The 56,708-nt window shown below is 74.7% G+C and carries 49 protein-coding genes and 2 pseudogenes (1 of these 51 running past the window's edge); 19 read left to right on the top strand and 32 right to left on the bottom strand.

Annotation, left to right across the window (positions count from 1 at the left end):
- Positions 1-873 precede the first annotated feature (873 nt).
- Positions 874-1,707 carry a PIG-L family deacetylase gene (locus ABZ861_RS19075; protein WP_361631512.1) on the bottom strand — a complete coding sequence of 278 codons (834 nt, stop codon included), beginning with the start codon at positions 1,705-1,707 and terminating at the stop codon, positions 874-876.
- A 415-nt stretch (positions 1,708-2,122) separates the two neighbouring features.
- On the opposite strand from ABZ861_RS19075, the gene ABZ861_RS19080 reads away from it, so the two are divergent.
- Both ABZ861_RS19080 and ABZ861_RS19085 read left to right on the top strand, forming a co-directional pair.
- On the top strand, positions 2,123-2,641 hold the full coding sequence (locus ABZ861_RS19080; RefSeq protein WP_361631514.1) for an SRPBCC family protein: 519 nt from the start codon (positions 2,123-2,125) through the stop codon (positions 2,639-2,641).
- An 82-nt stretch (positions 2,642-2,723) separates the two neighbouring features.
- A complete protein-coding gene (locus ABZ861_RS19085; RefSeq protein WP_361631516.1) occupies positions 2,724-5,048 on the top strand; it encodes an FdhF/YdeP family oxidoreductase in 2,325 nt (774 codons plus the stop codon).
- Positions 5,049-5,216: 168 nt separating this feature from the next.
- Here the strand turns inward: ABZ861_RS19085 and ABZ861_RS19090 are convergent, their stop codons facing one another.
- Together ABZ861_RS19090 and ABZ861_RS19095 are read right to left on the bottom strand one after the other, a co-directional pair.
- Entirely contained in the window at positions 5,217-6,167 is a 951-nt protein-coding gene (locus ABZ861_RS19090; protein WP_361631518.1) for a glycoside hydrolase family 16 protein, read from the bottom strand.
- 235 nt (positions 6,168-6,402) lie between these two features.
- Complete coding sequence (locus ABZ861_RS19095) at positions 6,403-7,938, bottom strand: IucA/IucC family protein (protein ID WP_361631520.1); 1,536 nt, start codon at positions 7,936-7,938, stop codon at positions 6,403-6,405.
- Positions 7,939-8,230: 292 nt separating this feature from the next.
- Between ABZ861_RS19095 and ABZ861_RS19100 the strand changes: the two genes are divergently transcribed.
- Genes ABZ861_RS19100 through ABZ861_RS19110 form a run of 3 tightly spaced genes read left to right on the top strand, consistent with a single transcriptional unit; the run spans position 8,231 to position 11,865 of the window.
- The gene (locus tag ABZ861_RS19100) at positions 8,231-9,772 is read left to right on the top strand and encodes an IucA/IucC family protein (RefSeq protein ID WP_361631522.1); all 1,542 of its coding nucleotides are present in this window, start codon (positions 8,231-8,233) and stop codon (positions 9,770-9,772) included.
- Between the two features lie 9 nt (positions 9,773-9,781).
- Positions 9,782-11,050 carry a VWA domain-containing protein gene (locus tag ABZ861_RS19105; RefSeq protein WP_361631524.1) on the top strand — a complete coding sequence of 423 codons (1,269 nt, stop codon included), beginning with the start codon at positions 9,782-9,784 and terminating at the stop codon, positions 11,048-11,050.
- Positions 11,050-11,865, top strand: coding sequence for a hypothetical protein (locus ABZ861_RS19110; RefSeq protein WP_361631526.1), 816 nt, complete (start codon positions 11,050-11,052; stop codon positions 11,863-11,865). The genes ABZ861_RS19105 and ABZ861_RS19110 overlap by 1 nt, the downstream gene beginning before the upstream one ends.
- Before the next feature lie 134 nt (positions 11,866-11,999).
- Here ABZ861_RS19110 and ABZ861_RS19115 read toward each other — a convergent pair whose 3' ends face one another.
- On the bottom strand, positions 12,000-12,626 hold the full coding sequence (locus tag ABZ861_RS19115; RefSeq protein ID WP_361631528.1) for a winged helix-turn-helix transcriptional regulator: 627 nt from the start codon (positions 12,624-12,626) through the stop codon (positions 12,000-12,002).
- 86 nt (positions 12,627-12,712) lie between these two features.
- Here ABZ861_RS19115 and ABZ861_RS19120 point away from each other — a divergent pair, with 86 nt between their 5' ends.
- The 3 genes and pseudogenes from ABZ861_RS19120 (at position 12,713) to ABZ861_RS19130 (ending at position 14,812) form a co-directional block, all read left to right on the top strand.
- Positions 12,713-13,921 carry a pyridoxal phosphate-dependent aminotransferase gene (locus tag ABZ861_RS19120; RefSeq protein WP_361631530.1) on the top strand — a complete coding sequence of 403 codons (1,209 nt, stop codon included), beginning with the start codon at positions 12,713-12,715 and terminating at the stop codon, positions 13,919-13,921.
- 5 nt (positions 13,922-13,926) lie between these two features.
- Positions 13,927-14,076 (top strand): annotated as a pseudogene (locus ABZ861_RS19125) (histidine phosphatase family protein); the annotation flags it as partial.
- Between the two features lie 76 nt (positions 14,077-14,152).
- The gene (locus ABZ861_RS19130) at positions 14,153-14,812 is read left to right on the top strand and encodes a hypothetical protein (RefSeq protein ID WP_361631532.1); all 660 of its coding nucleotides are present in this window, start codon (positions 14,153-14,155) and stop codon (positions 14,810-14,812) included.
- Positions 14,813-15,440: 628 nt separating this feature from the next.
- Here the strand turns inward: ABZ861_RS19130 and ABZ861_RS19135 are convergent.
- The 10 genes from ABZ861_RS19135 to ABZ861_RS19180 form a co-directional block, all read right to left on the bottom strand.
- Positions 15,441-16,826, bottom strand: coding sequence for an 8-oxoguanine deaminase (locus tag ABZ861_RS19135; RefSeq protein ID WP_361631534.1), 1,386 nt, complete (start codon positions 16,824-16,826; stop codon positions 15,441-15,443).
- Positions 16,827-16,881: 55 nt separating this feature from the next.
- The gene (gene pucL / locus ABZ861_RS19140) at positions 16,882-17,829 is read right to left on the bottom strand and encodes a factor-independent urate hydroxylase (protein WP_361631536.1); all 948 of its coding nucleotides are present in this window, start codon (positions 17,827-17,829) and stop codon (positions 16,882-16,884) included.
- 7 nt (positions 17,830-17,836) lie between these two features.
- Positions 17,837-18,337: a hydroxyisourate hydrolase gene (locus ABZ861_RS19145; protein ID WP_361631538.1), complete on the bottom strand. Its 501-nt coding sequence runs from the start codon at positions 18,335-18,337 to the stop codon at positions 17,837-17,839.
- Positions 18,338-18,341: 4 nt separating this feature from the next.
- Complete coding sequence (uraD, locus tag ABZ861_RS19150) at positions 18,342-18,854, bottom strand: 2-oxo-4-hydroxy-4-carboxy-5-ureidoimidazoline decarboxylase (RefSeq protein WP_361631543.1); 513 nt, start codon at positions 18,852-18,854, stop codon at positions 18,342-18,344.
- 204 nt (positions 18,855-19,058) lie between these two features.
- Positions 19,059-19,421: a helix-turn-helix domain-containing protein gene (locus tag ABZ861_RS19155; RefSeq protein WP_361631545.1), complete on the bottom strand. Its 363-nt coding sequence runs from the start codon at positions 19,419-19,421 to the stop codon at positions 19,059-19,061.
- Complete coding sequence (locus ABZ861_RS19160; protein ID WP_361631547.1) at positions 19,418-19,669, bottom strand: hypothetical protein; 252 nt, start codon at positions 19,667-19,669, stop codon at positions 19,418-19,420. The genes ABZ861_RS19155 and ABZ861_RS19160 overlap by 4 nt, the downstream gene beginning before the upstream one ends.
- Positions 19,670-19,903: 234 nt before the next feature.
- Positions 19,904-20,803, bottom strand: coding sequence for a MauE/DoxX family redox-associated membrane protein (locus tag ABZ861_RS19165; protein WP_361631549.1), 900 nt, complete (start codon positions 20,801-20,803; stop codon positions 19,904-19,906).
- Positions 20,804-20,910: 107 nt separating this feature from the next.
- Positions 20,911-21,534, bottom strand: a complete 624-nt coding sequence (locus tag ABZ861_RS19170) for a cell wall protein (RefSeq protein ID WP_361631551.1) — start codon at positions 21,532-21,534, stop codon at positions 20,911-20,913.
- An 11-nt stretch (positions 21,535-21,545) separates the two neighbouring features.
- Positions 21,546-21,968 (bottom strand): hypothetical protein, encoded by a 423-nt coding sequence (locus tag ABZ861_RS19175; RefSeq protein WP_361631553.1) that lies wholly within the window; start codon positions 21,966-21,968, stop codon positions 21,546-21,548.
- A 256-nt stretch (positions 21,969-22,224) separates the two neighbouring features.
- Positions 22,225-22,629, bottom strand: coding sequence for a VOC family protein (locus ABZ861_RS19180; RefSeq protein ID WP_361631555.1), 405 nt, complete (start codon positions 22,627-22,629; stop codon positions 22,225-22,227).
- A 194-nt stretch (positions 22,630-22,823) separates the two neighbouring features.
- Here ABZ861_RS19180 and ABZ861_RS19185 point away from each other — a divergent pair, with 194 nt between their 5' ends.
- Positions 22,824-23,060 carry a hypothetical protein gene (locus ABZ861_RS19185; RefSeq protein WP_361631557.1) on the top strand — a complete coding sequence of 79 codons (237 nt, stop codon included), beginning with the start codon at positions 22,824-22,826 and terminating at the stop codon, positions 23,058-23,060.
- Positions 23,061-23,415: 355 nt separating this feature from the next.
- Here the strand turns inward: ABZ861_RS19185 and ABZ861_RS19190 are convergent, their stop codons facing one another.
- Positions 23,416-25,071, bottom strand: a complete 1,656-nt coding sequence (locus tag ABZ861_RS19190; protein WP_361631559.1) for an AMP-binding protein — start codon at positions 25,069-25,071, stop codon at positions 23,416-23,418.
- Complete coding sequence (locus tag ABZ861_RS19195) at positions 25,068-26,741, bottom strand: AMP-binding protein (protein ID WP_361631561.1); 1,674 nt, start codon at positions 26,739-26,741, stop codon at positions 25,068-25,070. Before ABZ861_RS19195 ends, ABZ861_RS19190 begins: the two co-directional genes overlap by 4 nt.
- A 134-nt stretch (positions 26,742-26,875) precedes the next feature.
- On the opposite strand from ABZ861_RS19195, the gene ABZ861_RS19200 reads away from it, so the two are divergent.
- The 3 genes from ABZ861_RS19200 to ABZ861_RS19210 all read left to right on the top strand — a co-directional run bounded on the left by ABZ861_RS19200 (position 26,876) and on the right by ABZ861_RS19210 (position 32,290).
- The gene (locus tag ABZ861_RS19200) at positions 26,876-27,730 is read left to right on the top strand and encodes a LuxR C-terminal-related transcriptional regulator (protein WP_361631563.1); all 855 of its coding nucleotides are present in this window, start codon (positions 26,876-26,878) and stop codon (positions 27,728-27,730) included.
- A gap of 586 nt (positions 27,731-28,316) precedes the next feature.
- Positions 28,317-31,148 (top strand): AAA family ATPase, encoded by a 2,832-nt coding sequence (locus ABZ861_RS19205; protein WP_361631565.1) that lies wholly within the window; start codon positions 28,317-28,319, stop codon positions 31,146-31,148.
- Between the two features lie 317 nt (positions 31,149-31,465).
- Positions 31,466-32,290, top strand: a complete 825-nt coding sequence (locus tag ABZ861_RS19210) for a serine protease (protein ID WP_361631567.1) — start codon at positions 31,466-31,468, stop codon at positions 32,288-32,290.
- 306 nt (positions 32,291-32,596) lie between these two features.
- On the opposite strand, the gene ABZ861_RS19215 is transcribed toward ABZ861_RS19210, so the two are convergent.
- Positions 32,597-33,064 (bottom strand): TIGR03668 family PPOX class F420-dependent oxidoreductase, encoded by a 468-nt coding sequence (locus ABZ861_RS19215; RefSeq protein ID WP_361631569.1) that lies wholly within the window; start codon positions 33,062-33,064, stop codon positions 32,597-32,599.
- A 210-nt stretch (positions 33,065-33,274) separates the two neighbouring features.
- Here ABZ861_RS19215 and ABZ861_RS19220 point away from each other — a divergent pair, with 210 nt between their 5' ends.
- From ABZ861_RS19220 to ABZ861_RS19230, 3 genes are all read left to right on the top strand, one after another.
- Positions 33,275-34,015, top strand: a complete 741-nt coding sequence (locus ABZ861_RS19220) for an MgtC/SapB family protein (RefSeq protein ID WP_361631571.1) — start codon at positions 33,275-33,277, stop codon at positions 34,013-34,015.
- A 128-nt stretch (positions 34,016-34,143) separates the two neighbouring features.
- Positions 34,144-35,121 carry a polysaccharide pyruvyl transferase family protein gene (locus tag ABZ861_RS19225; protein ID WP_361631573.1) on the top strand — a complete coding sequence of 326 codons (978 nt, stop codon included), beginning with the start codon at positions 34,144-34,146 and terminating at the stop codon, positions 35,119-35,121.
- Positions 35,122-35,129: 8 nt separating this feature from the next.
- Positions 35,130-35,447, top strand: coding sequence for a DUF3040 domain-containing protein (locus ABZ861_RS19230; protein ID WP_361631575.1), 318 nt, complete (start codon positions 35,130-35,132; stop codon positions 35,445-35,447).
- Between the two features lie 175 nt (positions 35,448-35,622).
- On the opposite strand, the gene ABZ861_RS19235 is transcribed toward ABZ861_RS19230, so the two are convergent.
- The 12 genes and pseudogenes from ABZ861_RS19235 to ABZ861_RS19290 form a co-directional block, all read right to left on the bottom strand.
- On the bottom strand, positions 35,623-36,519 hold the full coding sequence (locus ABZ861_RS19235; protein WP_361631577.1) for a glycosyltransferase: 897 nt from the start codon (positions 36,517-36,519) through the stop codon (positions 35,623-35,625).
- The gene (locus tag ABZ861_RS19240; RefSeq protein ID WP_361631578.1) at positions 36,516-37,445 is read right to left on the bottom strand and encodes a glycosyltransferase; all 930 of its coding nucleotides are present in this window, start codon (positions 37,443-37,445) and stop codon (positions 36,516-36,518) included. Before ABZ861_RS19240 ends, ABZ861_RS19235 begins: the two co-directional genes overlap by 4 nt.
- Positions 37,446-37,744: 299 nt before the next feature.
- Entirely contained in the window at positions 37,745-38,704 is a 960-nt protein-coding gene (locus ABZ861_RS19245; RefSeq protein WP_361631580.1) for a glycosyltransferase family 9 protein, read from the bottom strand.
- Entirely contained in the window at positions 38,701-40,143 is a 1,443-nt protein-coding gene (rfaE2, locus tag ABZ861_RS19250) for a D-glycero-beta-D-manno-heptose 1-phosphate adenylyltransferase (protein ID WP_361631582.1), read from the bottom strand. Before rfaE2 ends, ABZ861_RS19245 begins: the two co-directional genes overlap by 4 nt.
- Position 40,144: 1 nt before the next feature.
- Positions 40,145-40,729, bottom strand: a complete 585-nt coding sequence (locus ABZ861_RS19255; RefSeq protein WP_361631584.1) for an SIS domain-containing protein — start codon at positions 40,727-40,729, stop codon at positions 40,145-40,147.
- A gap of 76 nt (positions 40,730-40,805) precedes the next feature.
- Positions 40,806-42,029 carry a glycosyltransferase gene (locus ABZ861_RS19260; protein WP_361631586.1) on the bottom strand — a complete coding sequence of 408 codons (1,224 nt, stop codon included), beginning with the start codon at positions 42,027-42,029 and terminating at the stop codon, positions 40,806-40,808.
- A complete protein-coding gene (locus tag ABZ861_RS19265; RefSeq protein WP_361631588.1) occupies positions 42,026-42,979 on the bottom strand; it encodes a glycosyltransferase in 954 nt (317 codons plus the stop codon). The genes ABZ861_RS19260 and ABZ861_RS19265 overlap by 4 nt, the downstream gene beginning before the upstream one ends.
- Complete coding sequence (locus ABZ861_RS19270; RefSeq protein ID WP_361631590.1) at positions 42,976-43,962, bottom strand: glycosyltransferase family 9 protein; 987 nt, start codon at positions 43,960-43,962, stop codon at positions 42,976-42,978. Before ABZ861_RS19270 ends, ABZ861_RS19265 begins: the two co-directional genes overlap by 4 nt.
- A gap of 323 nt (positions 43,963-44,285) precedes the next feature.
- A pseudogene (locus ABZ861_RS19275) lies at positions 44,286-44,831 on the bottom strand (HAD family hydrolase); the annotation flags it as partial.
- On the bottom strand, positions 44,810-45,850 hold the full coding sequence (locus ABZ861_RS19280; protein ID WP_361631592.1) for a glycosyltransferase: 1,041 nt from the start codon (positions 45,848-45,850) through the stop codon (positions 44,810-44,812). The pseudogene ABZ861_RS19275 and the gene ABZ861_RS19280, both read right to left, overlap by 22 nt.
- Complete coding sequence (locus tag ABZ861_RS19285) at positions 45,847-47,484, bottom strand: carbamoyltransferase C-terminal domain-containing protein (RefSeq protein ID WP_361631594.1); 1,638 nt, start codon at positions 47,482-47,484, stop codon at positions 45,847-45,849. Before ABZ861_RS19285 ends, ABZ861_RS19280 begins: the two co-directional genes overlap by 4 nt.
- Positions 47,485-47,778: 294 nt before the next feature.
- On the bottom strand, positions 47,779-48,741 hold the full coding sequence (locus ABZ861_RS19290) for a UDP-glucuronic acid decarboxylase family protein (RefSeq protein WP_361631596.1): 963 nt from the start codon (positions 48,739-48,741) through the stop codon (positions 47,779-47,781).
- A 189-nt stretch (positions 48,742-48,930) separates the two neighbouring features.
- Between ABZ861_RS19290 and ABZ861_RS19295 the strand changes: the two genes are divergently transcribed.
- The 3 genes from ABZ861_RS19295 (at position 48,931) to ABZ861_RS19305 (ending at position 52,130) form a co-directional block, all read left to right on the top strand.
- Complete coding sequence (locus ABZ861_RS19295; RefSeq protein WP_361631598.1) at positions 48,931-49,713, top strand: polysaccharide deacetylase family protein; 783 nt, start codon at positions 48,931-48,933, stop codon at positions 49,711-49,713.
- Positions 49,714-50,031: 318 nt separating this feature from the next.
- Complete coding sequence (locus tag ABZ861_RS19300) at positions 50,032-51,606, top strand: APC family permease (protein WP_361631817.1); 1,575 nt, start codon at positions 50,032-50,034, stop codon at positions 51,604-51,606.
- A gap of 83 nt (positions 51,607-51,689) precedes the next feature.
- Complete coding sequence (locus ABZ861_RS19305) at positions 51,690-52,130, top strand: SRPBCC family protein (protein ID WP_361631600.1); 441 nt, start codon at positions 51,690-51,692, stop codon at positions 52,128-52,130.
- A gap of 45 nt (positions 52,131-52,175) precedes the next feature.
- Here ABZ861_RS19305 and ABZ861_RS19310 read toward each other — a convergent pair whose 3' ends face one another.
- The 3 genes from ABZ861_RS19310 to ABZ861_RS19320 are packed head-to-tail and all read right to left on the bottom strand — an operon-like array spanning position 52,176 to position 56,046.
- Entirely contained in the window at positions 52,176-54,563 is a 2,388-nt protein-coding gene (locus tag ABZ861_RS19310; RefSeq protein ID WP_361631602.1) for a molybdopterin cofactor-binding domain-containing protein, read from the bottom strand.
- Positions 54,560-55,156 (bottom strand): (2Fe-2S)-binding protein, encoded by a 597-nt coding sequence (locus ABZ861_RS19315; protein WP_361631604.1) that lies wholly within the window; start codon positions 55,154-55,156, stop codon positions 54,560-54,562. Before ABZ861_RS19315 ends, ABZ861_RS19310 begins: the two co-directional genes overlap by 4 nt.
- Positions 55,156-56,046 carry an FAD binding domain-containing protein gene (locus ABZ861_RS19320; protein ID WP_361631606.1) on the bottom strand — a complete coding sequence of 297 codons (891 nt, stop codon included), beginning with the start codon at positions 56,044-56,046 and terminating at the stop codon, positions 55,156-55,158. The genes ABZ861_RS19315 and ABZ861_RS19320 overlap by 1 nt, the downstream gene beginning before the upstream one ends.
- Positions 56,047-56,572: 526 nt before the next feature.
- Here ABZ861_RS19320 and ABZ861_RS19325 point away from each other — a divergent pair.
- Positions 56,573-56,708, top strand: the beginning of a protein-coding gene (locus ABZ861_RS19325; RefSeq protein ID WP_361631608.1) for a PucR family transcriptional regulator ligand-binding domain-containing protein. It continues 1,745 nt past the right edge of the window; only the first 136 of its 1,881 coding nucleotides appear in the window; it begins with the start codon at positions 56,573-56,575; its stop codon lies off the right edge, out of view.

The raw sequence follows: 56,708 nt of genomic DNA on the forward strand, positions 1-56,708 counted from the left end.
GGGTCGAAGTGGCGGAAGTTGAGCGGGCGTCCGCTGTCGACCGCGGTCAGGCACGGGTCCCCGTACCGGCCGAGGGCGCAGGTTCGCTAGCGAACCCGGACGCCCTGCATAGCCTTCATGCCCTGGAAAGAACGCCTGGTCTCCTTGGGAGTCCTCTGGGACTTTTCTGGGACTTTCAGCTGCATCAAGGGGCACGAACGTGCAACAGCCGAAAGGTCGTTTCCTCAGGTCAGCGACTGGTGGTCGATCGTTCCTGCAGATCAGCCGAGTGCCTGGTCTCTTCCGGGACAACTGACCAGAACGGGGCTGGCTCGGTGCCTCGCCCAGTCGCAACTTCAGTCACCCAATGTGTACCGGGCAGCGGCGATTCCGTTTATCGCCGCCGCCAGGGACGTCGACATTCCTGGGGAGAATCTGGGGAGTATCCGGGCTGCTGGGGAGCGCCTGGGGAGGATCGACCGCATAAGACGGCGCGCCTATGAAAGGCGCAGAAAGAACCATCGCCACAGGTCAGCCATGGGTATTGCCGCATCACCGCAGGTCAGCGCCCCTAAGTGGACAACTTCACGACATACGTGCCGAGGTCGTCGGCCTCGACGACGCCGGGTACCGAGCCACCGGAGTGCAGCGGCTCGACGTAGCGGGTCGCAGTGACCTCCCTCAACATTTTCCCAGGCCACCCATCTCGTCAACCTTGCGATCCACGGTCCCGTGCGGCCACCGCGCCGATCTCCCCGGCTCTCCCAGCAGTCCGTCGACGGCGGCTCGCCCCTTGCTTCCGGCCTCCGACACTCCCGGCCTCCGACATGAAGTGAGCATAGTAACCGAGGGTGATCGCGAGCGAGGGGCGCCCGAACGGCTCTGCGGCGACGGTCAGCGCAGTCCGGCGAAGAGGTCGTTCTCGGGTACGGCCGCGCCGGTGGCGTCCTGGACGCGCACGAACGTCTCCATGCCCATCAGCTCGCCGAACCTCTCCTTGCCCAGTCTGAGGAAGAAGATGTTCTCACCCTGACTGGCGTGCGCGGCCAACGCGTCGAACTTCTGACCGCTGAACGCGGTGGTGTCCACCCACGTGGTGATCTCGTCGTCGGGGAGGCCGATCTCGGCCAACGCGGCGGCCTCGGCAGGGTCCGGCTCCGGCATGTCCTCATGAAACTCGCGCATGACCTCGCCGAACTGCTGCATCTTCGAACGGGGCACGGTGGTCCAGTACACCTTCGGCGTCAGCGCGGTCATCTCCAGCGCCGCCATCGTGATGCGGTGGGCCTGGATGTGGTCGGGGTGGCCGTAGAAGCCGTTCTCGTCGTAGGTGACGACCACATCAGGCCGGTAGTGCCGCATGAGTTCCGCGAGCCGGGCCGCGCCTTCCTGCACGGGGGTATGCCAGAAGGAGCCGGGGGCGTCGTTGCTCGGCCAGCCCATCATCCCGGAGTCGGCGTAGTCCAGCGTCTCCAGATCGCTGATCTTCAGGACGTCACAGCTCGCCTCCAGTTCTTGACGGCGCATGGACGCGACCGCCGCCGGGTCGTGCCCGGGATCGCCCGGCTTGACGCCTCCCGGTCCGTCACCGCAGGCGCCGTCGGTACACGTCACGAGAACCGTGCGGACGCCCTCCGCCGCGTACTGCGCGAGGACCCCTCCGGTTCCGGTGGCCTCGTCGTCGGGGTGGGCGTGTACTGCCATGAGCGTCAAGGGCCGGTCAGTCATGGAAACAGTCCTCCTGAAGGAATACGTCTTGGTCCGAGTGCGCGGCGGGCGTACCGCGATCCTGGCGCCCGGATCCGGGTGGGGCGGATCCGGGTGGGGCGGATCCGGGTGGGGCGAGCGACCTCGCGGTCTCCGTGTCTCCGCCCGTGCGGCGCCGGTCCCCCCGTCGATGCAACCGTGCCGGCCCGACCGGCTGTTCCCGACGCGGCCGCTCGGCTTGTGTGATCCGATCGCGTGATCCGATGGTCGGCTGCCGGATGCCGGACCGCGTCGTGTGGTTGCCACGCGGACGGGGCCCGTCCACCCCCGGTCGCTGTCGAGCATCGCGCTCTACCCCGCCCCGCCCTGCTCTGCGTGGCGCGCCGCGCGCGGTCCGAGGACACTGGAGGCATCCGTGCCTGGAGGCGGGTGGACCATGACCAGCATCAGGGAGTCCATCGAGGTCGAGGTGCCGGTGCGTACGGCCTACGACCAGTGGACGCAGTTCAAGAGCTTTCCCCGGATCATGCACCTCGTGCGGCGGGTCGATCAGGTGAGTCCCGCGATGACCTGCTGGAACGTGCGCGTCGGCGTGTTCCGCAAGGAGTACATGGCGGAGATCGTGGAGCAGCGGCCCGACTCGCTGATCGCCTGGCGCGGCGCGGAGCGCGAGCCGTGGCACTGGGGCGAGGTGTGCTTCCGTGCGGCCGGCCCGGAGCGGGCGGTGATCGAGGTGAGCATGCACGTGGAGCCGCGAGGGCTGGCCGGGCTGGTGCCGGGGGCGGGGAACAGGGTGCGCGGGGCCGTGCGCGAGGCGCTGGTCCATTTCAAGGAGTTCATCGAGGGGCTGGGAGACGCGAGCGGCGCCTGGCGCCACTCCATCCACAACGGACGGGTGACTCCCTCGGAGCCGGACCCGCCCCGGAGCCGGGTGCCCAAGTGGCCCGTCGGCTGACTCCGGACGACGGGCCGGGCTGGGATACCGGGCCGAGGGTCCACGGGCGTTTCGCATCGGGGCAGAGCGAGAGGCATTTCCCATGAAGAAGGCGCCGAAGCACGAGCCTGACGACCGGCTGACCGTCACGCCGCCGAAGAAGTGGGCGGCGGGCGTGCCGGCGGTGGCGCACGCGCTGGAGTACTCCCTCGACGAGGCGACGGTGCGCACCACCGCGACGACGCTGCTGACCATGAACCAGGTCGGCGGCACCGACTGCCCCGGCTGCGCCTGGTCCGACCCGGCGCCCGGCCACCGCCACAAGAACGAGTACTGCGAGAACGGCGCCAAGCACATCAACGACGAGGCCACCGGACGCCGGATCACCCGTGACTTCTTCCGGGAGCACGCGGTGTCCTGGCTGAACGAGCAGAGCGACCGGTGGCTGAACCAGCAGGGCCGCCTCACCGAGCCCATGGTCAAGCGGGCCGGCTCCGACTACTACGAGCCGATTAGCTGGCACGACGCGCTGGGCATGCTCGCCGAGGAGCTGAAGTCGCTGGACAGCCCGGACGAGGCCGTCTTCTACACCTCCGGCCGGGCGAGCAACGAGTCGGCCTTCGTGTTCCAGCTCCTCGCCCGCGCCTTCGGCACGAACAATCTGCCGGACTGCAGCAACATGTGCCACGAGACCAGCGGCCTCGGTCTGCACGAGACGCTCGGCACCGGCAAGGGCACCGTCGCGCTGGAGGACTTCTACCAGGCCGACCTGGTGTTCCTGGTCGGGCAGAACCCGGGGACCAACCACCCGCGCCAGTTGTCCGCGCTGGAGAGGTGCAAGGACAACGGCGGCAGGATCATCGCGGTGAACACGCTGCCCGAGGCCGGTCTGCTGCAGTTCAAGGACCCGCAGGAGGTCCGGGGGGTGATCGGCAAGGGCGTCAAGATCGCCGATCTCTTCCTGCACATCCGCAGCGGCGGCGACCTCGCGCTGTTCCAGGGCGTCAACCGGCTGCTGCTGGAGGCCGAGGACGCGGCGCCGGGGACGGTGCTCGACCACCACTTCATCGCCGGGCACACCTCCGGCTTCGAGGAGTTCGCCGAACACGCCCGTACCGTCTCCTGGGACGAGATCCTCACCGCCACGCAGCTCACCAGGGAGCAGATCGAGGAGGTGCGCGACTACGTCCTGCGCGCCAAGCGCGTCATCGTCTGCTGGGCCATGGGCGTCACCCAGCAGCGGCACGGCGTGCCGACCGTCCGCGAGATCGTCAACTTCCTCCTGCTGCGCGGGAACCTCGGCCGCGTCGGCTGCGGCGCCAGCCCGGTGCGCGGACACAGCAACGTGCAGGGCGACCGCACGATGGGCGTGTGGGAGCAGATGCCCGACGACTTCCTGGACGCCCTCCAGGCCGAGTTCGGCTTCAAGCCGCCCCGCCGGCACGGCGTGGACTCCGTGAAGGCCATCGAGGCCATGGGCGAGGGCAAGGTCAAGGTGTTCCTCTCCCTCGCGGGCAACTTCGTCCGCGCCGCGCCCGACACCCATGTCACCGACGCGGCCATGCGCAGGTGCCGTCTCACCGCGCAGATCTCCACCAAGCTCAGCAAGGCGCACACCGTCACCGGCGAGACGGCGCTCATCCTGCCCTGCCTGGGCCGCACCGAGATCGACATCCAGGCGGGCGGCGTCCAGTTCGTCACCGTGGAGAACACCTCCAGCCAGGTGCAGACCTCGCACGGCAAGCTCCGCCCCGCGTCCCGGCTGCTGCTCAGCGAGGTGGCCATCCTGTGCCGGCTCGCCGAGCGCACCCTGGACGGCACGACGGACGTCCCCTGGCGGGAGTTCGAGGCGGACTACGGGAACATCCGCGACCGGGTGTCCCGCATCATCCCGGGGTTCCACGACTTCAACCGGCGCGTCGCCCGGCCCAGCGGCATCAAGCTGCCGAACCCCGTCAACGAAGGCGTCTACGCCACCGCCACCGGCAAGGCCAGGTTCACCTGCAACGAGTGGACCATGTCCGCGGCGCCGCCCGGCCACCTCGTCCTGCAGAGCATGCGCTCGCACGACCAGTGGAACACCATCCCCTACACCGACAACGACCGCTATCGCGGCATCCACGGCGGCCGGAACGTCGTCATGGTCAACCCCGACGACATGACCGAACTGGGCTTCACCCGGGGCCAGTACGTGAACATCGTCGGCGTCTGGAGCGACGGCGTCGAGCGCCGCGTCGACGGCTTCGAGGTCGTCCCGTACCCCACCTCCCGGGGGTGCGCGGCCGCCTACTACCCGGAGGTGCAGCCGCTGGTCCCGCTCGGCAGCGTCGCCGAGGGCAGCAATCAGCCCACGTCCAAGGGAATCGTGGTCCGCCTCGACCCGTGCGCCGCCCCGCCCGGCGCCGTGCCCGCCCACTTCAGCGGCTGACCGCCCTGCCGCGCCTGCCGCCCTCTGCGCGAGGGCGGCAGGCGCGACTTCACTCGTCAGGGACGTGCCCGTGGGTGAGCGCCGGACGGCGTTCGGGCGGCACGGCCCGCGGAAGTCATTCCATTGCGCACGGTCGGGCGCCGCGCCGGCGCCGTCCGGGGCGACCGGTCAGCTATGGCTCTGCACCGAGACGTAGTCGACGAGCATCGAGTGCCCCGGCTCCGTGGCGCCGGTGGGGGTCGTGGAGCCGGCGACGCCGTCGGGGAAGCCGCCGCCCATCGCCAGGTCGTAGATGACGAACAGGCCGTGCTGGGTCGCGTTCTTCCAGGTGGTCGCGTCCACCTGGGAGGCGTTGACGGACCAGTACCGCTTGCCGTCCACGTACCAGTGCAGGGCCTCGGGAGAGGCGCCGCGGTCCCATTCGATGCCGTAGGTGTGCCAGTTGCCGGGGCAGGGGCTGCCCGGACACGCGGTCTTGCCGCCGAGGCCGGTGCTCTCGTGGCACGGACCGCCCGGGTTCACACCGCAGTGCATGGTCCCGTAGGCGAGGTTCTGGCCGTTGACGTCCTCCATGACGTCGAACTCGCCGACGCTCGGCCAGACGCCGCCGGTGCGCAGCGGCTGGCCCAGCGTCCAGAACGCCGGCCAGTATCCGGCCGCCTTGGCGCCGGTGACGTCGGGCAGCCGCATACGGGACTCGATGCGCAGCTTGCCGCCCGCGGGCGGCCGGAAGTCGTCGCGCAGGGTCTCGATGCGCCCGGAGGTCCACTTGCCGGCCCCGTCGCGCCGCGCGGTGATCCGCAGGTCGCCGCTGCCGTCGAGGGAGACGTTGCCGGGGTCCTTGGTCATGGTCTCGACTTCGCCGGTGCCGAAGCCCGTGCCGAGGTCGAACTTCCACTTGCCGGAGGACGGCGACGCGCCGGCGGCGCCGTTGAAGTCGTCGGCCCACACCTGGGTCCAGCCCGCGGGCGGCGAGGGGACCGACGCCTGGGCGGTCGCGGGCCCGGCGAACGCGGCGCCGACGAGCGCCGCCGCGGCGGCCGCGACGCTCAGCACCCGCTTCCTGGAGGGCCGGCGGCGTGCGGGTCCGCCGACCGCGGGGGTGGGAACTGCGTGCATGAAGTTGCTCCTCTGTGTGGGGAGTTGGAGACTCCGATGGACACGGCACGAACCGCTGGAACCATCCGCCCCGCCTGTCCGCGGCGTCAAGACCCGCGCGTGAGAGCGCTCTCACGACATCTGCGGTACCGAGGCCGAAGGCAGGCGTGCGCCGTGCGGGAGAGCGCGGAGCGGCGGATCCCCGGCCGCCGCTCCGGGCGTGTCGGCCACCTCGGGGGGCCTGCCCGGCCCCGGGCTATCCCCCGGCCAGCGGATTCGGCAGCGGCAGGTAGCGGGCGGCGGCGCCGTCCGCCCCGGTCCAGCGCAGCAGCAGGTTGGTCTTGCCGGGCAGGGTGGGGGACGTGAGGAGGTCGCCGATCTCGGGGAGGGGGCAGCGGGCGAGTTCGGCGCGCACGGCGGGCCAGGGGTCGTAGGCGGGAAAGCGTTCGGTGAGCGCCCCCGCGATCTCGCAGAGGTGGTTGACGAGCAGGCAGTACACCAGGCGCTCCCAGCCCGCCGACCGGGAGACCTCGGGCAGCAGGCCCGCCGACCGGGAGACCTCGGGCAGCAGCTTCACGCCCTCCGCGTCCCGGAAGAGCGCCTGGACCGGCATGCCGTCGGCGTCCACGGCGATCAGGGAGTTCTGGAGGTGGGCCTCCAGGACGACGCCGTGGTCCGCGAACGCGCCGAGCGCCGGGGGCGCCACCTGGCGCAGATACGCGGGCCACCACACCGCCGGGCCGGACAGGGCGTCCAGCGGGTTGCCGTCGAAGCCCTCGGCCAGAGCGGCGGCGAGCAGCGCCGTCGCGCCGGGCCGCAGGTGCTCGCGCAGGCCGTCGCGGACGACGACGGCCAGGTGTTCGAAGGCGAAGGCGGCGGTGCGGTAGCCGCGGTCGCTCAGCCAGGCCGCCGGGCCGTCCGCCGCCGCGACGGCGGCCGCGGCCGCCGCGTCCGTGCGGCGCAGTCTGAGCAGGTCGTGCCGCCACAGCCGGCGGACGTCGTTGGTGATCCGCACGTCCAGGCTGAACTTCAGGAAGACGTCGCCGCCCGGGGCGGGGGCGTGCACGGTGCGGATCGCGGCCGTGGGGCGGACGTCGTGCCGCGTGGCGCCCAGCCGGATCAGGCGGCCGTCCGCGAAGGCGGCGGCGAGGGCGGGGGCGGCCAGGTCGAGCTGCCACGGATGCGCCGGGAGCAGCCGGTAGCCCGGCGGGGCCTCGCCGAGGGCGTCGAGCGCCGAGGTGTCGCCCTCCTCGACCACGGCGTCCGCGCGCACCCCGAGCAGCGCCAGCGGGAAGCGGGCGTGCGCCTCGGGCGCGTAGGGCAGCCAGGAGGCGGCCGGTCCGCCGCCGCGCGCCTTGGGGGCCGGGTGGCAGGGGTGGCCGGTGACGAGGCACTGCTCGGAGCGCAGGTAGGGGTCGTCCGGCGCCGTCGCCGCGTCGCGCGCCGCCAGGAGCGCCGCCAGCGTCTCGCGGCTGTCGATCATCTCGGCGGGCAGCTCGTCGTTGGCGCGCCCTGTGTGCCGCCGCAGCTCGTCGCTCACCAGTTTGACCAGTTCGGCGTGGTCCACGCGGCGCCAGCCGCCCGCCGCGTACACCTCGGGCTCGGCGGGGCGCCGTCCGGCGCGCACCCGGAGCAGCCGGCCGCCGCCGGGCAGCCGGTAGACCCGCCGGCCGTCCTGGTCGGGGCGCGGCTCGGCCACCTCGCGGATCAGGCAGTTCAGCAGCGGCCCGGCCGCGTAGGCGTCGGCTCGCGCTCCGGCGTCGTCGGCGGTCTTCGGCTCGACGCGTTCCATTCGTCCCCTAGGGCGTGTGGTGAAAGCAGCGCCGTCCGCCCGCAGGGCGGGCCCGGCGGCGTCCGGTGCGTGCGAACGCACGGCGAGAGGCCGCCCCGATACTGGGCGTGTCGGGGCGATCCCGACAACGCGGCGAGCGTGCGTGCCAGACGCCGCCGGGCAGACGGGACTTCACCACACGCCCTCCGTCCGCACGGTGCGACAGCGATCAGTATGTCGGTCCTGCGGGCGTTACGGTGGCGCCGTCGCCCTCGCCCCGCCCGCGCCCGACTCGTACCCGAGGAGCCCGCACGTGCATCGTCCCCCGAGCGCCGAGGCCGAGATCGGCGCGGAGTTGGCCGAGGAGCGCCCCGGCCTCGTCGCGCGGTACGCACAGGAGCTGCCGGGCGCGCGGGCGTCGGTGCTGACCCGGCTGTGGCGGGCGCTGGCGCATGAGCCGCTGCCGTGGATCGGCGGCCGGGAGCGGGTCCGCGACGGGCTGCTCGTGCGGCTGCGCGACGGCCGCCGGCTGTACGGTCCGGCGGCGGACCCGTACGCCACCGCCGGCTACGTCTCCTCTGTGCGTCTGGACGGCAGGGACTACACCGATCCGGGCCGCCTGACGGCCGATCTGGGCGTGCCGCACGGCGCCGCCTTCGCCGCCGAAGTCGCGCACAGCGCCGCCTCGCTGGCGCTCTCCCGGGCGGACGCCCTGCCGTCTCCGGCTGATCCGCGGGAGCGGCCCGCGCGGGACTGGGAGTGGGAGCAGCGGGTGGCGGACGGGCATCCGTTCCACCCGGGCTGCCGTTCCCGGCCGGACTTCTCCGTCGCCGAGCAGCTCGCCTACGCCCCCGAGCACCGTCCGGTGGTGGAGCTGGTCCTGGCGCCGGTTCCGGCGGCTGAGTGCCTGGTGAGCGGGGCGTGGCCAAAGGAACTGCGGGACGGCGCGCGGCTGCTGGTGCCGGTGCACCCCTGGCAGGCGGAGCACGTGCTGAAGCGGCCGGGCGGCGACCGGGTGATCGCCGCGCATCCGCTGATGTCGCTGCGGACGCTGGCGCTGCCCGGCGGCCCGCATGTGAAGACCGCTCTGAGCGCCCGGCTGACCTCCTCGGTCCGGGACGTCTCGGTGGCCTCCGTGGCGGCGTCGGCGGCCCTGTCGGCGTTCGCGGAGGAGCTGGCGGACCGCACGGACGGGCTGCTGCACGTCACCCGCACCCTGGGGGCGGCGACCGCGTACTCCCCCGACCTGGCCGCCGTGTGGCGCGAGTCCCCGGCGCTCTACGCGGCCCCCGGCGAGCACGTGCTGCCGGTGGCCGCGCTGCCCGGCGCCGGCCTGCCGGACTCCCCCGCATGGCTGGCCCGCTTCACCCGGCTCGCGCTCGGGGTGGGGCTGCGGCTGCTGGAGCTGGGCGCGGCCCTGGAGGCGCACGGGCAGAACCTGCTGGTCGTGCTGTCGGCCTCGGGCGAGCCGCTGCGTCTGGTCTACCGGGACCTCGCCGACATCCGGGTCAGCCCCGCCCGGCTCGCCCGGCACGGCGTCCCGGCGCCCGAGCTGCCCGCCCGGAACCTCACCGACGATCCAGTGGCGCTGCGCCGCAAGCTGTTCGGCTCGCTGGTGGCGGGCGCGCTGGCCGGCACGGCCGGATCGGGGGCGGCGCTGCGGGACGCCCTGGAGAGCGTCGTGCGCGAGCTGCCGCACTCGGAGGATCTGACCGCCCTGTGCGAGGCGCCGGTCCCCGCCAAGGCGCTGACCCTGATGCGTCTTTCGCCCGCGACGCCCGGCGACCAGTGGACGGAGCTGCCCAACCCCCTTGCCCGCGGGCCCGTTTTGGAGCGCGGCGCATTCGATCAATAAGATCCGCCGATGATCACAAGACAACGGCTGGCGGCAGGGGTCTGTGCTCTGCTCGCCGCCCTGACGGCCGGGATCGCCGTTCCCGCCGGAGCGGTCGCCGACGAGACGGACGACGGCCGGGCCGCACCGAAGGTCGAACTCGTCCTGGACGTCAGCGGTTCCATGCGCACCCGGGACATAGACGGCGGGTCGCGGATGGCCGCGGCGAAGCAGGCGTTCGACGAGGTGCTGGACGCCACGCCCGAAGAGGTGCGGCTCGGCATCCGCACCCTGGGCGCGAACTACCACGGCGACGACCGCGAGACGGGCTGCAAGGACACCGCGCAGCTCTACCCCGTCGGCCCGCTGAACCGCACCGACGCCAAGACGGCGGTGGCCACCCTGGCGCCGGCCGGCTGGACGCCGATCGGACCCGCGCTGCTGAAGGCGGCAGACGACCTCCAGGGCGGCGACGGCGCCCGCCGGATCGTCCTGATCAGCGACGGCGAGGACACCTGCCAGCCGCTGGACCCGTGCGAGGTGGCCCGGGAGATCGCGGCCAAGGGCGTCGGACTCACCATCGACACCCTGGGCATGGTCCCGGACGCCAAGACCCGCGACCAGCTCAGTTGCATCGCGGACGCCACCGGCGGCACCTACACCTCCGTACAGCACAAGGAGCAACTGAGCGACCGCGTCGACCAGTTGGTGCACCGGGCAGCCGACCCGACGGTGACGCCGGTGGCCGCGCGGGGCGCGGGCGACTGCGCCAAGGCCCCCTCGCTCACGTCGGGTCTCTACACCGACCGCGCGGAGTTCGGGCAGCAGCGCTGGTACCGGGTGGACGTCAAACCCGGTCAGGAGCTGCGGACTTCGGTGAGCGTCGCGGACGACCGGGCCGTGAACCCCGCCTACGGGGTGCTGCTGCGGGCGGTGACCGTGCGCGGACGGGAGATCGTGCGCGGCGAGGCGGCGGGCGCCGGCCGCACCGACGTGGTCTCCACGGGCCTGCGTTACCCGCGCCCGCCGAGCGACGACGACAGCGCGCCCGCCGAGACGGTGTGCCTTCAGGTGACCGACTCCTTCTCGGCGGCGCCCGGCGTGAAGACCTCACCGGGCCTGCCGCTGGAGCTGACGGTCGACGTGGTGAACGGCCCCGACGCGGCGCACGACCCGGCGGCGTTCGGTCTGGGCCGCGGCTGGTGGCTGCTCGGCGTGCTCGTGCTGGTCGGCTTCCTGGCCGGACTGGTGTGGGGCTGGGCGTCCCGCTGGCGTGTCGCGATCTGGAGGACGAACTGATGCGTACCATCCGCGCTTTGAGCGCCGCGCTGCTGATGCTCGGCCTCGCCGCGGCCCCCGCCGCCGCCGACGCCTCCCCCTCCCCGAGCCCGTCCGGCGCCGGTGCGGCACCGTCGCAGGCGGGCACGTCGTTCCGTACGGCGACGGAGATCGAGCAGGGCCAGCGGGCCACCGCATCGGGGTCCACGGGCGACTACATGTACTGGTCGTTCGCGGCGGACGCGGGCCAACGCCCCACCGTGCACGCGTCGGTGAAGCTGCCGCAGCGGCACGCCGCGCAGACCTGGCAGATCGACGTCTACGACGGTCTGCGCCGCCGCCAGTCCTGCCAGTACGGCGCCCAGACCCGCACCGCCGACGAAGGCGCCGCCTCGGTGGGCCTGACCTGCGTGCTGCGCACGGTGCGCGCCTGGTCGGAGCCGTGGGCGAACGACCCGCTGCCCGGCACGTACTACGTCCGCCTGACGGCGGTCGGGCTCCGGGCGTCCGACCTGGGCCTGCCGGCAGGCGCCGAGGTGTGGACCGACGCGAAGGACGTCGGCGGCGCGGCGGCGGTGGACGGCTCGCTGTCTCAGCCGCTGGTCCCCGGCATCGCGGTCAAGTCACCGCAGCAGGACGATGGTTCGGGTGACGACACGAAGAAGTCGGCCGTGCTGTCCGGCATCGAGCCGGACGGCGGCTGGTCGTCGAACTGGTGGTCCGACCGCTGGGTCTGGACCGGGATCGGCGCGGTGCTGGCCGCGCTCGCGGGCATCGGCGGCTACACGCTGACCCGCGGCTCGGACCGCCCGTCGCGGGTGCCGCCGGGGGCCTGAGCGCGCAGCGGCCGTCCCCGATCGCCGCCGCAGAGGGGCGCCCTTCCAGGAGGAGGGCGCCCCGTCAAAGAGGGTCTGTCCCGCAGGGGGCGGCCCCATGCGGAAGGTCCGTCCCCCTGGGGGCGGGCCTTTCGTCACGTCTCCCGTAGGGACTTGGCCAGGGGGCTGTCGCCGGTGACCGTCGCGCTCCCGCCCCGCACCGCGTCCGCCAGGGCGCCCTCACCGTGGGCGAGGGCCGCGCAGGTCGCGGAGTCGAGGACGAGCCGGGCATCGGGCTCGCCCGGCGCCGGGCCGTCCCCGTACACGGGGCCGCTCCGCGCACCCGCGAACACGTGGAACACGCCTTCCTCCAAGCTGACTTCGACGGTCCCCTCACCCTCCAGGGCGCGCAGCAGGGGCAGCGCGAACCAGTGCGCGCGGACGGCGTCCGTGGGCCGCGGCTCGCCGAGTTCGCCCTCGCCCCACTCCCCCAGCGCCTGGAGCACCGGGAGCAGATCCCGTCCGCGCGGGGTGAGTTCGTAGACGAAGGCGGCGCCCGGCGGCGGGAGCCGACGCCGGGCGGTCAGGCCGTCGCGCTCCATGTCCTTCAGCCGGGAGGCGAGGACGTCGGTGCTCACCCCCGGCAGATCGGCGTGCAGGTCCGTGTAGCGACGCGGACCGGCCAGCAGTTCCCGGACGATCAGCAGGGTCCAGCGGTCGCCCACGGCGTCGAGCGCGCGGGCGGCGGAGCAGTACTGGTCGTAGCTTCGGCGAGGCGACATGCGACGCAGTCTAGACATGTTGTTGGACTTTCCAAGCTCACACTTGGTAAAACCAAGCAACACAGCTCAGCGGAGGGGAAGCGACCATGGAGTTCCGGCAGTCGAGCAAGCTCAGCGAGGTCTGTTACGAGATCCGCGGCCCGGTGATCGAGCACGCCGACGCACTGGAGGAGGCGGGCCACAGCGTGCTGCGCCTGAACACGGGCAACCCCGCGCTCTTCGGCTTCGAGGCGCCGGAGGAGATCGTCCAGGACATGATCCGGATGCTGCCGCGGGCGCACGGCTACACCGACTCGCGCGGCGTCCTGTCGGCCCGCCGGGCGGTGGCCCAGCGCTACCAGGAGCGGGGCCTTGAGGTCGGCGTGGACGACGTCTTCCTCGGCAACGGCGTCTCGGAGCTGGTCTCCATGGCCGTCCAGGCGCTGGTGGAGGACGGCGACGAAATCCTCATCCCGACCCCGGACTTCCCGCTGTGGACGGCCGTCACCACGCTGGCCGGCGGCAAGGCGGTGCACTACCGCTGCGACGAGCAGGCCGACTGGTATCCCGACGTGGAGGACATGGCAGCCAAGATCACGGACCGTACGAAGGCCGTGGTCGTCATCAACCCCAATAACCCCACCGGCGCGGTCTATCCGAAGGAGGTCCTGGAGGGCATCCTCGATCTGGCCCGCCGCCACGGCCTGATGGTCTTCGCCGACGAGATCTACGACCAGATCCTCTACGACGACGCGGTGCACCACTCCACGGCCGCGCTCGCCCCCGACCTGGTCGTCCTCACCTTCTGCGGGCTGTCCAAGACGCACCGGGTGGCCGGATTCCGCTCCGGGTGGCTGGTCGTGACGGGACCGAAGCAGCACGCCAGGAACTACCTGGAGGGCCTGACCATGCTGGCCTCCATGCGCCTGTGCCCCAACGCGCCCGCGCAGTACGCCATTCAGGCCGCGCTCGGCGGCCGCCAGTCCATCCACGACCTCACCGCGCCCGGCGGCCGTCTGCACGAACAGCGCGACGTGGCCTGGCGGAAGCTGAACGAGATCCCCGGCGTCTCGTGCGTGAAGCCCCAGGGCGCCCTGTACGCCTTCGCCCGCCTGGACCCCAAGGTGCACCCCATCCACGACGACGAGAAGTTCGTCCTGGACCTCCTGCTCCGGGAGAAGATCCAAGTCGTCCAGGGCACGGGCTTCAACTGGCCCGCCCCGGACCACTTCCGCATCCTCACCCTGCCGCGCGCGGACGTGCTCGACACCGCGATCAGCAGGATCGGGCGCTTCCTCAGCGGATACCGGCAGTAGAGCCGCGCGTGCTCGCCGCCCGGCGCCTCGGTCTGCCGCCGTCGCGGGGCGCGCTGCTCCGCGGGGAGACGAGCACGGTGTGCCGGCTGGGCGCGGAGCACGGGCGGCCGGTGGTCGCCGCGTGGAACGTCCGGCCCGCCGAGCCGCCCCGCTGACGGCGCGCGAAAGGGGCGTTGTCAGACCCCCGCCGTAGTCTTCGCGTGGGCTGGGAGCAGGGGGAAGGGAGACACCGTGACAGGTCAGCCGAGCGCCGCGCAGCGCAAGGTCATCGACGCCGCCGATCCCGTGACCGGGCGGGTGAAGGGCGGCTCGGCGCTGCTCGCGGCCCTGGTGAAGCGGGGGCTCGTCTTCCGCCATCCGCGCCCGCCGCACGACTGCTTCTTGACCCCGGCGGGCCATCGCATACGGGAGGCGGCGAAGGCCGCGCAGGCGGCGGAGTCGTCAGGCGCCGCCGCGCCGGTGGAGTCCTCCCCGTCCGAGGACCGCGGCGTCTTCGCCGCCCGCGTGGGAGGCGAGGAGGACGCGCCCGAGCAGGGTCCCGCGCGGGTGCGCGAGGTGCGCGGCGCCTGGGAAGGACTGCTGGAGCTGCGGCGGATGACCAACGCGGACGGGTCGCTGGACCGGCCGTGCGGGTGGGAGCGCGCGCATCTGGTGCGGGCGGCCGCGCTGGCGCTGGAAGCGGCCGGGCGCCGTCCCGCCGGTCCGGGCGGCGACGACGGCTACCGGGTGCGGGCGACGCCGCAGCCGGAGGCGGTCGCCGTGTACGGGCCGGACCGCGACGTGCTGCGGGAGTGCGCGGCGGTGCTGGAACGGGCGGGCTGGCAGGCCGGGGAGTGCACCGAGCCGCGTTCCCGGACCCGCTACCTGCTGGCCTCGCCGCGCCGGGTGTGAGAGGGGCGCGTGCCAGGGTGCCAGGACCGGCGGCGACGTGGGGCGCGCAGCGGGGCGGGCGGGACGTGCGGCCGGGCGGGCGACGAGCGGGCGGGTGCCGTGTCCGGGCCGACAGGCACCGCTTCTCGGCGGCCGGACGGCGCTTCCGGCGCATGGACGGCGGTTCCGGGCGGCCGGGCTTCCGGGCGGCGGTTCCGGGCGCGTGGGCTGCGTTCCGGAGCGGACAGGCGGCGCTTCCCGGGCGGCCGGGCGACGCCTCCCGGGCGCGCGGGCGACCGCTTCCCGGGCGGCCGGGCGGCGCTTCCGGGCTCGGGGCTGCGTTCTGGAGCGGACAGGCGGCGTTCTCGGGCGGCCGGGCGACGCCTCCCCGGCGCGCGGGCGGCCCTCGGCGTGGAGGGGGTCAGGGGCTTCGGTGGCGACGCTCCCGGACACCCGGGCGGGCCCGAGTCCGGGGGCCGCGGGCCCAGCTCTGTCCGCGGCACCCGGCCGGGTGCTGTGTCTCCCGGCCGGGTGCTGTGCCGCCTCCCAGCCGGGGGCTGTGCCCTTCCAGCCGGGGGTCGTGCACTCCAGCCAAGGGCCGTGCACTCCCAGGCGGGCGCCGTGCCTTCCGGCTGGAGGCTTCGGCTGTTCAGTCCCGTGCGGCGATCCGTGCGAGTCGCCGTGCCTCGTCGCGGGTGGCGTGGGCGAGGGCGTCCTCGTCGGCGGTGAGCAGGCGGCCGTCCTGGACGATCTGACGGCCGTCGACGAAGGACGCCGTGACCGGGGCGGCGGCCCCGAAGACCAGCGCGGTCACCGGGTCGGCGATGGAGGCGTGGGCGAGGGTGTCCAGCCGCCACAGCACCAGGTCGGCCAGCTTGCCGGCTTCCAGGGAGCCGATCTGGTCGGCGCGGCCGAGCACGCGGGCGCCGCCGCAGGTGCCCAGGCGCAGCGCCTGGCGGGCGGTGAGGGCCGCCTCGCGGTGGGGGCCGAGACGGTTGACGAGCAGGGCGTTGCGCAGTTCGGTGTGGAGTTCGCCGGACTCGTTGGACGCGGCGCCGTCCACGCCGAGGCCGACCGGCACCCCGGCGGCGAGCATGTCGGGAACTCGGGCGATGCCCGCGGCGAGGCGGGCGTTGGAGGACGGGCAGTGGGCGACGCCGGTCCCGGTGCGGGCGAACGCGGCGATGTCGGCGTCGTTCATGTGGACGCAGTGCGCCATCCACACGTCCTCGCCGAGCCAGCCGGTGGACTCGAAGTAGTCGGTCGGCCCCATGCCGAACAGCTCGTGGCAGAACCGCTCCTCCTCGACCGTCTCCGAGCCGTGCGTGTGCAGCCGCACGCCGAGCCGACGGGCCAGCTCCGCGCCCTGGCGCAGGAGTTCGGTGGAGACGGAGAAGGGCGAGCAGGGGGCGACGGCCACCTGGGTCATGGCGTCGAAGGAGGCGTCGTGGTGCCGCTTGACGGTCTCCTCGGTGGCGGCGAGCGCGTCCTCCAGGGACTCGACGGCGAAGTCCGGGGGCAGGCCGCCGTCCTTCTCGCCGCGGTCCATCGAGCCTCGGGCGAGCGTGAACCGTACGCCCATGTCGGCGGCGGCCCCGATGATCGCGCCGGACAGGTCGCCGGCGCCCTCGGGGAAGACGTAGTGGTGGTCCATGGCGGTGGTGACGCCGCCGCGGGCCATCATGGCGAGCGAGCCCTGCGCGGCGGCGCGGCACATCGGCTCGTCGATGCGCGCCCAGGTCGGGTACAGCGCGACCAGCCAGTCGAAGAGGCTGTGGTCGGTGGCCAGGCCCCGGGTGATCCACTGGTAGAAGTGGTGGTGGGCGTTGACCAGGCCGGGGGTGGCCAGGTGCCCGCTCGCGTCGATCCGGCGCACCACGTCCGTGAGGCCCCCGGGCGCCGCGCCGGGGCCCACGGTCTCGATCCGGTTCCCGGCGAGGACGACGTGCCCGGAGGCGTACTCGGTGTCGTCGGCGTCGACCGTGGCGATCGCGCAGTTCTCGATGACGGTGCGCTGGGCTGCCGAAGGCGCCATGGTGCTTCCTTGTCGTTCGGTGGCGGTGGGTCGGTGGGGCGGCGCGCGGCCCGGGTCAGAGGTCGGTCAGGTCGACCGGAATGCGCGGCTCGCAGCCGTCCCGGAGCACGGTGGCCTCGATCAGCCCGTAGGGGCGGTCGGCGGCGAAGTACACCTCGTTGTCGTTCTCCAGCCCGAACGGCTTCAGGTCCACCAGGAAGTGGTGCTTGTTCGGCAGCGAGAAGCGGATCTCGTCGATCTCGCTCCGGCTGTCGATGACCCGCGCGCCCATCTGGTACAGCGTCTGTTGCAGCGACAGGGAGTACGTCTCGGCGAACGCCTGGAGCATGTGCTTCCTCACCTGCGCGTAGGACGTGTCCCAGTGAGGGGCGTCCTGCTCGTCGCCGGTCCACGCGTACCGCCAGCGGGCGGAGACGTCCGTGGCGAGGACGCGGTCGTACGCCTCCTGGAGCGTCGTGTACTCGTCCTTGGCGTAGCCCCAGAACTCGGAGTCGGTGGAGTTCATCACCGTCAGGCCCTTCAGGCCCGAGACGACCTCGCACGCCCGGCCGTCGTAGGCGATCTGGGTCAGCCGGGTCTCCCGGCCGGTGCGGACGAAGGAGTGCGCGGCCCGGTCGGCGCCGACGGGCCGGGAGTCGGCGCCGGAGGTCTCGATGCGCTCCCAGGCGTACTCCTCGACGCGGACGCGCGCGCGGTGGACGGACTCTCGCGAGGTGACGAAGTGGCGGGCGAGGCGGATGCCGAACTGCTCGGCGGACGCGATGCCGTGCTCCTTGGCGAACGCGAACACGGTGTTCTTCATGGTGTCGGTGGGCAGCACGTGGGCGTTGGCGCCGGAGTAGTGGACCTCGTCCAGGTCGCCGGAGAGGGCGACGGAGACGTTCAGGTCCTTGATGTGGTGGAGGGCGCCGTGCCGCGTGATCTTGACGACTCGGGTCTCGGCCTTGCCGTACTGGTTCTGTCCCAGAACGACCGGGCGCCCCGGGCGGGAAGGGTCGGCCATGCGTCTGCTAGCTCCCTCGGTATACGGAGTAGCCGAACGGGCTGAGCAGCAGCGGCACGTGGTAGTGCTCGCCCGGCACGACGGCGAACGTGACCGTCACCTCCGGGAAGAACACGGGCGGCGCAGCGCTGTCCCGATGCGCGGGGGCGTCCGGCTGCGCATCGGCTCGGCTCCCGGCGGACGGCGCGGATCTTACGGTCGGCGCGGTGAGCGCGGTCGGCCCGGTCAGCCCGGTGGGCGCGGGTCTCCCGAAGTACGGCGCCACCGCGAAGTCGAGCTGCGCGTGGGCCGTCCCGTCCGGCAGGGCCGGGAGGTCCGTGCAGCGCCCGTCCGCGTCGGTCGCCGAGCCGCCGAGCGCCTGCCAGTCCGCGTCGCCGCCGGTGCGGGCGGAGAGGCGGACGGCCACGCCCTCGGCGGGGCGGCCGGCGGAGGTGTCCAGGACGTGGGTGGACACGGAGGCGGCACTGCTCGTGCTGGAGTCGGTGTCAGTGTCGGTGTCGGTGCTCATGGTGTCAGGCGTCCTCCGCGACGAGTCGGGCCAGCCGGATGCGGTTGATCTTCCCCAGTTCGGTGCGGACGATCTCCCGCTCCCGCTCCGGCGCGTTGCCGATCCGCTCCCTGAGCGCGTCCCGCATCTGCTCGCCGGTCCGGCCGGTGGCGCAGACAAGGAAGACGTGACCGAACTTCTCCTGGTAGGCGAGGTTCAGTTCGAGCATCTCCGCCTTGAGTTCCTCGGAGGCGCCGGCCATGCCGTGCTGTTCGTGGGCGGAGGCCGGGTCGCCGGACTTGGGGCGGCCGATCGGCGGATGGCCGGCCATCGCCTCCTCCAGGTCCGTCGCGGTCAGCGCGGCCGTGGCGGCGTCGTTGGCGGCGTAGAGGTCTTCGGCGGCGGCGTAGGGGCGGGCGGCGGTCAGCCGGTCGGCCCATGCCGTGCTGGCGCACGCCTCCAGGAGCGCGGCCCGCGCGGCCGTCTCCGGGAGGGCGTTGAGGCGGGCGAGGCCCGGCGGCGGGGAAGTCGTCGTCACGGGAGCCTCCGTGGCTGAGGACGGCCGGTGTGCTGAACGGACTGCGGACAGCTAACGCCCCTCGCGACCGAGCGTCAACACTTTGTTGAACTTTCCGGGTGACCGCGGATGACCACGGACGCCCGGTTCAGGCCCTCCGCTCGCGGCCCAGGCCCCTCCTCACGGCTAAGGTCCCTTCCCGCGGCTAAGGTCCCTCCTCGCGGTTCAGGTCCCCTTCTCGCGGTTCAGATAGTTGTAGACGGTGAAGCGGCTGACGCCCAGCGCGTTCGCCACCGTCTCCACGCCGTGCCGCACCGAGAAGGCGCCGCGCGCCTCCAGGGTCCGTACGATCTCCTGCTTGGCCTTGCGGTCCAGGTCGGCCAGCGGCACGCCCCCACGGCGCTCCATGGAGGCCAGGATGTGATCGAGCGAGTCGGCGAGCTGCGGCAGGCGGACGGCGACGGCGTCCACGCCCTGCCAGGCGAGCACGACGTCGTCCGGTCCGGCCTCGTCCGGCGGGAGCAGTTCGCCGCCGATCGCGTCGACCAGGGGCTTCACGGCCGTGATGAACGGCTCGTCCGCGCTCATCCCCCGTCCTCCGCGATCACGTTGACCTGAAGCGAGATCCGGGTGGCGCCGGCCTGGAGGACGGTGCGCAGCAGGGCGTCCACCGTGGCGAGGACGGCGTCGGCGCCGCCCTCGGCCGTGTTGCCGAACGGGCCGACGTCCACCGCGTCCAGCTCGGCGGCCCCCAGAACCTCCCGCGCCGCCCGCGCGTGGGCGGGGGCCTCGTCCAGGTCGAACGGCTCGGTCGTGAACTCGACTCGCAATCGCAATGCGCCCCCCATGGCGTCGACGGGACCTGCGGCATATTCTCGGCCATCCGCCGGAACGGGCGCACCCGGGGCGCATTCCCCGGTCGGACGCCGAAGGCCCGCTCCGCCGCCGGGCCGGTCTGCTCCTCCGCCCCCGGGAGCAGGAGAGGGGGACGTTCCAGGTCACCGCAGAGACTTTTGCCGGCGTCCCGCCGATCTGCGGACCTCGCGCGTCGGCCGCCGCGGGCCGGAGGTTCAGCCTGCGAGGCGCAGGGAGCGGTGTGGGGCGACCGCTCGGAGTTCGTCGGCGGCCACCGGCGCCCCGGTGTCGGCGTCGATGTAGCTGACGCGGATCACGGGGTCGCCGGGTGTGTCGCGCCCGGCGGCGGCGTCCAGGGCGAAGAGGACCGCGACCGGGCGGGCCGCGTCGCCCTCGCCGTGCACACCGGAGTACTGGAGGATGCGCCAGCCTTCGGACTCCCAGTGATCCACCAGTGCCGACCTCACCACCGGCGAAGCGGTCTGCCAGGCGTAGGAGTGCTCCAGCAGCTCGACGCTCGCCGCAACCGGCAGCCGGTCCGCTGCGCCCCCGCCGGTCAGCGGATGGCCGAACACGCGCAGCCGGGTGCGGCGCAGGGGCAGCAGCCACCGGTCGGGATCGGCCGAGAGGCCGGACAGGACCAGCGCGGCCGCCGCCAGCAGAGCAAGCGAGGCGACGGGGCGGTCCGCCGGCGCGTCCCACCAGTCGCGCCGCGTCAGCGCCGCCGTCACGCCGCCGGCCAGGACCACGGCGGCGCGGGCGAAGGCACGCCAGGTGACCGGGGCGTCCTCGCTCGCCGAGCAACCGCACGACGACTCCGGCGCGCGCGTCCGGCCGTAGCCCAGGTAGCCGAGGAATCCGGCGCCGAGCGCCGCGGCGCCGGACCCGGGCAGGGGGCTGCCAGGCGCCGCCAACAGGCCGACCGCTACGAGCAGTTCGGCCCATCCTGTGGCGCGCAGCACCGTGACGGCCTGCTCGCTGCTGCGCAGCAGGCGGGCCAGCGCGGTCTTCGGCGCCGTGCGGACCACGTTCTCGCCCCACGCCTTCGCCGCGCCCGTCCAGCCGAGCAGGACCGCAAGGACGAGCGGTGTCAGGGCCGTTGTCAGTGACAGCATCTCCGCCTCTTTCGACGTGCCGACGTCCCGAGGCTCCGCGGCCTCGGGCGTTCCCCGCCCCGGGGCGCCGAAGCCTCGCAACGGCTCCGGCGCCCCCGGGGCGGGGTTCAGTGCCCGACGGAGATGCGGACCACGTCCACGGAGTCGTCGGAGGGCCGCCAGGCGCCGAGCACCTGGGCGCTCTGGCCGATGCGCAGCCGGGACAGGTCCGAGGTCAGGCCCCGGCCCGCGTAGGAGGCGCCGGTGTCGGGAAGGATGTTGCCGACGACCTCGTGCTGACCGTGGGCCAGGTGGAGCCGGTTCCTGGCGATGCCGCGGATGCTGGTGTCCAGGTTGACGATGTTCACCCAGACCGCGTCGGCGGCGACCGTGCCGTCGGGCATCGGCACGCCTCGGCCGTAGAGGCCGTCGCCGACCTCGATGACCTCGGCGGTGGCGGCGCGGCCCTTCCACACGCTGGTGACGTTGGTCATCTGCACCCGGGAGTGGCCGCCGTTGGACCCGGCCACCTCCAGGACGCTGCCGGTGATGCCGGTGATCCGCCCTTCCACGAAGGTGGACTTGGCGATGGCGGGGTCGAGGGACGGCTCGGCGGCGAAGGCCGCGTCGGCGTCCAGTCCGCCCAGCGCGCTCGCGCCGACGATCGTGGCGCCGCCGAGGGCGGCGGCGGTGAGGAGGCGTCTGCGCCGCAGCCCCTCGGACGGCGTGCCCGCGTCGTTCCGTGCGCTCATGGTGGGCCTCCTCACTCGTAGATGTAGACGGGCAGCTTGCCGGAGCTGAGGTTGCCGATCGCCGAGAAGGCGGCCGGGGTCAGGTCGAGCACGCGGTTGGTACGGCACGTGCCGTTGCAGCACGCCGTCTCACCGCACCAGTCCTTGGTGCGCGGCCCGCAGTCGGTGATGGTGATGCACACCGTCGCGCCGGAGCACTGGTGGCGGATGTTCATGACGGCGCCGCAGCCGCGCCGGGGGATGTTCTCCCCGCACAGGTCGGGCCGGGTGATGTTGAAACACGCCGCCGAGGCGTTCGGCCAGGCGCCGTGGTGTGCGCTGGACTGGCAGTTGCCGCAGGCGCCGCCGCCCGCGCTGCCGCAGGGGCCCCACGAGTTTCCGCAGCAGAACCAACTGGTCTCACCGGCCCAGAGGCTGGTCGATCCGCAAGCCATGGTGCAGTCCTCCCTGATTTACAGGTACATGACAACTCCGAGGTGCAGTGGTGCAGACGCGACGCGCACGGCCCGGCCCCCGCGCGGACATGACAGACCGCCTCGGGCCGACGAGAGCGGCCCCGACCGAGCGCTCTCATGATGCGCGCGTCTACGCGGGTTGCATAGGGGGCCGACGACGGCGAGGGCCGACAGCGCGGCGCACCGAGCGGCGGGCCGGGACGCCGCGGCGCCGCGGTCTTCGGGTCGTCGCCTCTCAGGTGTCGGTCGGCGGACGCTCGCCGGTGTCGTAGGGGCGCGTGATGATCTCCATGCCGTGTCCGGCCGGGTCCAGGAAGTACAGCCCGCGACCGCCGAAGTGGTGGTTGATCTCTCCGGGCCGCTTCATGTGCGGATCGGCGTAGTACGTGATCCCGGCCTGCCGGATGCGCGCGAAGGACGCGTCGAACTCCTCGTCGGAGACGAGGAACGCGTAGTGCTGCGTGACGATGGACTCCCCCGGGACGGCGGCGTAGTCCAGGGTGACCCCGTTGCTGGTCGCCACGGGGAGGAACGGGCCCCACTCCGTCCCGACCTCGAGTCCCAGGATGTGCGCCAGGAACTCGGCGGACTCCCGTTTGTCCCGGGCGTGGACGATGGTGTGATTCAACTCGACTGACATGTGTGGAATGCCTCCGTAAGGCAATCTCACGGGCGCCTCCATGCCTCACCCAGCCGGTGACCGGCACGCGACGCCGTGCTTTCGATCCTAATGCCGCGTACCGCGTCCGGACCTGTGCCCGCGTTCGGAACCGTGCCCGTGGCCGAGCGCGCTCCCGGGGTGCGGAGCCGCCCCGCGCGCAGGACGCTGTAGCCATGGACCACTTCACGCGGCATCCGCACATCGTGGTGCACGCGCCGGCGCTGGACGGCTCCCGCCGGGTCACCGAGGGAGACGTGACCCTGGGACTCGCCTCCCACCTGGACGACGTGATCGAGATCCTCCGGCTGGCCGATCTGGACCGCGTCGAGGTCGAGGAGACCGACCTCGTCGAATGGCAGGGCGGCGGCCCGGACGACTGGCCGGGGCTGTCGGAGCACGAGGCGCCCTGAGCCGGGGCGGCCGCCCGCGTGGAACACACCGCGCACGCCCGCCATGACCGTGTACGCCCGCCTGACCGCGTACGGCGGCGGGCGTACGCCGTGTACGGCATGCTCAAATCAAGCTCTGAACCCGGCCCGGAGGGTGTCGCGCGCCCCCGCGGTCGGGCAGAGTCCCCTCACACGGGACCCGCCGACACGGGGGCGGCGGGCCTCGTGGCCGAGGCCCGGACGGGGGCCGTGCGCGGGCGCGCACGAGGCCGGGCCGACGCGAACGGGCGGACCGCCCTCTGGACGGTCCGCCCTTGCGCGCGCGGTCGTCCCGCGCTGGCTCACGCGTGACTCACACGCTGGCTCACGCGTGGGCTCACACGCTGTGCCGCTCGCGCAGTTCGACCTTGCGCACCTTGCCGGACACCGTCATCGGGAAGGCGTCCAGGACGCTCAGCCGGCTCGGGATCTTGTAGTGCGCGAGCCTGCCCTCGCAGAACGCCCGCAGGTCCTGGAGCGTGGGCGGGTCGGCGGCGTCCAGCGGGATGACGCAGGCGAGCACCTCCTCGCCGTACCTCTCGTGCGGCACGCCCACCACCTGCACGTCCTGGATCTTCGGGTGGGCGTACAGGAACTCCTCGATCTCGCGCGGGTAGACGTTCTCCCCGCCACGGATGATCATGTCCTTGATGCGGCCGACGATCTCGACGTAGCCGTCCTCGCGCATCGTCGCGAGGTCCCCGGTGTGCATCCAGCGGGCCGGGTCGACGGCTTCGGCGGTCTTCTCCGGCTCGTCCCAGTAGCCGAGCATCACGCTGTAGCCGCGGGTGCGCAGTTCGCCCGCCGTGCCGCGCGGCAGCGTCACCCCGGTGGCCAGGTCGACGACCTTGACCTCGATGTGCGGCAGGACGCGGCCGACCGTGCCGGTGCGGTGTTCGAGGTCGTCCTCCCGGCGGGTCTGGAGCGACACCGGGGAGGTCTCGGTCATGCCGTAGCAGATGGAGACCTCGGCCATGTGCATCTCGGCGACCACCCGCTTCATCACCTCCGCCGGGCAGGGCGAGCCCGCCATGATGCCGGTGCGCAGGCTGGTGAGGTCGTAGGAGGCGAAGTCGGGCAGGTTCAGCTCGGCGATGAACATGGTGGGGACGCCGTAGAGCGAGGTGCAGCGCTCGCGTTGGACGGCTTCCAGGGTGGCGCGCGCGTCGAAGGACGGCGCGGGGACGACCACGCAGGCGCCGTGCGAGGTGGCCGCGAGATTTCCCATCACCATGCCGAAACAGTGGTAGAAGGGCACCGGGAGGCAGATCCGGTCCTGCTCGGTGTACGCGATCGACTCGCCCACGAAATAGCCGTTGTTGAGGATGTTGTGGTGGGAGAGGGTGGCGCCCTTGGGGAACCCGGTGGTGCCGGAGGTGTACTGGATGTTGATCGGGTCGTCGCAGGACAACTCGGCCTGGCGCGCCCACAGTTCCTCCGCCCGGTCGGCCGTTCCGCGGGCGGTGAACGCCTCCCAGGACGGGTCGCCGATGTAGACGGTCTCCCGCAACCGGGGGCAGCGGCCGCGCACTTCCTCTGCCATCGCGCGGTAGTCGCTGGTCTTGTGGCGCACGGAGGCGAAGAGCAGCGAGACGCCCGCCTGGTTCAGGACGTACTCGACTTCGTGGGTGCGGTAGGCCGGGTTGACGTTGACCATGATCGCGCCGATCCGGGCCGTGGCGTACTGGACCAGCACCCACTCGGCGCAGTTGACGGCCCAGATGCCCACCCGGTCGCCCTTGGCCACGCCGCCGGCGAGCAGCGCGCGGGCCAGTTCGTCCACGTCCGCGGCGAACTCGGCGTACGTCCAGCGGCGGTCGTCGGGGACGTCGACCAGCGCCTCCCGGTCGGGCCAGGCGGCGACGGCCCGGTCCAGGCTGGCGCCGATGGTGTCGCCGAGCAGGGCCGTGCCGCCCGCCCCGTGGGCGTAGGACGGTACGGGGGACGGCGCGCGCTCGGGCCGGTGCGCGCGGTCGTGCGGCTGGGCGGTCAACGGAAGTCCTCCTCGCGGTACTCGTCGGCGGATCCGGCGGCGGTGGCCTCGCGCAGTTCGATGCGGCGGATCTTGCCGGAGACGGTCTTGGGCAGCGGGGCGAACTCCAGCCTGCGCACGCGCTTGTAGGGGGCGAGGACCTGGCGGGAGTGCGCGAACAGCGCCTTGGCGGTGTCGGGTCCGGGGCGCCAGCCCTCGGCGAGGACCACGTACGCCTTGGGCACGGCCAGGCGCAGTGCGTCCGGCGCGGGCACGACGGCGGCCTCGGCGACCGCCTCGTGCTCCAGCAGGGCGCTCTCCAGCTCGAACGGGCTGATCTTGTAGTCGGACGCCTTGAAGACGTCGTCGGACCGCCCGATGTAGGTCAAGTAGCCGTCCTCGTCGCGGGAGGCGACGTCTCCGGTGCGGTAGTAGCCGCCGGCCATCGCCTCGGCCGTGCGGTCGGCGTCGCCGTGGTAGCCGGTCATCAGACCGACCGGGCGCGCGGACAGGTCGAGCGCGATCTCGCCCTCGCTCACGCCCGGCGCCCCCGTGACCGGGTCGAGCAGAGCGACGCGGTACCCGGGGCTGGGGCGGCCCATGGAGCCGGTCTTGAGCACCTGTCCGGGGCTGTTGGAGACCTGCACGGCCGTCTCGGTCTGCCCGAAGCCGTCACGGACGGTCACGCCCCAGGCCCGCCGGACCTGCTCGACGACCTCGGGGTTCAGCGGCTCGCCCGCGGCGACGGCCTCGCGGGGCGGGGTGGCCAGCCGGGTCAGGTCGGCCTGGATGAGCATCCGCCACACCGTGGGCGGGGCGCAGAACGTGGTGACGCGCGCGTGGTCCATCTCCCGCATCAGCCGGGCGGCGTCGAAGCGGGCGTAGTCGTGGACGAACACGGTCGCCTCGGCGTTCCACGGGGCGAACAGGTTGGACCAGGCGTGCTTGGCCCAGCCGGGCGAGGAGATGTTCAGGTGCACGTCGCCGGGCCGCAGGCCGATCCAGTACATGGTGGCCAAGTGCCCGACGGGATACGAGGTGTGGGTGTGCTCGACCAGTTTGGGGCGGGCGGTGGTGCCGGAGGTGAAGTAGAGCATCAGCGGGTCGTCGGCCAGCGTGGGGCCGTCGGGCAGGAACTCCTCGGGCGCCGCGTAGACGTCCTCGTAGGGCGTCCAGCCCTCCTCGGGCAGGCCGCCGACGGAGATCCGGGTGTACGTCCCGGCCACGCCGTCGAACTTGGCGGTGTCCTCGGCGCGCGCGATGACGTGCTTGACCCGGCCGCGCTCGACGCGGTCGCGCAGATCCTCGGGTCCGAGCAGCGGCGTGGCGGGGATGACGACGGCGCGCAGCTTCATCGCGGCGAGCGCGGTCTCCCACAGTTCGGCCTGGTTGCCGAGCATGACGAGGACGCGGTCCTCGGCGGCGACCCCGAGGTCGCGCAGCCAGTTGGCGACCCGGTTGGAGCGCTCGGCCATCTCGGCGAAGGTCAGGCGGGTCTCGGCGCCGTCCTCCGCGACGATGTGCAGGGCGGTCCGGGCGTTGCCCTCGGCCATCGGGTCGAACCAGTCAAGGGCCCAGTTGAAGTGCTCCAGTCGGGGCCACGCGAAGCCGGCGTACGCCGCGGCGTAGTCGTCGCGGTGGTGCAACAGGAAGTCCCGCGCCCCGCGGAAGGTCTCCGTCGCCGTCGTCATCTGTCCTCCCTGTGCGGTCCGGCATGCGGACCGTTGCCGTGCGGCTCCGCTCCATCGTGTAATCCGTGATGCAGGTCTCACCACCCCCGAACGGGGGTGTGGTGGGAGGCGGACCGCGACGAGGGGGCGAACGGGTGACGACGCAGGTGTCGGGGGCGGCGGAGATCCGGGGTGCGCTGGTGCGGCTGCGGCGTGCGACGGGCCTGCCGGTCGCCTTCGGCGGGCTGGTGGAGCCGGGCCGCTCGCGGGTGCGGATCAGCGAGCTGACCGGCACCGCGACGGCCGCGCTCAGCGCGCTCGCGGTGACCTCGGGCAACGGGCTGGGCGGCAAGGCGGTGGCGCTGGCACGGCCGTGCGCGGTGACGGACTACTCGCTGTCCCGTCAGATCAGCCACGAGTACGACGCGGCGGTGGCGGCGGAGGGACTCCGCTCGGTGCTGGCGGTGCCGGTGGTGGTACGGCGCCGGGTGCGCGGGGTGCTGTACGGCGCGCTGCGCACCGCCCAGCCGCTCGGCGACCGGGCGTTGAGCGCGGCGGTCCAGGCGGCGCGGGACGTGGAGCAGGCGCTGGCGGTCCGGGAGGAGGCACGGGACCTGCTGGCGGCGGCCCGGCCGGAGGCGGCCGCGGGCGCGGACCCGGGCGCGGGCTCGGCCTCGGGCGCGGCCTGGGAGCAGGTGCGCGAGGCGCACGCGGCCCTGCGCGCCCTGGCGCCGCGGATCGCCGATCCCGCCCTGCGCGCGGAACTCCTGGACGCCTGCGGCCTGTTGGCCTTCCCGCCCGCCCCGGCTCGGCGCGTGAGCCTGGCGCCGCGGGAGGTGGACGTACTGGCGTGCGTGGCCGCGGGCGCGACGAACGCCGCGGCCGGCGCGCGGCTCGGTCTCAGCCCGGAGACGGTGAAGGGCTACCTCCGCTCGGCCGTGCGCAAGCTGGGCGCCCACACCCGCGGCGAGGCGGTCGCGGCAGCCCGCCGGGCGGGGGTGCTCCCGTAGGGGCCGCGCGGCGGGGCCGGCCCGGGAGTCTGCCCGGCCGGGCCGCTGGGCGCCGCGCTGGCGGGTCCCGGGACCTGGCTGTGCGGGCGCGTGGCCGCCGAACGGCCGGGGCCGGCCCGGGAGTCTGCCCAGTCGGGCCGCTGGCGGCCGCACCGCCGGGCCCCGGGGCCGGGACCCGGAACAGGCCGGGCGCGCGCGGCCGCCGAACGGCCGGGGCCGGCCCAGCCCGGACGGTCGCGGCAGCCAGGCGCCGGGCGACCGGGGACCGAACCACGCCAGGCGGCCGGCCCCGGACCGCGCCCGGCTGGCGGGCGGGCGGCCCACGGACCGCGCCGGACGACCGGGCCCCGGACCGCGCCCGGCGGGCGAGCCCCGGAGCGCTGGGGTCCGGCGCGATCGGGAGTACCGCCGGCTCAGTGCGCGCGGTACCGTCGAAGGGCTGCACGCTCCGGGTTCGCATTCATTCGACGGCGCTTCGAATTCGCTCATGCCCCGGCCGTTGTTATTTCCCTCACCACCCCGGCAGTCCGAAATTCAAGGACTCGTTGCCTAGAATTTGGCCCGGACACGACACACGAGGGGAGCGGTGACCGTGCGACGGGACTCCAAGGACCCTGCGGGCTTCCGCTCAGAACTGGTCATCGGCCGGGAGGAGCCCTCCGCGGCGGCCCGTGAGCAGCTCGCGCGCGGCGGCAGTGCGCTGCTGCACGGCCCGGCCGGAATAGGAAAGTCGACCGTGCTGGCCGCATTGGCCGCCGAATATGCCCCGGCGGCCCGCACCGTGGTGCGCTGCTCGGCGACCGAGTCCGAATCGCACCTGCCGTTCCTGGCCCTGGCCGATCTGTTCGGGCTGGTCCTGGAGGAGGTCTCCGGCGCCCTGCCCGCCGCCCAGCGCACCGCGCTGGAGTCGGCGCTCACCGGCCGCCGCGAGTCCTCCCTCCAGCGCGACGGCCTCGCGCTGCGCCTGGCCGTGCTGTCCATGCTGCGCGCGCTCGCCGCGAAGGGCCCCGTCCTGATCGTCGCCGACGACCTCCAGTGGCTGGACTCGGCCAGCGCGGAACTGCTCGGCTTCGCCGCCCGGCGGCTGGGCGACAGCCCGGTGCAGATGCTGTACGCGCTGCGCACCGAGCCCACGGAAGGCGCCGAGGCCGCCGAGTACGACCGGCATCTGCGCGCCTGCCCGCCCGACACCCTTTCGGTGCGCCTCGGCCCGCTCTCCCGCGCGCAGGTCTCCGCGCTGCTCGACCACCGCGGCTACACCGGCCTGCCCCGCTCCACCGTCCGCGAGATCCACCTCACCAGCGGCGGCAACCCCCTGTTCGCCCTGGAGTTGGGCCGCGCCCTCGCCGAGAATCCGACGCCGCCGCGGCCCGGCGAGCCGCTTCCGGTGCCGACCTCGCTGCGCGCCCTGGTGCTGAGCCGGCTGGAGATGCTGTCGGACGAGGCGCGCCGCACCCTCCTGGTGGCCAGCACGGGCGCCCGCCCCACCCCGGCCCTGCTGCACGCCGCCGGACGGGAGAACGCCGAGGCCGAGTGCGCCCAGGCGGCCGAACTCGGCCTGCTGGCCACCGAGCCGGAGGGCCCGGCCGTACGGTTCGCGCACCCGCTGATCTCCGCCGCGCTGTACGCGGAGGCGCCCGTGCGCGAGCGCCGCGCCGCGCACGCCGCCCTGTCGACCGCCGCCTCCGACCCGATCGAACGGGCCCGCCACCTGGCCCTGTCCACCACCGGCGCCGACCCGGAGGTGGCCTCACGGCTCGCCGAGGCCGCCGCGCTGGCCCGGGACCGCGGCGCCCCCTCGGTGGCCGGCTCGCTCGGCCTGCTCGCCGCGCGCCGCACGCCCGCCGACGGATCGCCGGGCCCCGACGAGCGGCGCCTCCAGGCCGCCGAGGACGCCATCACGGCCGGCGAGGTGGACCTGGCCCGGGACATCGCGCGCGAGGTGCTGACCCGGGCCACCGTGCCCGCGCAGCGGGTGCGGGCGTGGATGGTGGTGGTCGAGGCGGCCGGGCAGTCCCTCGCGGACGTCGACGCCGTCTTCCCCCAGGCCCTGGCCGACGCGGGCGACGACCCCGGGCTGCTCGCCCTGGTGCACTACCAGCTCGCCTGGCGCGCCCTGGTCGTGGAGGGCGACTTCGACGAGGCCCGGCAGGAGGCCGCGCGCGCCGCCGGGCTGGCCGCGCGCGGCCGGGACCGGCGCACCGAGCTGATGGCGCTCGCCTTCCAGTCCTCCACCGAGACCCTGATGGGCCACCCCGACGCGCCGGTCACCATCAAGCACGCGCTGAAGGAGCCGCAGGATCCCTACGTCGCCGTCCACCACAACGGCGTCGGCTCGGCCCGCTACCGCTGGCTGCTGATGAGCGACCGGCTGTCCGAGGCGCGGGCCACCATCACCGGGCTGCTGCGCGAGGTGCGCCGGCGCGGCATGGTCGAGAGCGAGGTGCACTTCCTGCGGCTGCTGGCCGAGACCGAACTGCGCGCCGGGCACTGCGGGCGGGCCCTCGAACTCGCCCGGGACAGCCTGCGGCTGGCCCGGGACACCGGCATCGGCGAGGGCGCCTCGGCGATGCTGGCCTGCTTCGCCGAGGCCAGCGGCGGCGACACCGAACGGGCCCTGGTGCTGGCCCGCGAGGCGGTGCGGCACGCCGAGGAGGACGGCGACCAGATGTACCTGTCGCGGGCCCTGGCCGCCCTGGGATACGCCCAGTTCGTGGCCGGGGACGCCGAGGCGGCCGTGGCGGCGCTGCGCCGGGTGCGGGACCTGGAGCTGGGCCTCGGCATCACCGACCCGGCCCGCGGCCGGTGGCAGGGCGACCTGGCCGAGGCGCTGGTCCTCGCCGGGCGGCCGGAGGAGGCGCAGCAGGTGGTCGACGCGGCCCGGGAGCACGCGCGGCGGCTGGGCCGGGAGAGCGTGCTGGCCGTGCTGGACCGGGCCGAGGCGCAGGTGCGGGCGGCCCGGGGCGAGCGGGACGCCGCCGTCGCCCAGTTGACCTCCGCGCAGGACCGGCTGGCGAAGCTGGGCAACGGCCTGGAGGAGGCGCGGGCCGCCTTCGCCCTGGCCCCGCTGCGCTCCGGGAAGCCGGTCCCGGCGGCCTACGACGACGCGGCCCGGCTGTTCCGCCGCTGCCGCGCGCTGCCGTGGCTGCGCCGGGTGGACGCCGCGACCGCCCGAACGGACCAGCGGGCGGCCGTGCCCGGCGCCCCGGACGGGCCGGCCGTGCTGGAGGGGCTCGCGACGATGGAGCGTCAGGTGGCCGCCCTGGTCATGGAGGGCGCGACCAACCGGGAGATCGCCGGTCGGCTGTTCGTCAGCGTGAAGACGGTCGAGGCGACCCTGACCCGGGTCTACCGCAAGTTGGGGATCCGTTCCCGCGTCGACATCGTCCGATTGGCGGCGGCCCGGCGCGCGAAGTGAACGCGGTGCGGGTTGACTGGCGTCCAGAGCATCCGATGAGGGCGCCCGCGGGAGCACGACGGCCGCGCACTCCGCTGTACGGCAACGGCGCCGACCAGCGGCGATCGAGGCGCACCGAGGGTTTTCCCTGCCCCAACTCCCCTAGGGGGTTCCCTCATTGGAGGCGAGTCGGCCGGAACCTAGCGTAAGGGGCGTGCCGCTCGCCCGGGCACACGGAGTCCGCACCATCCGCACCGTTTCAGCGTCATCTGCACCAGACCCCGGACTTCCGTGCTCCACCCGTGCGACCCCCACCGGCCTGCACCACGAGGAGACGCATGCTCGGCCCCATCCGCGCCAGACGAACGCCCGGCAGCCGCACCGCCGTCGCGCTCGCCGTCGGCGCCGCAGCCGCGACCGTGCTGATCACCGCCCCCGGCGCCGGCGCCGCCTCCCGGCCCGCCGCCAGCCGTCCGCAGCCCGTCATCGGCGGCGCCACGACCACGACGGACGCCTACCCGTTCGCGATGCAGATCACGGACGCGCTCGGCGACCAGTTCTGCGGCGGCACCCTGGTGGCGGCCCGGAAAGTCGTCACCGCCGCGCACTGCGTGGCCGCCGAGAGAGCGAGCAGCCTCCGGGCGGTCGGCGGACGCACCTACCTGCACGGCACGGACGGCACGGTCGGCAAGGTCAGCCGGATATGGGTCGACCCGCACTACACCGACGCCGCCAGCGGCCACGACGTGGCGGTCCTGACCCTGGCGACGGCGATGCCGTACACCCCGGCCGCGGTCGTCCCGGCGAACGACACGGCGGTGTACGCGCCCGGGACCACGGCGCGGATCCTCGGCTGGGGCACCACCTCCGAGAGCGGCGGCCGGTCCGAGCAGTTGCGGACCGCGACCGTGCCGATCTCGACCGACGGCGCGTGTGCGAGCGCCTACGGCTCCGACTTCGTCGCGAGCGACATGGTTTGCGCCGGATACCCCTCCGGCGGCGTAGACACCTGCCAGGGCGACAGCGGCGGTCCCCTGCTTGTCGGGGGCGTCCTGGCAGGGATCACTTCCTGGGGCAACGGCTGTGCGGAGGCGGGCCGTCCGGGTGTGTACACCCGGCTGACGACCTTCTCCAGCCTGGTCGCCGCGCAGGTCGCCTCCTGACCCGCGCGCACCGGAGCCCCGGTGACGGGTCCTGGGACCACCGGCCCAGGTGAAAGCCAGGGGGCGCTGCGAGCCACCACGAGCGGCCCGCAGCGCCCCCTCTCCATCGCCCGCCGCAAGCGGTGCAGTCGCCCGTGACGGGCCACGCCCCGGCCCCGATCCCCCGCGCGTGCCGTGCGGCCGGTCCGGCCCCGCCTCTCCGCGCGCCCCCCGCGTCCGCTCGGCGTTCTCTCGCGCCCTCCCCCGCCCTCTCGCCTCTCGGCGTGGCGTGCTCCCCGCGCCGGTCGCCGGGCCGCGGGCGGCGCCTCACCCGTCCGGGGCCGCGTCCGCCCGCCAGCCGGTCCACCGGCGGACGTCTATCGTGATCGCCGGGCCGTGCGGCGGGGCGTCGCGGTACTGGGGGTACTTGACGCGCAGGTCGGCCAGGACCGTCTCGTACTCCCGCCGGGCGGCGGCGTCCGGCGAGTGCGGCGACAGGATCCGGGCGCGCCCGTCGGCGCGGGCCCACCACAGCCTCCCCCACTCCTCGTCGTAGGCGTCCGCGAGCAGGCACACGGACGGGGAGGCGCCGATGTTGCGCAGCCGGGCGAGCCGAGTGGTGCTCTTGGGCTTGCGGTCGACCGCGGTCACGATCTGGGCCGCGCCCGTCTCGTCCCGGACGGCGAAGACGACCGGGACCAGATGGGGGCGGCCCGCCGTGTCCACGGTGGCCAGCCGCGCCACGCGTGCCGACGTGAACCGCCGCCGGGCCTCGTCGTGATCCATCCGCGGCACCGCGCACCTCCTCTCCCACGCGACCCCTCCCTGGGCCTGCTCCCTGGGGGCTCCCTGGGGGCTCCCTCGGGTCCCCCGGAGTCCTCGAGGACACGGCGTGAGCGCGTCCCGGGCCCGGGTACCCCGGGTGCCGCCGTGCCGGACACACAATGGGCGGCGGAGAAGAACCGAAGAAAGACGTGGCCGAGGAAGGCCGAGGAGGGGAGACGCATGCCGTGGCTCGCCGTTCCGCTGTGGGACGTGGCCCATGGGCAGGGCCTGCGCCAGATGGCCGAACTGGGGCTCGCCCTGCTGCTGTCGAGCCTGATCGGCTGGGAGCGGGAGGCGAAGCAGAAGAGCGCGGGACTGCGCACGCACGCCCTGGTCGGGGTCGCGAGCGCGCTGATGATGGAGGTGTCGCAGCACGGCTTCAGCAGCGCGCTGGGCCTAGAGCACGTCTCCTTCGACCCGTCCCGCGTCGCCGCCCAGATCGTCTCCGGCATCGGCTTCATCGGCGGCGGACTGATCTTCGTACGGCGGGACGCGGTGCGCGGGCTGACCACGGCCGCCGCCATATGGCTGACCTGCGCGGTCGGCATGGCCTGCGGGGGCGGGCTGCCGTTCCTGGCGCTGGCCACCACCGCGGTGCACTTCGTCGTCGTCCGTGGCTATCCCCGGCTCGCGCGCAAGATCGTCCCAGGGGCGCTGCCCGCCACGGTCGAGGTGCAGCTCACCTACCTGACCGGGCGGGCGCTGCTGCCCCGGCTGATGGAGGCGTGCACCCGGCGCGGGTTTCGCATCCTGGGCGTCAGAGCCGACCGGCTGCCCGGCCGCACGGACGCGGCGGCCCAGGTCCTGCTCCGCCTGGAGGGCGCCGCGGACGTCACGGAGCTGACCTCGGAGCTGTTCCACTACGACGGCGTGATGGACGTGGACCTCGTCCTGGAGCCGGACGACGAGCCGGACGCCTGACGCCCCGGCGGACCGCACGACGCCGGGCCGTCGCACCCGGACGCACGACGCCGGCGCCTCGCACCCGGACGCGCGGCGCCCTGGCGGAGCGCATGACACCCGGGCCGGGAGGGCACCCGGGGCGCACTGTGCATGCGGAACGGGACGAGCCGCGGACCCTGCTGACCGGGTGGTTCACCTTCCCCGACGGGGAGGCGACCGCCGGGGACGTGCTGGCGCTGCACCGGGTCGAGGACGTGCTGCGCCGGGTCCCGATGCCCTACGACGTCGCCTGGAGCCCCGGATTCCGGCCCGCCGCCCTGCATCTGGACGCGGTGGAACCACGGCGCTACGGGCGGCTGGTGTTCGTGTGCGGGCCGCTGCACGGACCGCAGATCGAGGACCTGCACCGCCGGTTCGCGCACTGCGTGCGAGTCGCCGTGGGCACGTCCGTGATCGACTCCGGCAGTCCGGCGGCCGCCGGATTCCACCACGTGCTCGCCCGCGACGCGCCCGCCGCCGCTCCCGTGCCCGACCTGGCGGCCGGCGCCCCGGCCGTGCCCGCGCGGCCGGTGGTCGGCGTGGTCCTGACGCACGGGCAGCACGAGTACGGGCGGGCCCGGCGGCACGAGGAGGTCGCCCGCCGGGCGACCTCCTGGCTGCACGGCAAGGACTGCGCCCGCCTGGAGCTGGAGACCCGGCTCGACACCCGCGACTGGCGGCTGTGCGCCACCCCGGGGCAGCTCGAATCCGTGCTGGCCCGGCTGGACCTGGTGGTGACCGACCGGCTGCACGGCTTGGTGCTCGCCCTGCGCGCCGGAACTCCGGCGCTGGCCGTGGACCCGGTCGCGGGCGGCGCGAAGGTGACCGCGCAGGCCCGCGCCTGCGGCTGGCCCGCGCTCGTGCCCGCCGAGCGACTGGACGCGCACGCGCTGGACCGCTGGTGGCACTGGTGCCTGACCTCGGGTCGGCCCGCCGCGCGGCTGCTGGCCGCACGGTTCGCGGCGGGCGGCGGACCCGACGGCGCCGAACGCCTGGCAGCCCTGCTGCGGTCGCCGCCGCCGATTAATCCGGGAGCGCCCAGGGCACCCGGGACGAGACCCGGCAGGCAGCTCGGTCCCCCGTAGGAGCAACAGTGTCGACAAGCCGACTTCCCGAACACGAACAACGCATCCTCGACGAGATCGAGCGCGCCCTCAACCGCGACCGCAGGCTCGCCAGACGGCTCCGCTCGTCGCGCCGCGTTCCCCGTTTCCCGGCCCTGGCCCGCGACCTGGCGGCCTACGCGCCCCGGCCGTGGACGGCCCTGATCCTGCTGGCCGTCTCCGCCGCCCTCCTCGGCTCGGGGATCGCCACCTCCGCGCCCGGGGTCATCTGGGCGTTCGCGCTGGTGTTGCCGCCGACGCTCTACACCGTGCTGCGCCTGCTGTGCGGGCGCTCACGCGCCGTCTGAACGCCACGCCGAGCACGAGACGCTCGGCGAGCCGCGGGCCGGACGAGACGCGAGTCGCGGGGACGCCCGTCCGAAGTGCAGGCGCCCGTCAGACGCGGGACGCCCACCGGACGCGGGGACGCCCACCAGACCACCAGACGCGGCGGCGCCCACCGCGCGCCGCCGCCCCTCCCCCTCACCCCGTGTAGCGGCGGGCTTTCGAGCGACGCTGGCTGTCCTCCAGGAGGCGGAACCGGGCCTCCACCTCGGGCGGCAGGACGCGCCGGTCGCGCAGCACCCACGGCAGCGCGGCCAGCGCCTCGGCGAAGGCGCCCAGGGACGTTGTGTCCCGGGGCACGGTCCGCGCCAGGTGGAGGGTGCGGCGCAGCGCGGGCCGGACCGGGCGGCGCAGCCAGGTGAACCACAGGGTGTTGCGGATGCCGCCCCTCCGGCGTCGCGTGGAGTCACGTGTGGTGGACGGATAGTGATGGACCATCAGGTGCTCGGCGTACGTCAGCCACCACCCGTCGGCGGCCAGGTCGGCGGCGAGCAGCTCCTCCTCGCCGCCCAGCCACAGCTTCGGGTGGAAGCCGCCCGCGCGCCGGAAGGCGTCCGTGCGCAGCACGGTCGCCGCGGCGAGGAACGAGCCGAGCGCGGGACCGGGCAGCCACCGCGGGCCGGGGACCGGCGAGTTGCGCAGCTCCTCGACGATCGGGTCCTCGGCGCCGTCCGGTTCGACGACGATGCGCGCGGTGACGGCGACGAGCCCGGCGTGCCGGTCCAGGAGGTCGGCGGCGCCGGACAGGGCGCCGGGCGCCCACCACGAGTCGTCGTCGCAGAACGCCACGTAGGGCGTGCGGACATGGCGCACGGCCAGGTTGCGGCCGACGGCGCCGAGGTTGCGGCCCGGCCGCAGCAGCCGTACGCCCGGATGACAGCGGCTCACGGCGGCGGAGGTGCCGTCGGTGGAGCCGTTGTCGGTGACGATCACCTCGGGCCGCTCGGGCAGGGCGGCGAGGTGGCCGAGGGTGCGCAGGAGTTCGGGGCGCCGGTTGTGGGTGATGACCACGACGGTGGTGCGGGGATCGGTCACGGGGCGCCTCCGGCCCCCAGGCCCGCGCCCGGAACCGGGGCCGCGCCGGGCGCCGCGGGCGGGTCCGGCCGCGTGTCGAGCAGCCGGGCGGCGCGCTCGACGTACGGGGGCAGCGGTCGGCGGGCGCGCAGGGCGGTCGGCAGCCGGGCGAGCGTGTCGCGCAGCGCGAGGCGGGCGACGGGGTCGTGGCAAGCCTCGGCGGCGAGCGCCCGGGTGCGTGCGAGGGCGCGCGGCAGGGGGCGGCGCAGCCACTGGGTGAGCAGCTCGTTGCGGCGCTGGATCGCCGGGCGGCCGGTGCGCGGGTCCGGCGCCGGGTGGTGGTGGGCGGTCACGTCGGGGCAGTGGACGACGCCCCAGCCGCGCGCGGCGAGGTCGTAGGCGAGCAGGGTCTCCTCGCCGCCGAGGAACAGCAGGGGGTGGAAGCCGCCGGCGTCCAGATAGGCGGTGCGGCGGACCACCGAGGCGCAGGCGAGGAAGCCGAGGACCTGGGTTCCCGGCAGGTCGGTGGCGCGACCGAGCGGGGAGTGGGCGAGCACCTCGTTCAGCGGATCGGGTTCCTGCGCCGGGCCGACCAGGACGCGGGCGGCGAGCAGGCCGAGCCGTGGGTGGCGCGCTAGGAGGCGGACGGCTTCCGCCAGCGCGCCCGGCGCCCACCAGGAGTCGTCGTCGCTGAAGGCCGCGTAGGGGGTGTGCAGGGCGCGCACGCCGTGGGTGCGGGCCGGGGCGCCGAAGTTGACGGGCAGGGCGAGCACGCGGACCTGCGGGAAGTCACGGGCGAGCAGGGCGCGGGTGTCGTCGGTGGAGGCGTTGTCGACGACGACGATCTCCGGCCGTTCGGGGAGGGCGAGCAGGTTCCCGAGGGTGGCGGCGAGGGCGGGAGCGCGGTTGCGGGTGGCGATGACCACGCCGACGGGTGGGTGTTCCATGGGCTGGCCGTCCTTGTCGTCGCTGCCCGGGGTCGTCGCCGCCCGGGGTCTGTGGCTGTCGGGGGTCGTTGACTGTCGGGGGTCTTCGGCTGTCGGGCGGGGCGGCTGTCGGGCCGGGTGGGCTGACGGGCCTGGCGGGTGGGTCGCGCTCTGCGGGCGGGCGGGTCGTCGCGTGCGGCGGGCCGGTCGTCACGGTCGTCACGGGTCGCCTCCGGCGCGCGTGCGGTCGGGCATGCGGCTCTCGGCGGTGTGTCGTCGTCCGTGCGGCGGCTCGGGGCCCCGTCGCTCTCGGGGGCCCGTCAGTGCCGCGGCTCGGGGAGCGAGTCGAAGGCGTCCACGACCTCCGGGACGTCGATCCGCAGCAGCGCGGGGTCCGGGCGGCGGCCGTGCGGGTCGCCCTCGGGTCCGTGCCACAGGGCGAGGTGCCGGGGGTCGTCCGGGGGCGGTCCCCAGCGGCTGGGCGGGACCGGCCCGCACAGGGTGACCGAGGGGGTGGCGTGGGCGACGGCGAGATGCGCGATGCCGGTGTCGCCGCTGACGACGGCGCGGGCCCCCGCGACCAGGGCCGAGAGCCGGTCGAAGGGCAGCCCGCCGCCGAAGACGTCGCGGGCGGGCAGGGCGGCGGCCGCGGCGAGCGCCGCCAGGAGGCCGTCCTCGTCCGCTCCCCCGGTGGCGATGACGCGGCAGCCGCGGGCGGCGAGGGCCTGCGCGAGCGCCGCGAACCGGTCGACCGGCCAGCAGCGGGCGGGCGATCCGGCGCCCGGGTGCAGGACCACCGCGCCGGGCGCCGGGGACGGCTCGGCGGGCCGGGGCAGCCGGAGGTCCGCGGGGTCGGCGCCGACGCCGTACCAGCGCAGCAGCCGGCACCAGCGGTCGCGTTCGTGCTCGTCGGCCTGCCATCGCGGTCCCTTGAGGTCGGGCGTGTCGGGGTGCGCGAAGGCGAAGAGCTGACCCGGCGCCAGGCCGTCCAGGAGCCGGTGACTGAGCGGCCCGTTGCCGTGCAGGTCGACGGCGACGTCCGGGGGCGGCCCGGTCCAGTCAAGAGCCGCCGGTACGGAGCGGTCCGGGGCGGACGCGGGCAGGAGCCGGTCGACGGCGCCCGTCGCCACCGCCGCCGGACCGAGCCAGGCGGGCGCGGCGAGCACGATCTCGTGCCCGGGGAACCCGCGCCGCAGCCCCCGCAGGGCCGGCGCCCCGGCCAGCAGGTCGCCCAGGCCGAGGGCCCGCAGCGCCAGCAGCCGCGGCGCGGCGCCGGTCACCGGGCCTCCTCCGCCGCTCGGGCCAGCAGAGCCGAGGAGGAGCGGCCGTCGAGGTACGGGAGCAGGACGGCCTGGCCGCCCCACTCCTCCAGCAGCGCCGCTTCGGGCAGTTCGGCGCCCGCGTAGTCGCCGCCCTTGACCCAGACGTCGGGGCGCAGTGCGGCCAGCAGGCGCTCGGGGGTGTCCTCGTCGAAGACGGCGACGGCGTCGACGCAGGCCAGGGCGCGCAGCACGCGAAGGCGGTCGGCGAGCGGGTTGACCGGCCGGCCGCCGCCCTTGCGGCGCCGTACGGAGGCGTCGGAGTTGACGCACACCACCAGGCAGTCGCCGATGCCGCGGGCGGCCTGGAGCAGGCCCACGTGCCCGGCGTGCAGCAGGTCGAAGCAGCCGCCCGCCGCGACGACGGCGCCCCCGGCGGCGCGGACCCGGGCGACGACGTCCTCGGGACTCTCGCCCCTGGCCGGGGCGGCTGCCTGGCCGGGGGCGAGGAGGCCGCCCGCTCCCCCGGCCGCCACGTAGGCGGTCGCCGCGGCGACGGCGCCCTCGACGGCCTCCTCCACCAGCGCGCCGTCGGCGAGCAGTCCGGCGGCGGTGGCGGCGAAGCGGTCGCCCGCGCCGCACGGATCGCCGTGCCGGGCCGCGGTGACAGGCACCAGCAGCGGGTGCTCGCCGTAGGACAGCAGCGCGCCGCCCGGCCCGAGGGTGACCGCGACGGCCGCGACCCGCCAGTGCCGTACGAGAGCGGCCGCCTGACAGGCGACGGCGCGCAGCGCCTGGCCCGCGACGTGCCCGGCGGCCGCGCCCGGCAGACCGTGCGCGGCCGCGCCGGTGTCCCCGGGGGACTGCTTCGGGCCGTCGGCCGCGCCGGGCAGCGCGGCGGCGAAGGCGTGGGCCTCCGCGCGGGCCGGGGCGGCGAGGCGGGTCCCGGGCACGGGCGGGCCGCCGCGCGGGTGCGGGTCCCACACCACCGGCGGGCGCGCGCCCAGCTCGGCGCGCAGGGCGTCCGCCGCGCCCCGGCCGTAGTCGGACACGAGAACGGCGCCCGCGGCGGCGAGCGCCGCGCGGGCCTCGGCGGTGGCCGCGCGGACCCGCCCGTCGCCGCGGTCCAGACGGACCACCGGGCGGTCCCCGGCCAGCACGCGGGTCTTCTCCGGCACGGCGCCGTCCAGCGGCAGCGCGACCGTCCGCAGCCAGGAGTCGAGGAGCCCGCGCAGCGCGCGGCCGGCCGGGCCGTCGTCCAGGCCGGTGATCAGGGTGACGTCGCGGCCGTCCCGGGCGGCGAGGTACGCCGCGAGGGCGGCGCCTCCCGGGCGCAGCCGCTCGTCGCAGTCGGCGACGACCGGGACGGGCGCGTCGGGCGCGAGCCGGTCCGCGTGTCCGGTGAGGTCGCGGTCGAGCAGCGCGTCGCCGACCACCACCAGGGGCGCTGGGGCCGCCATGTCACCTCCCGGTCCGTTCGAGGGCCGCGTCGAACGCCGCGCAGACCATGTGCACGGCGACGAGGTGCAGTTCCTGCACGGTGGCCGTGGAGGCGCCGTCCACGCACAGCGCCTCGTCGCTGCCCGCGCTGAGCGGGTTGGGGGCCGGTCCGGTCAGCGCCCACACGCGCAGGCCGGCGGCGCGGCCCGCGTCGGCCGCGGAGAGCAGGTTGGCGCTGGCGCCGCTGGTGGACAGCAGCACCAGCACGTCGCCGGGGCGGCCGTGGGCGCGCACCTGGCGGGCGAACACCTCGTCCACGCCGTAGTCGTTGGCGATGGCGGTGGTGCTGGAGGTGTCGGCGTGCAGGGCGATGGCGGAGTACGGGGGGCGGTCCTCGCGGTAGCGGCCGACCAGTTCGGCGGTGAGGTGCTGGGCCTGGGCGGCGCTGCCGCCGTTGCCCGCGGCGAGCAGCCGTCCGCCGCCGCCGAGGACGGCGGCGAGCCGCCCGCCCCACCGCTGGGTGACGTGCGCCGAGGAGCGGAACCGTCCGAGGGCGAGGAGGAGTTCGTCGCAGTGACCGGCGACGTCCGGTGTCCTGGTGGTCATGTCGTCGCCTCCGGGTCTGACTTCGGGCGGGGCTGGGGCGGGCGGCGCATCACGCCCCCTTGGAACCGGCGGCGCATCACGCCACCTCGGAGCCGACCGCGCGGGCGGACGCGACCCGGCGGTAGACCTGTTCCACGCCGTCCGCGACGCGCCGCCAGGTGAAGCGGACGAGGACGCGTTCCCGTCCGGCGGCGCCGTACCGGCGGCGGGTGCGCTCGCTGCCGAGCAGGTCGCGGACGGCGGCGGCGACGGCGTCGGGGTAGCCCGCGGCGACGAGCCGGCCGGTGCGCCCGTCGGCCACCGAGTCGCGGTGGCCGCCCACGTCGGTGGCGACCACCGGCACCGCGCACGCCATCGCCTCCAGCGGGACGATCCCGAACGGCTCGTAGGCGGGGGTGCACAGCACCAGGTCGGCCGCGCGGATCAGCGCGGGCATCCGGGCGGGCTCCACGGCGCCGAGCAGCCGCACCCGGTCGGCCACGCCCGCCTCGGCGGCGACGTCGCGCAGCCGTTCGGCCTCGGGCTCGGTGTGCAGCAGTTCGGGCGGCGGGCCGCCGGCGACGAGGAGTTCGGCGTTCGGGACCAGGGCGAGGGCGCGGATCGCCTCGTCGTAGCCCTTGCGCCGGACCAGCCGTCCGCAGGAGAGCAGCCGGTGCCGCCGGGAGCGGACCGGCCCGGGGGCGGCGGCGGGATCGGCGCCGGGGTGGAAGCGGTCGGCGTCGACGCCGCACGGGACGACGGACACCCGGCGCGGGGAGACGCCGAGGGCGGCGAGTTCGTACACCTCGTCGGTGCAGGTGGCCAGGACGCGTGCGCAGCCATGGCCGATCTGCCGTTCGATGCCGATGCGCTCGGGCGGGCTGGTGTCCTGCGGGCCCTGGTGGCGGCGCTTCACGCTGCCGAGGGCGTGGAACGTCTGGACGACCGGGATGCCGTGCGGTCCGGCGCCGCGCAGGGAGGCCATGCCGGACATCCAGAAGTGGGCGTGCACCACTTCGGGCCGCTGCCGGCGCCAGACCCGCGCCAGGTAGTCGCCGAACGCGGGCATGTGGGCGAACAGGGCGTCCTTGGGCACGGCGCGGGGCGGCCCGGCCGTCACGTGCTCGACGACGGCGCCGCCGGGCAGCGGCACCCGGTCGGGCAGCGCGGTGTCGTCGCGCCGCGTGTAGACGGTGACGTCGTGTCCGCGGCGCGCCAGCTCCTCGCTGAGGCGGGCGACGTACACGTTCTGGCCGCCGGCGTCGACCCCGCCGAGCGCGGCGAGCGGACTCGCGTGCTCGGACACCATGGCGATCCTCATCGCGTGACCTCCTTCAGCAGCCGCTCCCAGTCGTCCAGGAAGCGGGTGAGCCCGTAGCGGGCGAGAGCGGCGGCGCGCGCCGCCGCGCCGGCCGAGCGGGCGTACAGCGGGTCGGCGACGAAGTCCCGTACGGCGTCGGTGAGTACGTCGATCCGGTTGGAGACCGCCCCGGCGCCCGGGGGCACCGCCTCGGCGACCTCGGTGGTGGCCAGGGCGACCACGGGCATGCCGAGGTGCATCGCCTCCAGCAGGGACAGGCCGAGGGAGGTCCAGCGCACGGGGTGCAGGTAGAGGCGGCGCCGGGCCATCTCCCGGTGCAGGTCGCGCTGGACGAGTTCACGGGTGCGGCAGCGTGCGGGGGGCAGCCCGAGGTGGCCGGCGAGGCCGTCGGTCCGCATGCCGAAGACGTCCAGCGGGGCCGCGCCGGCGAACACGGGCAGCAGGTCCGTGCCGGTGGTGCGGCCGCGCCGGATCGGCTCGTTGACGACGACGGCCGCGTGCGGCAGCTCGCCGGTCCACAGGGGTCCGGGGTCCGCGATGCCGTGCTCGATGACGGCGGTCCGCGCGCTCCCGGCGTCCCACATCAGCCGGTTGAAGTGGGTGACGTGCACGAGCGGCACGTCGCCGGGGAGGTCGGCGACCGGGTGCCGGGTGCCGGGCACGTCGCCGCCCGGGGCGTTGTGCTCCAGGTAGACCATGGGCGGACGGCGTCCCAGCCACTGCTCCACGAGGGCGTGCTCGTGCGGGCGTTGCAGCACGACGAGGTCGATGTCCGCGTCGCGCAGCCGCTCCGGCGGAAGTTCGATCACCGACGCGGGCCAGTCGAAGGTGCGGGCGCGGCCCAGGCCGTCGGGTCCGCGGCCGGGGGTGACGGGGACCGCGTAGGTGTGCGGGCCCTGGACGAACGCGGTGGTCCAGGAGCCGTGCACGTGCCAGATGAGGATCCTCACGTCTTCATCACCTTCTCCACGGCGGCGAGCACGTCGTGCGCGCTCACCGACTCCAGGCAGGGGTGGCCGGGCGCCGGGCAGGCGCGGGCGCGGCTGCCGGCGCAGGGGGCGTCCTGGTCGCCGAGCAGCACGTACGGCACGCCCCAGGGGCGCCAGCGCTCGGCCGGCACGACCGGTGCGAACAGGGAGACGACGGGGGCGCCGACGGCGGCGGCGAGATGAGCGGGACCGGTGTTGCCGGCGACGACGGCGCGGGCGCCCGCGAGGACGCCGGAGAGTTCCGCGGCGCCGGTGCGGCCGCCGAGGTCGAGTCCGCGGCCGCCGGACGCGTACGCGGTGAGGTCCTTCTCGCCGCGGCCGCCGGTGACGACGACCCGGTGCCCGGCCGCGGTCAGCTCCCGTACGGCCTGGGCGCACCGCCGCGGGCTCCAGGCGCGGGCCGGGACGCTGGCCCCCGGGTGCAGGACGACGTACGGTCCGGGGCCGGTCAGGGCGGCGGTGTCCGGCGGAGGCAGCACGCGCAGCCGCGTGTCGTCCGGGCGCGGGAACCCGGCGGCCTCGGCGAGGTCGAGGGCGGCCTCGGCCTCGTGGGCGTGCGGGGCGCGGCGGTGGCGCACGTCGAGCAGGGAGCCGGGGTAGTCGGCGCTGTCCGCGGCGATGCGCGCCACCCCGGCCAGGCGGAGCAGCAGCGCGGCGGGCAGCGGGGACTGGTGGAAGGAGGTGAGGACGAGGGCGGTGTCGGCGTCGACGGCGGTCACCAGCTCGTCGATCCCGGCGCGGTCCACGGGCGGCGGGTCGTACCCGCTCCAGGGGGCGTCCCACACGAGGATCTCGTCGACGCCGGGCAGCAGCCGCGCCGCGGGCTCGCCGCGCGGCCCGCACAGCAGGGTGACCCGCTGGGCGCGGGCGGCGACGGCGCGGACGGCGGGCCCGGCGAGCAGGACGTCGCCGAAGCTGTCCAGGCGGGCGACGAGCGCCTTCATCGGGGCCTCCGGGCGAGCGGCCGGGCGCCCTCGGCGGCGGGCTCGACGGGGCGCCCGGCGCGGGCGAGGGCGGCGGTGTGGAGGGCGGCCGATTTTGGAGTGACGGATTCGAGAGCGGCGGATTCGAGAGCGGCGGATTCGAGGGCGGCCGATTCTGGAGCGACGGATTCGAGAGCGGCGGATTCGAGAGCGGCCGATTCGAGAGCGGCGGAGCCGAGGACGGCCGATCCGAGGGCGGCGGATTCGAGGGCGGCGGGCGCGGCGGGTCGACGGCGCGCGCCCGCCGGCGGGCGTGCGCCGTCGAGGATGCGGCGCCAGGGCGGCCCGGCGAGCACGGCTCTGACCGCGGTCAGCAGGTCGGGGGCGACATGCTCGGCGGCGGCCGTCTCCTCGGGCCGGGTGACCGGGGTGGGGACGAGGATGCCGTGGGCGCCCGCACGCCGGGCGGCCTCCAGGTCGCCGCCGATGTCGCCGACGACGACCACCTCGGCGGGCTCGGCGCCCAGCTCCGCGGCCGCGCGCAGGACCAGTCCCGGCCGCGGCTTGCGGCAGCCGCAGCCGTCGCCGGGGCCGTGCGGGCAGACGGCCCACACGTCGAACGGCCCGAGCAGCGACTCGACGCGCGCGTTGACGCGGCGGACGTCCGCGGCGGAGATCAGCCCGCGGGCCACGCCGGACTGGTTGGTGACCACCCCGGCGCCGACCCCGTGCGCGCGCAGCAGATCCACCGCGCGGCGGGCGCACGGGACCGGGCGGACCCGGTCGGGGTCGCCGTTGTGGGGGACGTCCTCGACGAGGGTGCCGTCGCGGTCGAACAGCACGGCGCGGATCCGGGGCGCGGGGCGGTTCACCGGCCCGCCGCCTGCCAGGCGGGGGCCGACCGGTGCCGCCACAGCCCGCTGAGCCGGTGCCAGGCGGCGGCGGGCGGGATGAGGACGCTGGTGGCGACCATGGTGGCCACCTCCTGCCCGGTGCGCGGACCGGGCGCGATCCGGCTCCAGGCGAACTCGGCGGTGCCCGCCGCCCAGCCGAGCGCGGCGACGGCCGCGGCCCGCCGCCGCCCGGCCGCGGCGAGCGCGACGGCGGCCGCGCCCGCGCCGGTGACGGCGAGGTGGGAGAGGATCCGGCCGCGCGGGGCCACCGCCCTGCGGCGCCAGTCCGGACCGTGCAGACGCAGCATCAGCGCGTCGTCGGCGTTGCCGCGCTGGGCGCGCAGGGACACCCAGCGGTCGGCCCGGCGCACGGGGTGGCGGGTGGTGCGGCGGCCCTGGCCGATGCGCCACCCGGCGTCCAGGACGCGCAGCGCCAGGTCGGCGTCCTCGCGGAAGGCGCGCCGGAAGCGCTCGTCGAAGCCGCCGACCCGCTGAAGGGCCTCGGCGCGGTAGGCCATGTCGGCGGTGATCCAGCGGGCCTGGGCGAGCAGCGCGGCGCCGCGCTCCCAGTCGGTGGGGCGCCGTTCGCCGGGCAGCGGCACCGCGATGACGCCCTGGACGGCCGCGGTGTCCGGGCTCGCCTCGGCCAGGTCCTGCACCAGTTGGTCGCACCAGTGCGGGCCGACCTGGACGTCGTCGTCGAGGAACGCCACCCAGGGCGCGGTGACCGCGCGCAGCCCGGTGTTGCGGGCGGCGGCCGGACCCCGGCCGCCGCTGGAGAGCACGGCGGTGCGCTCCCGCAGGTCGCCGAGGACGCTCAACGCGTGCAGCAGGCCGTCCGGTTCGGGGTCGGGGCGGTCGTCGACGAGCACGATCTCCTCCGGCTGGGGGCCGTTGGCGGCGGCGAGCGCGGCCAGGCAGTCGGCGAGCGTGTCCCGGGCCAGGGTGGGGATCACCACGGCGTAGGGCGGCCCGGCGGTGCGGCGGCCGACGGTCAGGCCGCGGGCGGGCCTCACGCGTACGCCTTCGTCCGGCGCACCGCGTACGGGCCGATCGCCAGCAGGTCGACGGGGGCGGCGCCGAAGCACTCCAGCGCGTCGCGCGGGTCGTCGACCATGGGCCGCCCGGCGGTGTTGAGGCTGGTGTTGACGACGGCGGGCAGCCCGGTGCGCCGTTCGAAGCCGCGCAGCATGCGGGCCACCAGCGGTTCCTGCCGTGCGTCGACGGTCTGGACGCGGGCGGTGCCGTCGACGTGCACCACGGCGGGGACGCGGTCGCGCCAGTCGGGGCGGACGTCGTGCACGAACAGCATGTACGGGCTGGGCAGCGGTCCGTCGAACAGCTCGTGCGCGCGCTCGGCGAGCACCATGGGCGCGACGGGCCGGAACTCCTCGCGGCCCTTGACCCGGTTGAGCCGCTCCAGGTTCCGCACCCGTCCCGGGTGGGCGAGCAGGGAGCGGTGGCCGAGAGCGCGCGGGCCGTACTCGCTGCGCCCCTGGAACCACGCCACAATGCCGTCGCGGGCCAGTTCCTCCGCGACCGCCTCGGCGATGTCCTCGGGCCGCTCGTAGGGGACGCCGGCCTCCTCCAGCCGGGCGCGCAGTTCGTCGTCGCTCCAGCCGCGGCCCAGGTCGGCGCCCGGCAGCGGTTCGGGGACGGCGCCCTCGCTCATGGCCAGGTACAGGGCGCCGCCGAGCGCGGTCCCGGCGTCGCCCGCGGCGGGCTGCACCCACATGTGCCGGTACGGGCCCCGCGCGGCGATCGTGGAGTTGGCGACGCAGTTGAGCGCGACGCCGCCGGCCATGGTCAGCGCCTCGCCGCCCGCCTCGCGGTGCAGCCAGTGCACGAGTTCGAGCAGCACCTCCTCCAGCGCGGCCTGGCAACTGGCGGCGAGGTCGGCGTGGTCCCGGGTCCACGGCTCGCGGGGGTCGCGCGCCGGGGCGAGGGCGCCCCAGTCGACGCCGTGGGCGCGGAAGCCGCCGTCGCCGACGGGGTGGATCCACTGGCGCAGCCGGGGCAGGAAGCGCGGCGTGCCGTAGGAGGCGAGCGCCATCACCTTGTACTCGTCGCTGCTGCGCAGGAATCCGAGGTGGTCGGTCACCTCCTCGTAGACCAGGCCGAGGGAGTCGGGCAGCGCCTGCGCGGCGAGCGTGTCGAGCTTGCCGTCGTGGAAGCGTCCGGCGAGGTGGGAGGCGGCCTCGCCGCGGCCGTCGAGGACGAGGACGGCGCTGTCCGGGTACGGGGAGGCGGGGCCCGCGGAGGCCGCGTGGGCGAGGTGGTGCGGGACGAAGACGACCTTGGCCGGGTCGAGTCCGGGCAGCGCGTCGGCCAGGAACTCCGGGGCGCGGCGGGCGTATTCCAGGCGGAGCGGGTCCCAGGGGTCGAACAGCCCCATCTCGGCGGCGGGCCGGGCCAGGGCCGGGTCGAAGGAGTAGGTGACGGCGTCCAGTTCGGCGGGGCGCAGACCGGCGTGTTCGAGGCACCAGCGGGCGGACAGCTCCGGCAGCTCCCATGCGGAGAACGGCACCGGGCGCTTGCCGTGCTTGCGGCGGCTGAAGCGCTCCTCCTCCCCGGCCGCGACCGTCCGGCCGTCGACGACGAGGGCGGCGGCGGGGTCGTGGAACAGGGCGTTGATACCAAGGATGCGCATGGGGTGGGCTCCGTCCCGTTCGTCGGATGTGCGGCGCGTGGGGACTGCTCGCTGCTGCGGACATCGGTGCTGCCGGGCCCTTCGGGGCTCTGGGTGCCGCGCCTCGGCTGTCTCAAACTCCCGAAGGCGGCTGACTGGTGACAAGGAGCGGAAAGAAGGGGTGTTTCGTACTATGGGAGATTGCGCCCGTGGAGGGCTCTCGGGAGCGTCACACGGGCGCCAGGGTGAGGGCGCCCGGAGGGGACGGGCGTGAGGGGGGCGGGCGCCAGGGTGACGGGCGCCGGGGGGCGGGCGTCAGGCCGCCACCGCGTCGGCGAACCAGCCGATGGTGCGTTCCAGTCCCTCGCTCCAGCCCACCCGCGGCTGCCAGCCCAGGCGTTCGCGGGCCAGCCGGGTGTCGGGGCGGCGCCGGGCGGGGTCGTCGACGGGACGCCGCACGAAGCGGACGCGGGAGGCGGAGCCGGTGAGGTCCAGGATGCGCTCGGCCAGCTCCAGCACGGTGATCTCGTCGCCGCCGCCGATGTTCACCGGCCCGCTCTCCGCGGAGGCGGCCAGGGCCAGGACGCCGTCGATCGTGTCGTCGACGTAGCACAGCGAGCGGGTCTGGCCGCCGTCCCCGGCGACCGTGAGGGGCAGGCCGTCCAGGGCCTGTGCGATGAAGGTGGGCACGGCGCGGCCGTCGCCGGTGCGCATCCGGGGGCCGTAGGTGTTGAAGATGCGGACGATGGCGGTGTCGGCGCCGTGGGTCGCGCGGTACGCGGTGACCAGGGCCTCGGCGAAGCGCTTGGACTCGTCGTAGACGCTGCGCGGGCCGATCGGGTTGACGTTGCCCCAGTAGTCCTCGCGCTGCGGGTGCTCCAGCGGGTCGCCGTAGACCTCGGAGGTGGAGGCGAGCAGGAAGCGGGCGCCGTCGGCGCGGGCGCGCTCCAGGGCGTTGCGGGTCCCGGCGCTGCCGGCGTCGAGGGTCTCCAGGGGCAGCCGCAGATAGTCGGCGGGCGAGGCCGGGCAGGCGAAGTGCAGGACCAGGTCGAACCGGCCGGGCAGGCCGCGCAGGGCGCCGGGGTCGGTGGCGTCGGCGCGGACGAAGCGGAAGCCCCGGCGCCGTTCCAGGTCGGCCACGTTGGCGGGCGTGCCGGTGACCAGGTTGTCGAGGCAGACGACGCTCGTGCCCGCGTCGAGCAGCCGCGCGCACAGGTGGGACCCGACGAAGCCGGCGCCGCCGGTCACCAGGGCCCGGCGCCAGATGCGTCCGCTCACGGCGCCCTCCTTACTCTCGCCTTCACTCGCATGATGGCCTGAGTAACCCGCGGGCGTGACGGCACACATCGGACTTCACGGACACGGCGTGCCTGACCGCCATGGCCATTGATTTCGATCGCGTGTACGTAGGTCATCCATTCGACCGAACGGCGCACGACGTCCGCACCGCGTCCGTACAGTCCCGCCATGCTTTCTGCGACCGAGAAGACGACACGGCCGGGGACCGGGGTGCGGCGGATCGCCGCTGTGGCGGCCGCCGCCTGCCTGGCGCTGACGCTGAGCGGCTGCCAGCGGGACGGCACCGCCCCGAGCGCCGCGCGCGCCCAGGCGGTCGGCGCGGCGGCCCGGTTCGGCCCGGTCGACTGCCGTCAGGCCAAGTGCATCGCGCTGACCTTCGACGCGGGCCCGAGCGAGCACACCGCGGCCCTGCTCGACGTGCTTCGCGGCAAAGGGGTCCGGGCGACCTTCTTCCTGCTCGGCGCGCGGCACATCGAGAGGTATCCGGAGCTGGTCGAGCGCATGGCGGCCGAGGGCCACGAGGTGGGCAGCCACACCTGGGACCACAAGATCCTGACCCGGCTGTCCGAGGACGCGATACGCGACGAACTGCGGCGTCCTGACGAGGCGATAGAACGGCTGACCGGGCGCCGGCCGACGCTGATGCGGCCGCCCCAGGGCCGCACGGACGACAGGGTGCGCAAGGCGGCCAAGGAGGAGGGCCTGGCCGAGGTGCTGTGGAGCGTGACCGCCAAGGACTACGCCACGAGCGACTCCGCGCTCATCACCCGGCGCGTCCTGGACCAGGCGTCCCGGGACGGGATCATCCTGCTGCACGACCTCTACCCGGGCACGGTGCCCGCCGTGCCCGGCATCGTCGACGCGCTGAAGGAGCGCGGCTACGTCTTCGTGACGGTGCCTCAACTGCTGGCGCCCGGGAAGGCCGAGCCCGGAGAGGTGTACCGGCCGTAGCGGGTGCGCGGGGAGCGTGTGCCGACCCTGGCGGGTGCGCAGGGAGCGTGTACCGGCCGTAGCGGGTGCGTGGGCAGCGTGTGCCGCGACCGTATGGCGCCGTGCGCTGGGTACGCTCCACGACCGGGGCGCCGGGCGCGGAGCACGGACCGGCCGGGCGCCCGCGCTCGCGCCCGCGCCCGCGGAGAGCCGGACGCGTCGCGGATCCGTCGAAGCACAGTCGGAGCACAGGAGAGAGCGCTTTTCGTGGCTGGTGACCGAGCAGTGCCGGACGACGGGGACGCCGGAGCCCCGGACGCGCGGGCGCAGGAGCGCCGTCTGCGGCGCGAGCTGGGCTTCTGGGAGCTGACCGGCATCGGCTTCTCCAACATCGTGGGCTCCGGCTGGCTGTTCGCGGCCATGTACGCGGCCCAGACCGCCGGTCCCGCCTCCCTGCTGTCCTGGGTCGGCGCCGGGCTGCTGTGCGGGCTGATCGCCCTGGTGATGATCGAGCTGGGCGCGTCGCGTCCGGAGGGCGGCGCGACGGTGCGGTGGCCGCTGTTCGCCAGCGGCCGGCTCGTCGGCACGCTCATCGGCTGGTCGACGCTGCTGTCCGTGGGGGGCACCGCGGCCGAGATCAGCGCCATCATGCAGTACGCCGCCCACTACCTGCCGGGGCTCTACCACGGCGGGACCCTCACCGCCTCCGGGCTGGCGGCGGCGGCCGCGCTGAGCACGGTCCTGACCGCGTTCAACTGGTTCGCCGTGCGGTGGTTCGCCCGGCTCAACACCCTCATCTCGGTGTTCAAGGTCATCGTGCCGTTGCTCACCGTGGCGGCCCTGATCGCCTCGGGCTGGCACACGGGCCGGCTGACCGGCCACGGCGGCTTCGCCCCGTACGGCTACGCGGCCTGCCTGAGCGCCCTGGCCGGCGGCGGCATCGTCTACTCCGTCAACGGCTTCCAGGCGGCGCTGGACTTCTCCGGCGAGACCCGCAGCCCTCGCCGCACCGTCCCGGTCGCGGTCCTCGGCGGCATCGCCCTGGCCGTGGCCATGTACCTGGCTCTACAGACGGCGTTCCTGTTCACCGTGCCCGAGCGCCTGCTCGGGCACGGGTGGCGGGGCGTCTCCTTCGACTCTCCGTTCGGCCAGCTCGCCCTCGTCCTGAACCTCCACTGGCTCTCCAGCCTGCTCTACGCGGACGCGGTGGTGTCCCCCGGCGGCTCCGCCTACGTCGGCGTCGCGCTGGACGCCCGGCACACCTACGCGCTCGCCAAGAACGGCCTGTTCCCGCGGTACCTCATGAAGGTGGACGAACGGTTCGGCGTCCCGCGCCGGGCGCTGGCGGTGAACCTCGCGGTGATCCTGGTGTTCCTGCTCCCGCTCGGCGGCTGGCAGAGCATCGTGAGCGTGATGGGGGACATGTACCTGCTGATCTACGCCAGTTCGGCGGTCGCGGTCGCGGTGTTCCGGTCCCGGGACGGCGGGACCGCCGGGTGGGCGCCCGGACTGCGGTGGATCGCGCCGCTCAGCTTCGTCGTGGCCGGCGAGTTCGTCTACTGGTCCGGGTGGCACGACCTGCGCCTCGCGCTGCCGCTGGTGCTCTGCGGACTGCTGGTCTTCTTCGTCCAGCGACGGCCGGACGCCCACCGGGCCCCCGGGACGGCGCGCGGTCTGACGGCGGAGGTGCGGGACGGCCTCTGGCTGGTCGTCTACCTCGCCGCCCTGACCGCGCTGTCCCGGCTCGGCACGTTCGGGGGCAGCGCCCTGCTCCCGGCCCCGTACGACTCGGTCGCCGTCGGCGTGCTGGCCCTCGCCGTGTTCTTCTGGGCCGTGCGCTCCGGGGTCCGTTCCGGCGGCGCCGGGGAGGGCGGGGCGGGGGTCGGCGCGGCCGGGGTGCGGCCGTCGGGGTGACGTCGGCGCGGCCGGGTGGGGCCATGCGGGTGAGCCGCGAGGGGACGCGCCGCTCCGGCCCGCCGGTTGCCTACGATCTTCCTGTGGTCGACTTCCTCATCGAACGTACGGCGCCGCTCCCCCTCGACGAGGTCTGGCGGCGGCTCACGGACTGGCCCCGGCACGCCGACGTGGCCCCGCTGACCGGGATCAGAATGGACACGCCGGGGCCGACCCGGGTGGGCACCCGGTTCACCGCCCGGACCGCGCTCGGCCCGCTGGGCTTCGACGACCCCATGGAGGTCACCGAGTGGCGTCCGCCGGTCGGCGGCGAGCCGGGCCGGTGCCGGCTGGAGAAGCGGGGCCGGGTGATGCTCGGCTGGGCCGTGATCGAGGTCCGGCCGGGCCCGGGGGGCCGCACGCACGTGCGATGGCTTGAGGAACTGCGGGTCCGCCTCCTGCCGTCCGTGTGCGATCCGGTGCTGGAGCGCACGGCGCGCGAGGCGTACGGACGGGCCGTCAACAAGCTGCTGCGCAGGGCGTGAGCCCCGCTCGGGCGTCCCGTCGGGCGGGGTTGCCCAGAGCGGCGCTCACGCCGTGCCGGTGAGGTGCTCCGGGCGGACGGGCGTGCGGGCCAGCTCCAGTCCGGTCGCGTCCCGGATCGCCGCGAGGACGGCCGGGGTGGACGACAGGGTGGGCGCCTCGCCGACGCCGCGCAGCCCGTACGGGGCGTGGCTGTCGGCGAGTTCGAGCACGTCGACGGGGATCGTCGGCGTGTCGAGGATGGTGGGGATGAGGTAGTCGGTGAAGGAGGGGTTGCGCACCTTCGCCGTCACCGGGTCGACGACGATCTCCTCCATGACCGCGACGCCCAGGCCCTGGACGGTGCCGCCCTGGATCTGGCCGGTCACGGACAGCGGGTTGAGCGCCTTGCCGACGTCCTGGGCGCAGGCCAGCTCGATCACCTTCACCAGGCCGAGTTCGGTGTCGACCTCGACGACGGCGCGGTGCGCGGCGAAGGAGTACTGGACGTGGCCGTTGCCCTGTCCGGTGCGCCGGTCGAAGGGCTCGGTGGGCCGGTGGCGCCAGGGCGCCTCGATCTCCACGGCCTCGTCCTCCAGCACGTCCGCCAGATCGGCGAGCGCCTCGCCGCCGTCGGTGACCACCTTGCCGTCCTCCAGCAGGAGTTCGGCGGCGGCCCAGGCCGGGTGGGAGGCGCCGAGCTTGCGCCGGCCGATCTCGAGGACCCGTTCGCGGACGAGTCGGCAGGCGTTCCTGACGGCGCCGCCGGTGACGTAGGTCTGCCGGGACGCGGAGGTCGAACCGGCCGAGCCCACCTGGGTGTCGGCCGGGTGGATGGCGACCTGGGCGACGCCCAGTTCGGTGCGGGCGATCTGCGCGTGCACGGTGACGCCGCCCTGGCCGACCTCCGCCATGGCCGTGTGCACGGTGGCGACGGGCACGCCGGCCACCGCCTCCACCCGGACCCTGGCGGTGGAGTAGTCGTCGAAGCCCTCGGAGAAGCCGACGTTCTTGATGCCGACCGCGTAGCCGATCCCGCGGACGACGCCCTCGCCGTGCGTGGCGTTGGACAGGCCGCCGGGGAGCTGCCGCACGTCGGCGCCCTCGCTGGACTCCCACTGGCGCTCGGGCGGAAGCGGCATCGCCTTGACCCGGCGCAGGAGTTCGGCGACCGGGGCCGGGGAGTCGACGGGCTGCCCGGTGGGCATGAGCGTGCCCTGGGACATGGCGTTGAGCTGCCGGAACTCCACCCGGTCCAGGCCGACGGCGTCGGCCAGCCTGTCCATCTGGGCCTCGTAGGCGAAGCACGCCTGGACCGCGCCGAAGCCGCGCATCGCCCCGCAGGGCGGGTTGTTGGTGTAGAGCGCGAGCGCCTCGACGTCGACGTCGTCGACCGCGTAGGGGCCGATGCTCAGCGAGGAGGCGTTGCCGACCACGGCCGGGGAGGAGGAGGCGTAGGCGCCGCCGTCCAGCACGATGCGGCACTTGACGTGGGTGAGCTTGCCGTCCCTGGTCGCGCCGTGCTCGTAGGTCAGCCGGGCCGGGTGGCGGTGGACGTGGCCGAAGAAGGACTCGAACCGGTTGTAGACCATCTTGACGGGCTTGCCGGTGCGCAGCGCCAGCAGGCAGGCGTGGATCTGCATGGACAGGTCCTCGCGGCCGCCGAAGGCGCCGCCGACGCCGGACAGGGTCATGCGGACCTTGTCCTCGGGCAGGCCGAGCACGGGCGCGATCTGCCGCAGGTCGCTGTGCAGCCACTGGGTGGCGATGTAGAGGTGGACGCCGCCGTCCTCCTCGGGCACGGCGAGGCCGGACTCGGGGCCGAGGAACGCCTGGTCCTGCATGCCGAAGACGTACTCGCCCCGGACGACGAAGTCGGCCCGCCGCGCGGCCTGTCCGGCGTCGCCGCGGACGATCGGCTGGCGGTGCACGATGTTCGGGTGCGGGACGTGCCCGGCGTGGTGGTCGGCGCGGCCCTCGTGGATCAGGACGGCGTCCGGCGCGGTGGCGGACGCCTCGTCGGTGACGACCGGCAGCTCCCGGTACTCCACGTGGATCTTGGCGGCGGCGCGGCGGGCGGTCTCGGGGTGGTCGGCGGCGACGACGGCGACGGGCTCGCCGTGGTGGCGGACCCGGCCGTGCGCGAGGACGGGCGTGTCCTGGATCTCCAGGCCGTAGGTCCGGACGTCCGTCGGCAGGTCGTCGTAGGTCATGACGGCGTACACGCCCGGCAGGGCCAGCGCCTGCGAGACGTCGATCGAGACGATCTCGGCGTGCGCGACCGGGGAGCGCAGGATCTGGCCCCAGAGCATGTCCTCGTGCCACATGTCCGAGGAGTACGCGAACTCTCCGGTGACCTTGAGCGTGCCGTCCGGGCGGAGCGTGGACTCGCCGATGCCGCCGCGGGTCTGCGCGCCCTGGGTGATCTTGGTGGGTGCGCCGTTGGCCGTGGTCATGGTCGGGCCCCCTCGGACTGGCGGGCGGCGGCCAGGCGGACCGCGTCCATGATCTTCTCGTAGCCCGTGCAGCGGCACAGGTTGCCCGACAGCGCCTCGCGGATGTCGGCGTCGCTCGGGTTCGGGGTGCGCTCCAGCATCTCGTCGGCGGCGATCAGCAGGCCGGGGGTGCAGAAGCCGCACTGGACGGCCCCGGCGTCGATGAACGCCTGCTGGATCGGGGAGAGCCGGGCGCCCTCGCCGGTGAACGAGTCGGCGCTCCCGCTCTGCGGGCCATGCGCCCGCCAGCCCCCGGCCTCGTCGAGCGAGGCGCCGCTCCCGGCGGCGGCGCCCTGCGCGCGCTGCCGGGCGAAGTCCGCGAGCCCCTCGACGGTGACGACGTCGCGGCCCTCCGCCTGACCGGCGGCGACCAGGCAGGAGCACACCGGCGCCCCGTCCAGGCGCACGGTGCACGAGCCGCACTCGCCCTGCTCGCAGGCGTTCTTGGAGCCGGGCAGGCCGAGGCGCTCGCGCAACACGTAGAGCAGCGACTCGCCCTCCCAGACGTCGTCGGCCTCCTGCGGCCGTCCGTTGACGGTGAAGCGGACGCGCATCACGCGGCTCCCTTCCCGGTGCGGCGGGCGTCGCGGTACGACTCCCAGGTCCAGGTCAGCGTCCGGCGGGCCAGCACGCCGATCGCGTGCCGGCGGTAGTGCGCGGTGCCCCGGACGTCGTCGATCGGGTTGCAGGCCGCGGCGCACAGGTCGGCGAACTCCCGGGCGACGGAGGGGGTGACGGTCTTGCCGTTGTCCCAGAAGCCGCCCTCCTCCAGGGCCGCGTTCAGGAACTCCTCGGCGGTCTGGGCGCGTACGGGGGTGGGTGCGGCCGAGCCGATGCCGGTGCGCACGGTGCGCGTGCGGGGGTGCAGGGCGAGGCCGAAGGCGCACACCGCGATCACCATGGCGTTGCGGGTGCCGACCTTGGCGTACTGCTGCGGGCCGTCCGCCTTCTTCACGTGCACGGCGCGGATCAGCTCGTCCGGGGCGAGCGCGTTGCGCTTGACGCCGGTGTAGAACGCGTCGATGGGGATGAGCCGGGCGCCGCGCACGGACACGGCCTCCACCTCCGCGCCCGCGGCGAGCAGGGCCGGGTGGGCGTCTCCGGCCGGGGAGGCGGTGCCGAGGTTGCCGCCGACGCCGCCGCGGTTGCGGATCTGCGGGGAGGCCACCGTGTGCGAGGCGAGCGCGAGGCCCGGCAGCTCGGCGCGCAGGCAGTCCATGATCCTGGCGTAGGGCACCGAGGCGCCCAGCCGCACGCTCTCCTCGCCGACCTCCCATTCCTCCAGCTCGCGGACGCGGTTGAGGTCGAGCAGGCAATCGGGCCTGCGGTGGTCGAAGTTGATCTCCACCATCACGTCGGTGCCGCCCGCGATCGGCACCGCGGTGGGGTGCTCGGCCTTCGCGGCGAGCGCCTCCTCCCAGGTGGCGGGGCGAAGGAAGTCCATGGCCGGCTCTCTTCCTCGTCTCGTGGACCGTCCGGACCGAGCCGATCCGTGTGCGGCGGGCCAGGCTCGTACCTGTGGTGTGCACGCGAAATGAAACCAGTACACCGCCACTGCTCCAGCGGGGTCAGTCACCGAAACCACGAAGGGTTTGGCTGGCCACGGCACCCATCTTGTAGATTCATATGAAGGAAGGTGGTCGGTTCTCTTCTCGGGTTCCTCTGGGTGCTCTGGTGTCTCTGGGTCCGCGGGTTTTCTCGGGCTCTCCGGCGTCCGGCGCCTGCGTCCGGTGCCTGGCGCCTGGCGCCTGTGGGTCTTTTGACGGTCCGCGCGGCGCCTGCGGTTCCTCCGGGTCCCAGGGTCCCAGCTCCGGTCTCTCCGGAGACGGCGGGCGCGCCGACGGCGGAAGCGGTCCGTCCGCCCGGCGGGCGGGCCGATCCGCGGGGCGGAGGCGCCTGCGACCGGCTCCGGCCGACCTTTCCATCGTAGTTTTCGAGGTTTTCGAGACACAGAACGGCGGCGACGAGACATGCGGCTGCGCGCACTGCTGGACACCGATGCGCTGGGCCTGAAACTGCTCGGCGGCGAGCAGGAGCTGGACCGCGCCGTCCGCGGCGTGATGACCACCGACCTGCGCGATCCCAGCCGCTACCTGTCCGGCGGCG

The organism is Streptomyces sp. NPDC046985, from assembly GCF_040644415.1.
In the GTDB taxonomy this organism is placed as follows: Bacteria; Actinomycetota; Actinomycetes; order Streptomycetales; family Streptomycetaceae; genus Streptomyces.

Coding starts and splice junctions, on each gene's coding strand:
- ABZ861_RS19075 (WP_361631512.1), bottom strand. CDS start 1,707: ATGACTGACCGGCCCTTGACGCTCATGGCAGTACACGCCCACCCCGAC.
- ABZ861_RS19080 (WP_361631514.1), top strand. CDS start 2,123: ATGACCAGCATCAGGGAGTCCATCGAGGTCGAGGTGCCGGTGCGTACG.
- ABZ861_RS19085 (WP_361631516.1), top strand. CDS start 2,724: ATGAAGAAGGCGCCGAAGCACGAGCCTGACGACCGGCTGACCGTCACG.
- ABZ861_RS19090 (WP_361631518.1), bottom strand. CDS start 6,167: ATGCACGCAGTTCCCACCCCCGCGGTCGGCGGACCCGCACGCCGCCGG.
- ABZ861_RS19095 (WP_361631520.1), bottom strand. CDS start 7,938: ATGGAACGCGTCGAGCCGAAGACCGCCGACGACGCCGGAGCGCGAGCC.
- ABZ861_RS19105 (WP_361631524.1), top strand. CDS start 9,782: ATGATCACAAGACAACGGCTGGCGGCAGGGGTCTGTGCTCTGCTCGCC.
- ABZ861_RS19110 (WP_361631526.1), top strand. CDS start 11,050: ATGCGTACCATCCGCGCTTTGAGCGCCGCGCTGCTGATGCTCGGCCTC.
- ABZ861_RS19115 (WP_361631528.1), bottom strand. CDS start 12,626: ATGTCGCCTCGCCGAAGCTACGACCAGTACTGCTCCGCCGCCCGCGCG.
- ABZ861_RS19120 (WP_361631530.1), top strand. CDS start 12,713: ATGGAGTTCCGGCAGTCGAGCAAGCTCAGCGAGGTCTGTTACGAGATC.
- ABZ861_RS19135 (WP_361631534.1), bottom strand. CDS start 16,826: ATGGCGCCTTCGGCAGCCCAGCGCACCGTCATCGAGAACTGCGCGATC.
- pucL (WP_361631536.1), bottom strand. CDS start 17,829: ATGGCCGACCCTTCCCGCCCGGGGCGCCCGGTCGTTCTGGGACAGAAC.
- ABZ861_RS19145 (WP_361631538.1), bottom strand. CDS start 18,337: ATGAGCACCGACACCGACACTGACACCGACTCCAGCACGAGCAGTGCC.
- ABZ861_RS19155 (WP_361631545.1), bottom strand. CDS start 19,421: ATGAGCGCGGACGAGCCGTTCATCACGGCCGTGAAGCCCCTGGTCGAC.
- ABZ861_RS19165 (WP_361631549.1), bottom strand. CDS start 20,803: ATGCTGTCACTGACAACGGCCCTGACACCGCTCGTCCTTGCGGTCCTG.
- ABZ861_RS19170 (WP_361631551.1), bottom strand. CDS start 21,534: ATGAGCGCACGGAACGACGCGGGCACGCCGTCCGAGGGGCTGCGGCGC.
- ABZ861_RS19175 (WP_361631553.1), bottom strand. CDS start 21,968: ATGGCTTGCGGATCGACCAGCCTCTGGGCCGGTGAGACCAGTTGGTTC.
- ABZ861_RS19180 (WP_361631555.1), bottom strand. CDS start 22,629: ATGTCAGTCGAGTTGAATCACACCATCGTCCACGCCCGGGACAAACGG.
- ABZ861_RS19185 (WP_361631557.1), top strand. CDS start 22,824: ATGGACCACTTCACGCGGCATCCGCACATCGTGGTGCACGCGCCGGCG.
- ABZ861_RS19195 (WP_361631561.1), bottom strand. CDS start 26,741: ATGACGACGGCGACGGAGACCTTCCGCGGGGCGCGGGACTTCCTGTTG.
- ABZ861_RS19210 (WP_361631567.1), top strand. CDS start 31,466: ATGCTCGGCCCCATCCGCGCCAGACGAACGCCCGGCAGCCGCACCGCC.
- ABZ861_RS19220 (WP_361631571.1), top strand. CDS start 33,275: ATGCCGTGGCTCGCCGTTCCGCTGTGGGACGTGGCCCATGGGCAGGGC.
- ABZ861_RS19240 (WP_361631578.1), bottom strand. CDS start 37,445: ATGGAACACCCACCCGTCGGCGTGGTCATCGCCACCCGCAACCGCGCT.
- rfaE2 (WP_361631582.1), bottom strand. CDS start 40,143: ATGGCGGCCCCAGCGCCCCTGGTGGTGGTCGGCGACGCGCTGCTCGAC.
- ABZ861_RS19255 (WP_361631584.1), bottom strand. CDS start 40,729: ATGACCACCAGGACACCGGACGTCGCCGGTCACTGCGACGAACTCCTC.
- ABZ861_RS19260 (WP_361631586.1), bottom strand. CDS start 42,029: ATGAGGATCGCCATGGTGTCCGAGCACGCGAGTCCGCTCGCCGCGCTC.
- ABZ861_RS19270 (WP_361631590.1), bottom strand. CDS start 43,962: ATGAAGGCGCTCGTCGCCCGCCTGGACAGCTTCGGCGACGTCCTGCTC.
- ABZ861_RS19285 (WP_361631594.1), bottom strand. CDS start 47,484: ATGCGCATCCTTGGTATCAACGCCCTGTTCCACGACCCCGCCGCCGCC.
- ABZ861_RS19295 (WP_361631598.1), top strand. CDS start 48,931: ATGCTTTCTGCGACCGAGAAGACGACACGGCCGGGGACCGGGGTGCGG.
- ABZ861_RS19310 (WP_361631602.1), bottom strand. CDS start 54,563: ATGACCACGGCCAACGGCGCACCCACCAAGATCACCCAGGGCGCGCAG.
- ABZ861_RS19315 (WP_361631604.1), bottom strand. CDS start 55,156: ATGCGCGTCCGCTTCACCGTCAACGGACGGCCGCAGGAGGCCGACGAC.
- ABZ861_RS19320 (WP_361631606.1), bottom strand. CDS start 56,046: ATGGACTTCCTTCGCCCCGCCACCTGGGAGGAGGCGCTCGCCGCGAAG.